We start from the raw sequence: 57,671 nt of genomic DNA on the forward strand, positions 1-57,671 counted from the left end.
AGCTTCGTTTCTTGAAATCGCCGCGGATCCTGATCTTCCCTTTGACCATATCGTGGATCGCATTCACGCGTTTTTGGGCGAGCGTATCGTTGTGGCCCGTGCTTCCGTCCTCATCGGTGTAACCGTTTATGGCAACGATCTTCACCTCAGGATTGTCGGAAATCCATTTCCCAAGACGGTCGTGTTCGACGGGTTTCAGATCGTGCCTATTCGTATCGAAATACACCGAAAATTGTTCCTGGGCGTTCACGAAAACAGGCGCGCAAAAAAACAAAAGCAGTACAACGGGAAACTTCATGATTCTTTTTTGGGATAACGAAAGGTACACAAATTTGTTGCGACCGCCATACGCATAAAAAAACCCGCCTCGAAAAGAAGCGGGTTTTTATTGTTTGAATTATCAACTATCGTGTAAACAACAATTCGCGGTATTTCGTCAACGTCCAAGTCTCGTCGTCAACCAAAAGTTCCAACTTGTCGCAGTGCTCGCGGATGATATCGAAATACGGTTTCACCTGATCGCAATACGCGGCCGCCATTTTCTCGGCGCTGTCAAGATTGTTCGCTTTTTTGCGTTCTTCAGTCATCGCGTCGACGTTAGAGCTGATCCCTTCGATGTGACCTGAGATTTGCTTGATCAAACTCACTTGCTCCTTCGCGATGCTTTCGTAGTCGCTTCCGAAGATTTCCTTAAGACCTTTCACGTTCTCGATAAGCGTGTTCTGGTATTTTATCGCAGTCGGAACGACGTGGTTACGAGCGATGTCGCCCAGAACGCGTCCTTCGATCTGGATTTTTTTCGTGTATTCCTCGAGTTCTATTTCGTAACGCGATTCCACTTCGACGTGGTTCATGACGCCCATTTCGGCGAACAAATCCATCGCCTTTTGAGATACTTTCGCCTTCAACGCTTCAGGAGTCGTCTTGTGGTTGCTCAATTTGCGTTTCGCGCCTTCAGCCTGCCATTCGTCGCTGTAACCGTCGCCTTCGAAAAGGATGGCTTTGGTTTGCTTGATGTATTCGCGAAGTACGTTGAAGATCGCCTCGTCTTTCTTCAGACCTTTTCCGTCGATCAAACTATCGACCTCAACTTTGAAGTCTTTCAATTGTTTGGCGACGATCGTGTTCAAGGTCGTCATCGAAACGGCGCAGTTCGCTGATGAACCTACGGCGCGGAATTCGAACTTGTTACCTGTAAATGCGAACGGTGACGTACGGTTACGGTCAGTATTATCAAGAAGAACATCGGGAATTTTACCGACGACGTTCAGTTTAAGATCTGTTTTTTCCTCGGGCGACAATTTCCCGTCGGTCACATTCTCAAGATTCTCAAGGACTTTCGTAAGCTGTTGTCCGATGAAAACCGAAATGATCGCAGGCGGCGCCTCGTTCGCTCCCAAACGGTGGTCGTTCGAAGCCGACGCGATAGACGCACGCATCAATTCTTCGTACGTGTAAACCGCTTTGATCGTGTTGATGAAGAACGTAAGGAACTGCAAATTGCTCATCGGCGTTTTTCCCGGAGCGAGCAAGTTGATTCCAGTGTCAGTCGCCATTGACCAGTTGTTGTGCTTTCCTGAACCGTTCACGCCTTTGAATGGCTTCTCGTGGAAAAGGACTTTGAACGCGTGGCGCTCGGCTACTTTTTGCATCACGTCCATCAACAAGGAGTTGTGATCTACGGCAAGGTTCGTTTCCTCGAAGATCGGAGCGAGCTCGAATTGGTTCGGTGCTACTTCGTTGTGACGTGTTTTTACGGGAATTCCGAGCAACATACATTCGTTTTCCAAATCGCGCATGTAATTCAGAACGCGTGTCGGGATCGATCCGAAATAATGATCCTCCAATTGCTGTCCTTTCGCCGAAGCGTGACCAAGAAGCGTTCTTCCGGTCAAGGTAATATCAGGACGTGAAGCCGCCAAAGCCGAGTCGATCAGGAAATATTCTTGTTCCCAACCTAACGTAGGCGTAACTTTTTTCACGTTTTTGTCGAAATATTTCGCCACATCGGTAGCCGCGTCGTCGATGGCGTTCAAGGCGCGCAAAAGCGGTGCCTTGTTATCAAGTGCTTCACCCGTGTACGAAACGAATACTGTTGGGATACAAAGTGTCGTCCCGAAGATGAATGCAGGTGAAGTCGGATCCCAAGCCGTGTAACCGCGAGCTTCGAATGTGTTGCGGATTCCACCGTTCGGGAACGATGAAGCGTCCGGTTCTTGTTGAACGAGTTGGCTGCCTCCGAATTTTTCTACCGGATCAGAACCGTCCATCGATGTCTCGAAGAACGCGTCGTGCTTTTCAGCTGTGGCGCCCGTCAAAGGCTGGAACCAGTGCGTATAGTGTGTCACGCCTTTTGAAAGCGCCCATTCCTTCATTCCCATCGCGATATAATCGGCGAGTTTGCGGTCGATTTTGGTTCCGTGCTGTACCGCGCTTTGGACGGCTTTGTAGCCTTCAGGCGTCAGGAATTGGCGCATCGCCTTGTCGTTGAACACATTGCTGCCAAAAATGATCGATTTTTTGTCGAGCTCTTTTACTTCTACAACCTTTCTATTGGCTGTTTCTTTAATAGATTGAAAACGGAATGTTGACATAAAGTACGTTTTAAAGAATTAAACCCTTTTAATTTGGTGCAAATATAGCGGTTTTTTGAATTTAAAAAATACAATACCCTATTTTGGACGGGGTAAAAATGAAAATTTATCAACATTTGATAATTCAACCCTGAAATTTTGAAGTTGGTCGATGAAAATGTTCTACAGAAAGTGTTTTTGTGGAAGCGACGTCATCAAATGTAACGAAGTTATCGTTCGGAGTTGGATTTTGAAGTTGCCTTTGGGTTAAGGATAAGATCTGGAAACGCCCGCGTGAGGGATTGCAGCGGCATCCTTTTGCAAATCCTGCAAGGTTTGCAAAAGATACAGCGGAAAGCCCGACTGCGGCTTTACAAATGCGACCAGCTTTTGTAAAGCCGCAGTCACGCCCAAATCCAAAATCTCAAATCTCAAGACTCAAGACTCAAGACTCAAGACTCAAGACTCATTACTAAATTCAAGTTAATTAGGTTAAAGGTTTGGTAACGCGTTTTGCGCTCCCGAACGAGTAACGTACTTTTAAAGAATAACACAACTAAATGACAAGTTATGAATAACAAGAAATTAGTAGCAGGTGTCGCGATAGGTGTCGCAGCCCTCGCAGTAGCCGGAGTCCTATTATATAAGAACCGTTCGAAAAAAGCGAAATTCCAGGGCGCGGCTGAAGATTACGCCGACAAGTTTCGAAGCAAGCTCTCGAATCTCGAGCGCAAAGCCAAAAAGGAATATAAGCAAATCGTCGAAGACGGAGAGGAATTTGCGAACCGCGCAAAAGACAGGGCTTCACAATGGGTGAACAAAACAGGCGCAAACTTGTAAAAAAATGAACGACTCCTAACGGGGTCGTTTTTATTTTAGAAAAAATCTTACAACAATTTGGTCGAATTATATAAGTAAATCAGATGGATTTCAGGGAACTTTGAGAACCTGAAAAACGGCTCGCAATCTTGAGACGTTCACGAATACAACGACATCCAACTATACGACACAATGGAAACGAGAAACATGCTTAACAAATCCGGGGACGCGAAATTCCCATTTTATCTGCCGCAGGACTTCTTCTTGGAAAATGCCAAAACCAAGAGAGACGACGTACTGCCTGAAATTTTATTCCTGACGACGTTTCCGCCTCGACAATGCGGGATTGCGACCTATTCGGAGGATTTGATCAAAGCCATGGAAAAACAGTTCGTGTACTCGTTCGACCTGAAAGTGTGCGCGCTTGAAACCGACAAGGAACAACACACCTACAAAAGCAAAAAAGTCAAATTTGTGTTGAACACGTCAAGCGATGATTCATACGACCAACTCGTGCAGAACATCAACACCGACGACAATATCAAAATCGTATTGCTGCAACATGAATTCGGATTGTTTACCGACAACGTGCAAGGCTTCAACAAGTTCCTCACGCAAATTAAGAAACCGGTCGTCGTGGTGTTCCACACGGTTTTGCCGCGTCCTGACGAAGTGTTCAAGGCCAACGTGCAGCACATTTTGGACTCGGTTGATGGAATCATCGTGATGACCGACGACGCTAGCGAAATCCTGACGCGCGATTATGTCGTAAACCAGGAAAAAATCTCGGTGATTGCGCACGGAACGCACTTGGTGAAACACATCGATAAAAATGTACTCAAGAAGAAATATAACATTGGCGACCGGACCGTGCTTTCGACATTCGGGCTTTTGAGTTCGGGAAAAAGCATTGAGACGACGCTCGAAGCATTACCTACGATCGTGAAGACCTCGCCCGACGTATTGTTTTTGATCATAGGGAAAACGCATCCGACGGTCGTGCTCAACGAGGGCGAACAATACCGCGAATCGCTCGAACAAAAGATCAAGGAACTCAATTTGTCGAAACATGTACGATTCGTGAATGAATACCTGCCGCTCGACCAGTTGCTCGAATATCTACAGCTTACCGACATTTACCTGTTCACGTCGAAAGACCCGAACCAGGCGGTTTCAGGAACGTTCTCGTACGCTTTGAGCTGCGGATGTCCAGTGGTTTCGACGCCGATTCCGCATGCCAAGGAATTCTTGTCTAACAATGCGGGATTGATTTTCGATTTCGGAAACTCGGCACAACTCGCCGATGCCGTGAACCGATTGATTTTCGACGTCGAATTGCGTCACGAGATGGTGTCGAACGGATTGCACAAGATTACGGGAACGGCTTGGGAAAATTCGGCCGTGAAACACGCCAAATTCCTTCAGAAAATTTCGAACGACCAGATCGAATTGCATTATCGCAACCCGAAAATCAATTTGGATCACATCAAGAAAATGACGACGAATTTTGGAATGTTGCAATTTTCGAAACTCAACCAACCCGATATCAATTCAGGTTATACGATCGACGACAACGCGCGAGCGATGATTGCACTTTGTCAACACTATAAATTCAAGAACGACGTTTCGGATTTGAAATACATCGGAATTTACTTGAATTACATAGCCTTTTGCGAACGACGCGACAACCTGTTCGTGAACTACGTCGATATGAATTTTAATTTCACCGACCAGAACAAAAACGAAAACCTCGAGGATTCGACAGGCCGCACGCTTTGGGCGTTGGGTTATGTGATCTCGCTTTCGAACATCTTGCCGGTGGAACTTACGCAAAAAGCGCGTGAGATTTTTGATCGCGGCATATCGAACGCGCAAAGGATACATTCGCCAAGATCGATGGCGTTTATGATAAAAGGATTGTATTATTACAACCGTGGCGCGAAGAATGAGGACAATGTCACAATAGCTTCGATGCTTGCCAATCGTCTCGTAAAGTTATACCGCCACGAAGCTTCGCCCGAGTGGAATTGGTTCGAAGGCTACCTTACATACGCGAACAGCGTCCTGCCTGAATCATTGCTATGCGCGTTCGCGATGACCGGAAACGAAGTGTACAAAGACATCGCCAAGAAAAGTTTTGATTTTTTGATTTCGAAGACGTTTTGCGACGACGGCATCAAAGTCATATCGAACCGAAGCTGGCTCATGAAAGGCGGCGTCTGCGAAGAATATGGCGAACAACCGATCGACATCGCGTACACCGTGATTACGTTGCGCAAATTCCACGACATTTTCAAGGATCGCAAATACCTTGTGAAAATGGAAATGGCCTTCAACTGGTTCCTCGGAAACAACCATTTGCAGCAGATCATTTACAATCCGTGCACAGGCGGCTGTTTCGACGGACTTGAGGAACACAACGTGAACCTAAACCAAGGCGCCGAATCAACGGTAAGTTATTTGATGGCGCGCATGATGATCGACAAATATTTCGGACATGAAAACGAAGTCTACCACCGACGCAAAACGCGTTCGTACCGAGATAAAATGACGGTAAACTAAATACTAAGACAAAAAAAAGACCTCAAATCAATGAGGTCTTTTTCTTTTTATAACTAAACGTTTTTATTTTTTTGAAGGCGTCAGTTGCTTCACGTTACTTTCGTCGACGTTGTATGCTTTCACGACTGCATTGTAATCGCTGTAGTCGAGTGTGTTTCCTTTGTTTGTGAAATACCCTGGAACAACCACAATCCTAAAAGTTTGCCCGTCGGCGTAGTCAGGTTCAAGATTCGGAACCGATCCGTAAAGATAGATTTGATAATCGATACGGCTGAAATCAAAATCATAATTTACATATCCATTATCAAACTCCATCGTCGTAGGAATTTGTTGCCAGATCGGCGTTTGTGAATCGATCAAATCCGAAAGTCTGTAAATAAGCACTACATCTGAATCGAGAACGTTCAGGTTTGAAGGGTAATCTCCGCTGATATAATAACCGCCGTCAAAATTAAAACTTACGTTATTAAGTTCAAAAACCGCGGCTTCGACATTCGTTCCCGGCGCGCCTTGCGGTCCTTCAGGTCCTTCGCATCCTGTTAAAGCGGTAAGCCCGATGGCGGCGAATAAAAAAAATATCTTTTTCATAATTTAAAGTGTTTTAGATTGTTCGAAAATACGCTTTTCTAAAACCGTACCAAAAAACCTTTTCCCATAGATTTCCCAAATTTTATTTTTATTTTTAGGAAATGGAAAACACTTTAAAACTACATATGGTCATGTTGGGCGCAACTCCACCGGGTCGCCTGACCGAACAACACGATATTTTTTTCGGCGTCGGAAATTCATTGAAAGAATTGGTTCCCGAGATGAAAGCGTTCTGGCCGGGCGTGCCGATCCACATCGACGCGTGGCGTGAAGTGACGAGCGTGGACGGATTTTCGATATCGGTTGTCGAAAAGTCAGACATTGACGATTCGAGCGATCATTTGTTCTTCATCAATTTAGGCGGTTACAAACAAGGCGAATTCGAGGAATACCATTATAAAGTTTTGGCAGTGGCCGAATCGATGGCACTCGCGTCCAAAATCGCAAAAGGCACGAGCTTCTACAAACACTTCGGTTTTAAAGGAGCCGAATCGCACATCGACGACAAATACGGCCTCGATGTGGACGACATCTACAAAGTCACCGACATCCTGAATCCTGAAATTAAATCGCGATATTCGCTTCGGTTCACAAAAAACGCGACGGTCGAAGACGAATTGCACATCGGTTACGTTAAGATAGATAAGTTGCTGAAATCCTGACCTATGAAAAAAATCGGACTCGCTTTATTGTTGCTGCTTTTCGCCGAAACCGCGTCGGCTTGCCTGAACACGTATCAGTTCAAGATTTTCCCGGTCGGTGTCGTCAATGGGAATATCGTCTCGGTCGACTTTAAGATTCGGAGAACATCGAAGGCCGAGGGAAACCAAATGTTGGATCTCGGCCTAAAAGACGCACGCGCGATGGATGTAATGTGGATACTCGACGCCTACATTTCAACCTACGACAAAAGCCAAAAGTTGCTCACGTCCGAACATTTCGAACAGGTTTATTCGCTCGAAGAAGATTACGGATCGAAACTCCAGTCAGTGTATTCGGTTTGCCTGTCCAAGATAAAATCGGCAAATCCTACGATCGATCTGTTCAAGCCCGACTACATTTCGTTCTGCGATTACCAACAGAAATGCAAATTGGTTGCGATCGAAAGCGATACGATCAAGCACTTGGATTACATGAGCTACAATAAGAAAAAACACCTGTTGCCCGTCATGCGCGACACATCGTATTACGGATTCGGAGGAAATGCGCCCGAGAAAGCAATCGACCTTTATGTGAGTTCGGTTCGCGTCTACAAATCGAAAAATATGACGTTGGTGATGTCGCATCTCGAAACCGGACACGAAATCTCGATGAACCTGATGGACGACAGCAAAGAAAAAAAACCGAACATCGCGTTCAGGAACATAGCTGAGGCGACTTATGTCGAGCCTTTGCTGCATCACGGTTACGGCGTGGATATTTTCATCACGTCATAAAAAAAGCACCACTATCGGTGCTTTTTTCTTACTCGTTTTTGCGGTCTTTGTAACGCTGTTTCATTTCCTCGCGATTCTCCTCGCGGAACGTCTCGAATAGTTTGTATTCACTTGGCGTCAAAACTTTTTTGAGTTCGGTGGCGCGCTTGTCGTCGTAGGACTTGAGCGACTTGAACTTTTGCGCCTTTCCAGCGTCCGAATCACGCAACTGCTGTGTCTTTACTATGAAATCAAGATTGATCGCATACACTTTCGCTTTCGTATCGTCGTTGAACTTGATCTGGGTTTGCATTTTTTCAGTCAACGCCAATGCTTGTTGGTCCGATGTCGCTTTCTGCGCGAATCCCGTCGAAACCGTCGCCAAAAAAACCATGATGAACAAAGTAGAATTTTTCATGTTACAAATTTATGGTATACGTATTTCCGTTGATGACCAAAGTCGCCGTTCCGTTTCCATTGAACGTGATCGTCCCGTTGTAATTATACGAGTTTCCGTTCGATGAAACGCCCGCAAACGCCACACTCGCCGATCCCGAAACGATCTGATGGTTCGTCTTGCTCACGTTTATCGCGGTTAAATCGTACGTCAGCGTGCTCTTAAACGTGTTTTGCTCGCGTACTTTCGAGACTTGCGAACCGTTTCTCACGTAGCTTCCGTCGAGCGTCGCATTTTGGGAAGTGGCGTCAAGTCCGGCCAATGTCCATTGTAACGCGGCAGCATCGTCTGAAGACATTCTCGGCGTATCGTAAACACCGTCGTGGCTTGCGTTGTAAGAAAGACTTGAAGGCGTATCCTCGGCAGTACACGAAAGTTCGGTGTTGCGCGAGATACTGTAATCGTACGAATAATTCGTGCCTTCCCAAGCTTCATCGTACGAAGCCGAATACGGAACGCCACATTCCAACGTCACGGCTCGTGCGTATAGGTTTTCATCGGCCGCATACATCGAGGCGCTCTCAACACTTTTTGCCAGACCGTTGCTGTCCGATTGGAGCGAATACGTGATCGCGTCCACGGCATCTTTCTCCTGGCTGCTCGCCGAAGTGCCGTTCTCATCGCTTGAACATGAGTAAAAAATTGCGCTGCCAAAAACCACAAGGGCGGCAAGCGAAATGTTACGGGTAATTTGATCTTTTGTTTCCATTGTCGATTCTATTTTGAGGTTAACAAGTCAAAAGTAGCGACTCAAAAAAAGCGATGCTGAAACTTCGAAACGAACGGGACAAATTCAAGGTTGGAATGGAAATATCACGCTTTCAATCGTTTCCGATCCATTTCAGGAACTGGGGCGACTTGGTTTTACTCACGACGATTTCCTCGGGAACGGCAATGATGAGCTTAAGCAGCAATCGGCGTGAGAAGTAATTTGAAATGGTTTCCACCGACGATCGGTTCACGATAAACTGTCGGTTCACCCTAAAAAACTCCGCGGGTGAAAGTTGGGATTCGAACTCGTCGAGCGTCTGCGGCATCACGTATTTTTTCCTGTCGAACGTAAAAAGATTCACATTTCCGAATTCGTAATGCATGAACGCCACGTCGGCAACCTTAAGCGGAATGATTTTTTCCTGGTAATGGACCAAAAGCGTCTTCTTGTATTGCGCGTGATAATTCAGCAGTAAGCCGCCCGTTACAGGCGAAATCCCATCTTCAGTGAAAACCGATTTGAGCTTTTGATATTTGTCGAGCGCCTGTTGCAGTTTGGCTTCGTCAACGGGTTTGAGCAGATAATCGATGCCGCTCGTCCTGAACGCATCGATCGCGTATTCATCGAAAGCCGTGCAGAATACGATCGGCGAAACCACGTTCACCTGCCTGAAAATCTCAAAACTCAAACCATCGGCTAATTGGATATCGCACAGGATCAAGTCGGGCGCGGCGTTTTCTTGCAACCATTTGACGCTCGATTTGACGCTTTGCAACATGTCGAGCACGATCGCGTCGGGCAAAATGCGCTCCACGTTGCGTTTGAGCTGGCGCGCGGTTTTGATTTCGTCTTCGATTATGAGCAGCGTCATCATTTTGCCGAATGGATTTGGTTGAGCGTTTCGTCGTACTTCGGGTGCGTCGTTCCCATCAAAATGTCCCAAAATCGAAAATACAGGCCGTAATTCCCGTTGAACAATTTGTGATGCATATTGTGGTTCGTCGATGTGTTGAGCCAACGCCCGACGCGTGAACGAACGAGCCAACGCGGAAACAATTCGTACCCGAGATGCCCGTAAATATTGAATGTGAGCATGAACAGCATGAACAGACCTATAGCGTACCGATGGATCGGAAACAAAAACACGATCACGACGATCACGCCGCCCTCGACGATCGCTTCAAGCGGATGGAACGAATACGCGGTCCACGGGCTCGGATTCGTCGACTTGTGATGTACGAGATGAAAAATACGGAACAATTTGGGATTGTGCATCAATCGGTGCGTCCAATAAAAATAAGTATCGTGCACGAAAATCGCGACGAGGACGCTCGCAAGAAAATACACGATCCCAAATTCCGAAATATCTTCATAAAGTTGCGTGAATCCCGACACCGGCGACCTGAAAATTACGACGGCATATGCCGTGAATATCAACATCGTGAGCATCGAAAATTTTAGTTCGCGGTAATAATCGCGGCTTTTCGGGAACAACCTTTGGATCTTGATGCGCCTGAACCTTTCGCGGAACAGCACATAAAATATCACGAAAGCGAGTCCTGCCATCACGAGGTAACGCAGGCTCATCAATAAAACGAAGAAGAAATAACTTTTGTCCTGCATGATTTTGGGGATTTGAATTAATCGAGCAAAGGAATTCGAACCGTGAAATAACCGGATTTATCGTCGATTTCGATTGACTTTCCCGACAGTAACCTATAACGCGTTTCTATGTTCTCGAGACCTTTTCCCGTACTCGGTTCGGCCGAAAGTCGCGGCAGGATCCGATTGCTGACCGTAAGGAAACCGTGGCCGCTATTGGTGATTTTGACATGAAGCGGTTCTTCCATTGAAACGACATTGTGCTTTATCGCGTTCTCGACGAGAAGTTGCAGCGCGAGCGGCGGCATTTTCTTACCAAGTAGATTGGCATCGATCGAAATGTCGACATCAAACGCGTCCTCGAACCTTTCCTTCAAGATGTACACGTACGAATTCATGAACTCGAGTTCCTCGCGCAACGTCGCCAAATGATTGTCGTTGAACGCAAGCAGATAGCGATACACGTTCGAGAGTTGCAAAATGTAGTTGCGCGATGCGGCGTCAGGAACGATGGTCTGCAACGTGCTCAACGAATTGAATAGGAAATGCGGGCTTATCTGCTGCCGAAGCGAATCGAGTTGGGCTTCGAGTTTCTCCTTTTTGAGTTGTTCGATTTCGAGCGTAGCCGTCTGACGTTCGAAAAGAATGCTGAAATAATATTCGATGAAATAAATCACGCCGCTGAACGCCACGCCCCGAACAAACAACAAACCGTTTTTGCGTTTCGCGGCCAGAATATCCATGATCGGGAAATCGATGTAAATCCTTGTAAATCTCTCGAAGAAAACCTCCATGAACCTGTGATAGGCGACCGACAGCAATCCGCCGACGAAAAGGAAAACCACGATTTTAACGACCAGCAATTTTTTTTGCCTCAAAAACAAAGGCGTAAGCATCCAAAATAAAAAAGCCAATACGAACAAATACAGCAAATGACTGCCCAGATAGGAGAAATTTTCGGCGTTCGGGCGCACGATCCTTGGCGCGGTCGCAATGGCGCTCACGACCAGGCTCAATACTAATCCGCGTTTTAGGGAATTCGCTTTCATAGAATATTTCTTGCGACAAATATAAAAGTACGCTTATTTGCGTCGGCGCATTACAGCGTGAACCGACCCAATTCGAGGCTGAACGGGAATCCGAATCGCCTGAATAAAAAAAGCCTCCCGAAACCGGAAGGCCATTTCCCCTTTTATAAAATTATTTCCTGACGACTTTTCGCGTAAAATTCGCGTCGCCCGATTTGATTTTCACGAAATAAACGCCCGTTGCCAAATTGCTGATGTCAAGACTTTGACCCACGCGTGTTCCGAGCATGTCGAAAACGTCGACCTTATCCACAGGAATGTCTTCGCTTAAATGCAATTCTCCCGATGTCGGGTTCGGATAGAGATTCACGTTTTCAAAGGTACGCGTCTGGACTTTCAAAGCCTGTCCGAAAAATGTCACGCGCAACGGGATAAATGTGTTTCCCGCCTCGGATCCCGTCGCTTCAAGTACGGGAACGCCATGAGCGGGATCGAGCCATTTGTAGGTCACGGTCGTGCTTTGGACGGGAATTTCATCTCCTTCATACACGATGTATTGCTCGGTCGCGAGCGTGGTTTTCATGCGAAGCACGTTCGCGTATGTTCCCGCGGGAGTCGTGACCGAACCCCAACCGTCGACGAAATTCGTGCGCTGCGTCGTGCCGTCGATCGAAACAGGGAATCCGAACGAATTGAAATCCATCGACATCGTGCTCGTGTGCGTGTAATTGTCGTTGTAGTTTATCGGGAACTCATAGACGATGTCGGGCGTCGTGTAATCGACTGTGAACGGCACGTCGGAACCATTCAGGTTGAACGTCGCGCCTATCATTTTGCTTTCAAGCTGTGTCGCCGACTTAAAATAATGGTTCATCAGGTTCGACACGCCGAGGTTTTCCAAAGCCGTCGCCTCGTTGAATTCGCCCGCCAGATTGAACGACGCGTTGAACTGCGAATTGCAATTGAGTATGTAGAAATTGAACAGGCACCAAGTTGTTTTATAGCCTGTGTTGTTCGGATTTATCCACGAAATCTGCTCGACCGATTCCCCTGTGAGCGAACCGAAATCCCAGGTCTGGTTCGGGCCTGCAAGCGCGAAGTCCTGCGTGGCGAAATTTCCGGCCGTGCTGATGTCGAACGTCTCGTCTACCATGGCAAAATCAGCCGAATTATACGTTGTTTGAGCCGATAAGGTTGCCGACAATAAAAAAATAAATAGCGTAATTTTCTTCATAAGCTTATGTTTTACAGGGTTTAACACTTTGAACTGCAAGCAATATCGCTCAAGGTATATAATTTTTAAGGGTCGTGAATCGCTCGCCTATCGTTTTTCGATGAAACGGACAAATTGCACGTTGAAAAAACATTTTCATAAGTGAATGAATATTCATTTATTTTATATCTTTGCCGAAAATAATCCCAATGCGCATACGCGACGAAAAAAAAGAACAACTCGTAATCGATAAGGCGATCGACCTTTTCGTAGCCGAAGGTTTCGATGGTTTCAGCATGAACAAACTCGCCAAAGCCTGTGGCATATCGGTTGCGACGCTTTATATCTACTACAAGGACAAGGAAGATCTGATCAGGAAAATTGCCGAAGATGTGGGCGACATGTTCTTCGGGCGATCACTTCAAGACTTCACCCCTGACATGCCGTTTGCCGAAGGCTTACGAAAACAGTGGGAAAATCGCGTTGCGTTCGCTTTCGAACATCCGCGCGAAGTTGCGTTTTTCGAAATACTGCGCAGCTCGCCTTACGCTGAAAATGTGATGCGCGGCAGGCTCGGGATTTTCAAAGAACAATTGAGCGAATTTTACCACAATTGCATCAAGAACAAGGAACTCGTGCCGCTTTCGCCCCCGATGTTCTGGTGCATGGCATACGGCCCGCTGTATTCGATGCTGCGTTTCCACCAGGAAGGAAAAAGCATGGGCGGGCAACCGTTCAGGATCAACAAACTGGAAATGGATGAAGCGTTGCGCCTCACCGTCAAAGCCCTAACTCCGTAATCATGGAAACATTCGACAACATCCATATCTTCAAGACCAATTTGGGGAAGTTGTGCCCGAATTGCGAAGCGTCAAAAACACTCGACACGCTCAGCGAGATCTCGTTGTGGACGATCGACCACGAAGACATCGACTGCGTTTTGCGCGTGGTTTCAGAAAAACTGAGACCTTCCACGATCATCAACATCATAAAATCACTCGGATACAATTGTACCGAACTCGAATAAAAACATGAAAACACCAATCACCGACATCCCGAAGTTCACGGGCTACCAAAAATTCGTGATCGTCATCCTCGCGATGCTGCAGTTCACGGTAATCCTCGACTTCATGGTGATTTCACCGTTGGGCGATATTTTGATGAAAACGCTCGACATGACGACCGCGAACTTCGGGCTCGTCGTTTCAGGTTATGCGTTCAGCGCCGGAGCGTCGGGGTTGCTCGCCGCTGGTTTCGCCGACAAGTTCGACCGAAAAAAACTGCTCGTTTTCTTCTACATCGGATTCATTTGCGGAACGGTATTCTGCGCGTTTTCGACGAATTACGTGATGTTGCTGTCGGCGCGGATCCTAACCGGATTTTTTGGAGGCGTGATCGGTTCGGTATCGCTGGCCATCGTAACCGATATTTTCGAGCTCAACCAACGCGGCCGTGTCATGGGTTTCATCCAGATGGCGTTCGCCGTGAGCCAGATTCTGGGAATTCCGATCGGGATTTACTTTGCGAACATCTGGGGTTGGCACTCGTCTTTCCTGATGGTCGTCGCGCTCGCCTCGGTTATTTTGATCGCTATTTTGGTCAGGATGCAACCCGTCGACAAACATCTCGCGCTTCAATCGAGCAAAAGCCCGCTGCTGCATTTGTGGCACACGCTCAGGAACCGTGAGTACAGGATCGGATTTTCGACGGTCGCCTTGCTTTCGATCGGAGGTTTTATGTTGCAACCGTTCGGAAGCGCGTACCTGATCAACAACATCGGAATCACGCAGGCACAATTGCCGGTCGTATTTTTCAGCACTGGAATCGCGGTACTTTTCATCATGCCGATCGTCGGGAAACTGTCGGACAAAATCAACAAGATGGCTTTGTTCACCGCGGGTTCGGTCATCTCGATCATCATGATTTTGATCTATACGAATTTGCCGCAGACGCCGCTTTGGGAAATCATCGTGATCAACATGTTCCTGTTTATGGGAATCATGAGCCGGATCGTGCCGTCGCAAGCCATAAACACTGCCATTCCCGATATGTCCGACCGAGGCGCGTATATGGCGATTACCTCATCGATGCAACAAATCGCGGGAGGAATCGCTGCGATCGGCGCGGGATATATCGTGCACCAGCAAACTAAAACCAGCCCGCTTGAAAACTATAGCATTTTGGGTTATGTGATTTCTTTTGTTACGATTTGTTCGATTTTCCTGATGATGCGCGTAAATAAAATCGCTGAGAGGAGAAAGCAGCCTGTCGTTGCCGAGCCGATCACCGAACTCGCTTAACCGTTTAACCATTCAGCTTTTTGAATTTCACCATTGAGAGCATTTAGAACATTAAGTTCATTAAGAACAACGCGGGCAACCAGTAAGCTAGAGAATTTAAACAATTAGGAAGTTGAGCGCACAAAATCTTAACAATCCTTAACTTCTTAATGGTCAAAAAAAAATTCGTTATACGACTCCGTAAATCCAACAGCTTACTACTGCTTTGACCGATTATCAAACTCACTTAACCATTTAAGGATTCAGCTTTTTGAATTTTACCGTTGAGTACATTTAGAACATTAAGTTCATTAAGAACGAAATTGACAACCGGTAAAAAAGTTAAACCATTAAGGAGTTAAGTTTAGTTAAGCGCACAAAGTCCTAACTAAACTTAACTCCCTTAACTGTTCAAAAATAAGCTCGGATACAAACTCCACAAAACAACCAAAATCCTTAATGTTCTTAATGGTCTAAACGGTAAAAAACACCGTTTATTCCTCAAAGTTCTTCCCCTCTGAAATACTCTTCAAATGTTCCAAAGCCCGCGGCCAAGTCTTCTCAAAAAACTCCGCGTATTCCCCCTCAATGTCCATCGAAACTTCAATGTTCGTCTTTCCATTTAATTCCGTCAACGTATAATCCTCGATCGAACCGGCCCATTCCCTGACCTTGTCACTTTCGGTATCTTCTTTTCCGTCCATGATTTCGCCGATGTGACGAAACGCCATATATTCCGGCTCTCGCTTTTCATCGATTATTGAAATCATCCCGTCCCCGTTCATATCCAGGAAAATCGCACGGCTCCCGACCTGCCAATCGGTTTCCACTTTCGATCCGGGTGCGAACGGCGACGTCCATTTCGGGTATGTTTCATCGCCCCATAATGTTTCCCATACTTTTTCACGCGGCGCGTCGATCTCGATGTTGAATGTTTTTCTTTCCATGATGTTTGGTTATTTAGAAGCGCTCACACGCCAGATTTGATTGGTTTTGTCATCGGTAACCAACAATGAACCGTCTTGTAAAAAAGTAACTCCGACCGGTCGGCCGCGCACTTGCTTTTCCTTTGGATCAATTATAAACCCTGTGAGGAAATCTTCCATCGGGCCCGAAGGTTTTCCGTTGGCGAATGGAACGAAAACGACTTTATATCCTGACAACGGATCGCGATTCCACGAACCGTGTTGTGCCACGAAAGCGCCGCTCGCATATTTCCCGGTGAGCATTTTTCCCTTCGTGAACGCCAATCCCAGCGAAGCGGTATGAGAGCCCAAATCGACTTCGGGAACCAATGCTTTCTTGATAAGTTCGGGTTTTGTGTCTTTCACGCGCGGATCGATATTTTTGCCCCAGTAGGAATAAGGCCAGCCGTAGAATCCGTTTTCTTTTACCGACGTCAGGTAATCAGGAACCAAGTCATTTCCGAGTTCATCGCGTTCGTTCACCGCCGTCCAAAGCGTTTTGGTTCCGGGCGCCCAATCCATTCCGACGGGATTTCGAAGCCCCGACGCGAACACGCGCAATCCCGAACCGTCCGGGTTCATTTCCAAGATGTCGGCACGTAGGATTTCGGCGTCGATTCCATCTTCGGCAATATTACTGCCCGATCCGACGGCGATGAAAATCTTGCTGTTGTCGGCATTCGCGATCAGATTTCTCGTCCAGTGGCGGTTGACTTTTCCTTCAGGCAAATCGACGAGTTTCTTGCCGACGCCTTCGAGTTTCGTCTGCCCCGATTTATATGGAAAACGCAACACCGCATTCGTGTTCGCCACATAAAACCAATCGCCGATGACGAGCATGCCGAGCGGCTGGTTGAGACCTTGTTCCTTCGTCGCAAAAACTTCGCGTACTTCGGGAATTCCATCTTTGTCCGCATCGCGCAACAATGTCAACCGGTCGACGCTTTTCGAAACATTATTCGATTTTCCGGCACCGATGATTTTCGCACCGACCTGTTTCGCGACGCTGTAATTGGAATTCGCCTCGGCAACCACGACATCGCCATTTGGCAATACGTACATCCAACGCGGATTTTCGAAACCGCCCGCGTACTTGGCGACCGTGAAACCGTTTGGTGCTTTTGGCGTTTCATTTTCTTTCCATCCGATGACGTCAGAGTAATTCGTTACCGATTCGGTCGCGAACGGCTTGGGCAACATTTTGTTTTCAGCGACTTTTTCCATGGGCTGCTCTTCTTTTGGAGCGGGTTTCTTTTGGGAACAGGCGAGGAATGGCAGCGCGAGAAGAAGTGATAGGAACTTTGTTTTCATTTTTATTTGTTTAATCGGTGAATCGTTTACTTGTTTATTAATGGATTTTAGGTCAAGCGCCGATTGTTTTTCAAAAGGCTGAAAATCTTCGTTAACCGATTCGACCGCGACCCAAAAACCAACCCAAAGTTCTAAATTCGACCTGCAATTCCCGTTACGGAATTCTTTTCCGATTGTACATAATTGTAAACAAAAAAGCTCCCGACATTCGGAAGCTTTTAATATTTATTTTTAACCATTAAGAAATTGCCTTAATGAACTTAATGGTCTTAATGGTAATCTTTTCGTCGAGATTTTAAACAAAAAAGCTCCCGACATTTAGAAGCTTTCAACATTTATTTTTAACCATTAAGGGCATTAAGCTCATTAAGAGTAGTAAGAAAAAAACTTAACGAACTTAATGATCTCAATGGTAAACTATCGTCGAGATTGTAACAAGAAGCTCTCCGACATTCGGAAGCTTTGAACATTTATTTTTTACCATTAAGAGCATTAAGTTCATTAAGAGTAGTACGAAAAAAACTTAACGAACTTAATGATCTCAATGGTAAACTATCGTCGCGATTGCAAACAAAAAAGCTCCCGACATTCGGAAGCTTTCAACATTTATTTTTAAACATTAAGAGCATTAAGTTCATTAAGAGCAATTAGAAAAAAAACTTAATGAACTTAATGTCTTCAATGGTCTTAATTGTAATGCTATTGTTTCACGATTTTACGCACGAACTTACCATTATCAGTCGTAACCTCAACAAAATAAACGCCCGACGCCTGGTTCGACAAATCGAGTTCCGTCCCCACAACCATTCCAAGCGTGTTGTAAACCGAAACTTTTTTCACATCGATAGTCGTGCTCAACTGCAACTTGCCGCTCGTAGGATTCGGATACAATTGAACCTGCGCAAAATCGTTGTGGTTCGCGCCGAGCAATTGCACGCTCGTACACGCCGAAAGCGATTCGCAACCGTTCGTGTTAATGATACACGCGAAATTTCCATCGGCTTCAGGTGTGAAAGTTTGAGATGTAGCACCTGAAATCGCGGCGTTTCCGTTGTCGCAATCAACCCATTGGTACGTCGTCCCTGACAAATCACGCACGGCGGTCAAGGTGTTCGATTCCAATGTGACTTCGGCTGTGAGCGCGTTGTCGTTATCGGTGATCAGGACGGGCAACGTGAATGTCGCCGATTGGGCCGGAGCGCAGATCGAATTTCCGACCGTCAATGTAACCGAGTGCGTTCCCGGGCAATCGTATTCGTGCATCGGATTCAGTTCGGTCGAGGTTTCCCCATTTCCGAAATCCCAAAGCACCGAGTCGTAGTTCTCGCTCAAATTGTTGAACGTAACGGCCGCAGATTGGGTTTCGGCATCGTAATTCGCCGTCGGCAGATACCCAAACATCGCGTTCGGAGCCAGGCACATCGGTTGGTCGAGATAGGTCACCGACGTCGGGACGAAGATGTTGAACAACTCGAAACCGTCGGCCTGCAAAACGGGAATTCCGTACTCTTTTGAGAACCATTGGTAGGAAATCGTCGTGGTCATAATCGGAATCGTGATGCCCATATAGGCGAACGATTCGGTTTTGACGAGTTTCGACTTGAGTTTCAACACGCTCGGGAACGTTCCCATCGGCGTCGTAAGCGAACCCCAACCTTGAACCGTATTCGTGCGTGTCGTCGACAAATCGTAGACGAAGTTCATCCCAAGATTGTTTAAATCCATACTCAGATGTCCGGTCGAAGTCGCGTTGTCGTTGTAGTTCATCGGGAACTGATAAATTTCATCGGGATCGTCGTAATCGATCGTCACCGGAAGCGAAATCCCCGAGACCGTCGCCGTCATTCCTCTCATCCGGTTCGCAAATCCTGAAGAATTCGCACGCGCGTGTTCCACGATGTTGCTTACGCCATAGTCTTCGAGTTCGAAACCTTCAGACAACAGGGACGCGTGCGTAAAATTGTTGTTGAACTGGTTGTTGCACGTAAAAAAGTAGAAGTGAGAAAGGCACCACGATAATTTATAGCCCGCATTGTTCGGGTTTTGCCATGCGAATTCCGATTGTGAGTTCGCATTGAGGTTCGCGTAGTTCCAATTGTGGTTCGCGCCCGTCGCGGCAAAGTTCATGACCAGGAAATTCGAGGCCTTGCTCACGGTGAACGCGTCACCGGCTTCATTAAAATCGGCTGCTTCATAAGTGATCTGGGCCGATGCTGCACAAGTCGCCAAAACGGCAACCAAAAAAGTAATTTTGTTCATAAGCGTGTTTTGATGTTGAGTTTCTTGCAATAAATTCATGTCCCAAAAAAGGGAAACCGTCGTTTCGTAGTTGGATTGGATCTTGTATTTTCTCCCGTAAAGATTTGGGGTGAAAGCGCGCGGTCAGTGGCATTCCGCTATATTGAAAATACGCATAATGAAATTCCCTGCCGAATTTATTCGATGAAAGACTTGATTTTCAGATGAATGAACATTTTTACGAAATCGATATCGATTCGCGTTGATTTATTCCGCAGCGCTCGATCAGTTTACGCGTTGATTCGATGCTTGCCTTGGCATTAGGCGAATCGTTTTTTGATCTCGTAGGTAAATCTTCGAAAATTTGAGGGCGATTCGTGTGATTTAGATCGCTCATGCAAATCGGAACTTTGCGAGATGGCGAAACGCATCTATAATCAGACGGCTTTGTTCGGCGAGCTTTACGCGTATCTCGTGGTGATTTCGCCTCCGGATTCCGTGTTGGCCGAAATCGCGAAGATCAAACGCGTGATGAACGCGATTGCCGACATCGGAGACCGAAACCTATATTCGGTCGGTCACATCACATTAACCGACAAACTAACTGACGACGACTCTTTTCCCGAAACAATCGCGAATTTGCTGAAAGGACAGACGAAATTCAGCGTCAAGCTTTCAGGCGTCGGGCAATCCAACCACAAAGACAAGAACATTATTTTGTTGCACGTCGCGGACCCTGAACCGATAATCAATTTGTCGAGGCTTTTGAAATCGCCCTCGAAATCGCCTCACGTCGCGCTCGCAAAACGGATTTCACCCGAAACTTTGGCCGCACTCCAACCCTATTTAATCAACTTGAGCTTCGAGGCCGAATGGATTTGCGAAGAAATCTTGGTACTCCGAAAACGGATGTCGCAAAAGGAAAAAGGCTTCCGTGAGCAATTTAAAATCCCGCTCATCTGAATTTGCACAATATTCAGGTGTCGGTTTCGCGTTGTGTTAAAAACCGACCGATGAACAAATTGCTACTCGTACTTTTCGCCTCGTGTGCGCTGTTTTCGAAAACCGAAAATCCAATTGCGACAAATCCCGACGACAACTCCAAAACCATCCACGTTTTCGTGGCCTTATGCGATAACAAATACCAGGGAATCGTGCCCGTTCCCGCGAAAATCGGCAATGGTCAGGACATCGACAACAATTTGTATTGGGGTTGCGGTTTCGGGATCCGGTCGTATTTCAAGAAGAGTAAACAGTGGAAATACATCGGAAAGCGCAAAAAACAGGGTGTGATACTCGAGCGCATTATCTTCAAGCATGCGACGAAAAATTATTATCTGGTCGCCGACGCTTATGATGGAAAGTACATTAAACAATGCACGATCGATTACTTGAATGCAAGTTGCGGAAAGAAACAGGACACTATTCACGTCGGGGCAAAGACCATCGGGATTTCAGGAAATTCGGACATGCTCGCCTACATCGGACATGATGGCTTGATGGATTTCGACCTTGAAAACGACTTCTCGAACACCGACAGAAAGAAACGCGACCTCATCATCCTAGCCTGCGCGAGCAAACAATATTTTACGCCCCAACTCAAAAAAGCGAACGTAAACCCGATGGTTTGGACCACGAATCTCATGTGTCCCGAAGCCTACACGTTGCACGATGCGCTCGACGGCTATGTGATCGGCGAGAAAAACGAACAAGTGCGATCCCGGGCCGCGGCTTCGTATTCGAAGTTCCAAAAATGCAGTCTGAAGGCCGCGCGCGGATTGCTTGTAACGGGCTTTTAAATCCCGAACGCCCTAAAACTAGCGGCTAACCACTCAACCGATTAACCATTCAAGCGATTCTGCACGAAATTCCTATCTTGGCACAAACCAAACACATGAATTCCTTTCCCGCCGAAATCAAGCACCCAAATTCAGCCTACATATTAGCACTTGCAAAACTTCTCGAACGCGGCGCCTATTACGGTGTTCGCGCGCTATTGACAACGCACATGGTCAAGTCGCTGTACATGAAAGAGGACGACGCGCTGCTGTTTTATTCCATAGCGCTTTCATGCGTTTACGGCACTCAGGTATTTGGCGCGCTGATCGGCGACTTGATATTGGGAAATAAATACGCCGCGATTTTTGGTGGCGCGATCATGGCCAATGGGATGATCGCACTCGCGATTCCCGGAAATTTACCCTTCTACATCGGGACGGCGCTAATCGTCTTGGGCACGGGATTTTTCACACCGAACCTGATGGCGGCGTATGTGAAATCGTACTCAGGCAGCAAAACGTTGCTCGATTCGGGTTTTACGATGTTTTACACCTGCCTGAACGTCGGCGCGTTTATCGGAACGGCCGCGCTCCTTTGGCTATCGGACATCGATCCGAGGATTTCGTTCGCCACGGCAGGAATCATGATGATTTTGGCGACTTGCATCGTTGCGATTCATCGATCGTCGTCGGTCGAAATAAAAACCGTCCCCAATTCAAAAAACGATACGAAAAACGCGTTGATCGTACTGTCGATGATCGCAATGGCAGGCATTTTTTGGTTCATCTACATGCTTTCGGGAGTCGGGAGAAACGCGATCGAGTCGAGCATTTTCCATTTAAATACCACGATGATCTACAACATATTGATGTACGTCGAGCCATTTCTCGCCATTTCGACGGGCGTGATCGCGTCGATCGTGTGGTCGTTTCTGTCGGTCGGGAAAGTCGTGAAATTTATCATCGGGTTTGCGCTGTTGGCGTTGTCCTGCATATTGTTTATAGGCTTGACGCTGGACAGCGATTATTCCGAATTTGTCTATTTCGTGGCAATCGTCGTGTTGAGCATTTCCGAAATATTGATCGCCCCTATCGTCATGTCTACCATTGCGCGTTACGGAGATCCAAAATACTTGGCGATTTTCTTCAGTCTTTCGTTCCTGCCGATGGGTGTCATCCTAGCCTTACCGATCGTAAAAAACTTTTGCGCCTCGTTCGATCCGGGCGTTTCGTTGATCGCGAGTATCATCTTATCAGGATTGACCGCCGTAGGCTTAGTGGTGTTTCTAATCGTGCGAAATCAAAAAAGAATCGTAATCGACTAAAGCCAATTGCAGTCGTTCGTCATTCATCATTCGTCATTCGTCATTCATCATTCGTCGTTCGTCGTTCGTCATTCGTCATTCGTCTTTCCTAACCCTAAATCCGATTTAAGAAAGCCGCCATTTCCTCAGGTTCCAAAACGTAATCGATTTTCACCGCGTCCAACGCGCTTTTTGGCATGAACGACATTCCCGCAGATTCGGGCGATTGTACGATCGTCACGCCGCCGGCTTCGGATATCGCCTTGAGTCCGTCGGTTCCATCGGCATTCGAACCTGAAAGCAGGACCGCGATCGCCATTTCCCCGTAAACGTCGGCCGCCGATTCGAAGATCACGTCGATGCTCGGGCGGCTGTAATTCACTTTCTCGGATGCGTCGAGCGACAGCAATCCGTTTTTTTCGAAAAGCAGGTGATAGTCTGACGGCGCGATGTACACGTTTCCGGGAACGAGTTCGACCTTGTCCTCGACCTCGCGCACTGGCAACGTCGATTTCATTGCGATCAGTTCCTCGAGTGTCGAATCGTCGGTGTTCTTCCGATGTAAAACCAGCACCACGATAAACGCCAGATCGCGCGACAATTCGGGCAGCACTTTCATGAGCACGTCCAAACTTCCGGCCGATCCGCCAACGAGCAGTATTTTGTGGCGTTTGCTCATTTTACTTTCTTCCAGATTTTGTCTTTGTTGAGTTGCTCGTATTTGCGTTGGATAGACGAGAATTTGATGTTTTCCTTCGTGCCCAATGCCAGATATCCCAAGCGCGCAAGGCTTTCATCGAACAACGATAACGCTCGGTCCTGCAAATCCTTGTCGAAATAAATGAGCACGTTTCGGCACAGGATCAGGTCGAATTCGTTGAACGAACTGTCGGACACAAGATTGTGTTGAGAGAAAACCATCTGCCCTGATAAACTTTCGCTGAATTTCGCGAGTCCGTAATTGGCCGTGTAGTAATTTGAGAAGTCCTGTTTTCCGCCCGATTCCAGATAATTTTCAGAATAATCCTTCATCATGCGCAACGGGAAAATCCCTTTTTTCGCGGCGTCCAAAACCTGCGGATTGATGTCGGTCGCATACAAAAGCGTCTTGTGCAACAGGTTCGCTTCCTTGAGCATGATCGCCATCGAATAGACTTCCTCGCCCGTCGAGCAGCCGGCGTGCCAAATCCGTAAGAACGGTTTCGGCGCCAAAGCGGGCAAGATTTCATTCCTCAATACTTTGTAGAAGAACGGATCGCGGAACATCTCGGTGACGTTGACCGTGATTTCCTCGACCATGCGCTTAAAATAACTTTCGTCGGTTCGTACTCGCGACAGGAATTCGTGGAACGACGCGAAACCGTCGAGCGGAATCAGTCGATCGATGCGCCTTTTGAACGACGCGCGCGAATACCCGCTGAAATCATAGCCGTGGTATTCGAAAATTTCGTTGATCAGCAACTCTATTTCGCGATCTTCGGTCACCATCAGACGTTGTTTAGCAATTCGAGCAGTTTATCGATGTCGACGGGTTTCGATATGTAACCGTCGGCTCCCGCGGCCAGACATTTTTCACGATCGCCGACCATCGCCTGCGCAGTCACCGCGATCACGGGAACGTCCTCGCGGTTTTCGAGTCGTTTGATCAGCGGAAGTGCTTCGTAACCGTCCATGTCGGGCATCATCATGTCGAGCAAAACGATGTCGACGGCTTTGTCGCTTTCGAGCAATGTCAAGGCTTCGCGAGCGCTTTGGCACGACAGGCATTCGAACGAACGCGAGCGTAAAACGGCTGTCAACGCGAAGATATTTCGGGAATCGTCGTCTACGATAAGGATGTTTTTCTTTTGCATGTCCATTACAATTTATCGTAAAGCCAAACGCGCAACAACGACAGCAATTGGTCGACGTCCACGGGTTTCGTTATATAATCCGACGCTCCGGCGCTGATGCATTTCTCGCGGTCGCCCGTCATCGCTTTCGCCGTCACGGCAATTACGGGAAGATTTTTTAGCTTCGAATCCTGACGGATGCGCGTCGCCGTTTCGTAACCGTCCATGTTCGGCATCATCATGTCGAGCAGCACGACATCGGTTTCAGGATTTTCCTTGAGCATGTTGAGCGCTTCTTTGCCGTCGATTGCCGTAATTACGTTCATCTTCAACGATTCGAGCGCTTTCGTAAGCGAGTAGATGTTTCGCACATCGTCGTCGACGACCAAAACGGTTTTGCCTGTCAACACGTTGTTGAGCCTGTTTATTTTGCCGTTTGCTTTCTTGCCCGACTTTTTGTCTTCTTCGACCAGATGCAGGAACAACGAAACCTCATCGAGCATTCGTTGGTACGATTGGGCGGTCTTGACCACGATCGAATCGGCGTAATGCTTGATTTTCACTTCTTCCTTTAGCGACAAACTCTTGCCCGTGAAGACGATCACGGGAAGGTTTTCGAGCCCCGGATTCGCGCGCACGCTTTCGAGCATATCATACGAATGTTTGTCGGGAATTCCCATATCGAGGATCACGCATTGCACGTCGTCCTTGAGCAAAGCGTCGACGCCATCAGAAACTTCGCTGCTTACCTGCGAATTGATTTGATGCATTTCAAGGAAATATGCCAACGCACGCGCGTGTTTCGGATTATCTTCGACGATAAGAACCTTTTGGGATTCGCGGTTCACGATGCGTTCGATGCGTTCGAAAACTTCGGGAATCTTCTCATACGCCGCAGGTTTGTCGAGGAAATTCACGGCACCTTTGAGCAGACTTTCCTGCTTCAATTTGTGGGACGACATGATGTGCACCGGAATGTGGCGCGTCAACGAATTCGTCTTCAATTCCTCCATGACTTCCCAACCGCTCTTGATCGGCAATTGGATGTCCAGGAGCACGCCGACAGGTTTGTACGCCAAAGCCAAGTTCAACGCGTGATCGCCCCGAACCGAAACGACGCCTTTGTAACCGCGCTGACGCGTGAATTCGAGCAATGACTTCGCGAAGTTCGTATCGTCTTCCACGATCAAAATCGTCTTATCGGTTTCCGAAATCGAGTCACGGTCATCGGGAATGTCATCAGGCATCGAAGCGCTTATGTATTCGGAGTTCGGCGTTGCGATGGGTTGGGCGATTTCCTTCTTGTCCTCGGTCACATAACTCGGAAGCGAAACGATCGCGGGCGCACTCGCTGAAACGGGAAGCAACAACGTGAATTCGCTTCCGTCGTTTATCTTGCTGTTCAAGCTCAAGGTTCCGCGCAGTAATTTTGAGAGTTCGCGGCTGATCGAAAGTCCGAGTCCGGTTCCTCCGTATTTGCGTTTCGTCGATCCGTCGGCCTGTTGGAATGCTTCGAATATGAGCAGTTGCTTCTCAGGCGCGATGCCGATTCCCGTGTCTTTCACGATGAATTCGACCTGTTTGTCGCTGTCCGGATGTTTTCGAACTTCGAGCGTGACCGAACCTTTGGCCGTGAATTTTATAGCGTTCGAGATCAGGTTTTTGAGGATTTGTTCGAGACGCATCTTGTCGGTCTTGATGATCAACGGCGCATCGGTCGTGACGATCTCGAATGCGATTTTCTTTTCCTTGGCGACCTCGGCGAAGAGTCCGCGCAGGTTTTCAGTGATTTCCTTGATCGAAACCTCGGTGAATTCGAGTTCCATTTTCCCGGCCTCGATTTTCGACAAGTCGAGGATTTCGTCGATCAGGCCGAGCAATCCGTTTCCGGAACTGTTGATCACGCGCGCGAATTCCATTTGTTCGCCTGAAAGATTCTTGTCGTTGTTCTCGCTCAGCAATCGGCTCAACAACAAAATCGAATTCAACGGCGTGCGCAATTCGTGCGACATATTCGCCAAAAATTCGGATTTGTAGCGCGTCGTACGCTCGAGATCCTCGGATTTTTTCTGGATTTCAGTATTGCGTTCCTCGAGAAGCACGCTGCGTTCGGCAAGTTCCTCGTTGGTTTGCTGGAGTTCTTCCTGTTGTACTTTTAGTTCTTCTTCCGACGCCTGCAACTTTTCAGTCTGGGCTTCGAGTTCGGCGTTCATGCCTTCGAGTTCGGTGTGTTGCGCGCGAAGTTCCTCAGATTGCGTTTGGGTTTCCTCAAGCAATTCCTGGACACGCGTGCGGTTCTGGGCGGCCTTGATCGCGATTCCGATGTTGTTCGACACCGACGATACGAATTCGAGTTCGCGTTCCGAATATTGGCGAACCGACGCGAGTTCTATCGCACCTTCAACGGCATTGTCGATCAGCGGCAACGCGACGATATGCAAAGGTTTCATTTCACCCAACGCAAACGAAATCTTGACGCTTTCAGACGTTTCGGCCTTGATCTCAAGCATTTTGCCCGACGAAACCGATTGGCCAACTAAACCTTGCCCGACCTGAAGCCTTTCACGTTTTTGATCGCTAATGTAATTGTATCCCGCTGTTGCGAACAATTCGTCGCCTTGGATCAAATAAATCACGCCGGCGTTACTCGACGTATATTCCGACATGAATTCGATGACGTCTTTCGCCAATTGCTGAGGCGTTTTTTCACCGAGCATCACGTTATTCAAATTTGCGACTCCGGTTTGCAGCCATTCCTTGTCAGACAAGGCCGTAAACGATTCGTCAAGCCCGAGCGCCATGGCATTGAGCGACACCGAAACGCTCCCGAGTGCGTCGGCAGTCGTATCGTCGACGCGGATCTTGTAATTCCCTTTGGCGATTTGGGTCGCGATGTTGCTGATCACGCGGATGCGTTCGGCGATCTCGGCTTCTTTTTCCTGTAGTTGTTTGTGAAGGCGCGTTCGTTCGTTATAATCGTTGAGGATCCGGACGAAGAAAAGCCCGCTCAAAGCCAACGAGATCAAAGCGGCCGCGATGATCAGGAACAAACTGTATCCCGAATATTTGGAGGTGCGCTCGAGCCTGATCTTTAGCAGTCGTTGCTCTTCGTCTTCCATTTTCTTGAGCAACGGGCGCATGTCGTCCATAAGTTGTTTGCCTGTGCCCAATTGCTGCAGATACGGTTCGCCCCGCATTTTTTCCTGGACGCGCGATTGCAGGTAAAGGAAAAACTTGAGTTTTATCGGGGTCAATTCGCGCAACGCATCCTGTTGTTTTGGATTGTCGGCCGTTAAGCTCTTGATTTTTACGAAATACGACTCGGCCTTTGCGTCGGCGTTGTTGTAATCGGTCAGGTACGATTCATTGCCCGTCAGCAAATAGCCGCGCATACTGGTTTGCGCGTTCAGGATTACCGATCGGCCTTCATTGATGTTGTAGATGACATCCTGGGTATGGTTGACCTGTTTGTTGCTTTCGAGCAGGTTTTGGATGCTGTAGTACGAAGCGATCGAACTGACTAACAGCAACAGCATCGATCCGCCGAAACTCAACAATAAATTTCTCTTAAACGTATTCTTCATTTGCACTGTAAACGTTGTTTTGTTTGGTTATACTGGTAAAATGATTATGAAACTCGCACCTTCGTTGGGCGTACTTCGAGCCGTGATCAAGCCATTGTGGCGTTCGACGATTTTCTTCGCGATCGCAAGCCCGATGCCCGTTCCGTCGTAACTCTGGCGGTCGTGCAAACTTTGGAAAATCACGAAAATCTTGTCGAGGTAGATTTCTTCGAACCCGATGCCGTTGTCGGTCACCGTAATCCTGTAAAAATTCCCGTCCTTGCTTGGTTGACCGTTGAATTCCTTGGTTGCGATGCGTTCGCAGTTCACATGGATTACGGGCGAAACGTCGGATTTCGAAAATTTGAGCGCGTTGCCGAGCAGATTCTGGAACAATTGACGCAACTGGCCCTGGATGCCATTCATCTTGGGCATTTCGCCTACATGGATAACAGCTTCTTTTTGTTCGACGAGGTATTCAAGATCGGCCAAGACTTCTGAAATCACGTCCTCAAGATCCAGATCTTCGGTCATCGCGGTCGCCGACAATCGCGAATAATCGAGCAGGTCGTTGATCAGGTTGGTCATCCTTCCCGCCGAACCGATCGTGCGCTGCATATAATCGAGCGCCTTGGGATCATCGTGCATATAACGGTCACGGATAATCTTGATGAACGTTTCAATTTTGCGCAGCGGTTCCTTCAAGTCGTGCGAAACGACCCAGGCATATTGCTGCAATTCGTGGTTGCGCATCTCGAGTTCGTCATTTTTGGCGACGAGTTCCGATGTTCTTTCGGCTACTTTTTCCTCCAGGCTTTCATTGGCGATCGTGAGTTCCATTTGGGCCGACTTCCGGATTTCGACTTCGCGCGCGAGCAAATCGCTCAAATTCCTGAGTTCTTGCTTTTGTTCGTAAAGTTTGAGGAAGGTTTTGACCTTTAGGATCAACAGATCGGGATCGACGGGTTTCGTGATGTAGTCGACCGCGCCGCTTTCATAACCTTTTGTGATGTATTTCTTTTCCTTGCTGATAGCCGACAGGAAGATCACGGGAATTTCCTTCGTTCGCTTGCTTCCTGAAAGCGTTTCCACGACCTCGAATCCATCCATGCCGGGCATTTGCACGTCCATGATGATGAGTGAATAATCGGTTTTAAGGATTTTGAGAAGTGCTTCTTCGCCCGATTCGGCCGAATCGACCCGCAAATCATGCATCTCAAGTATTTTACGCAGCGGAAGGATGTTTTCCTTCTTGTCATCGACAATCAAAATCATGTGGACAAAGTATTTTTGTTGACGACGGATTTTGAAAATTCAGGATCTGAGTGATTTGTTTTATCGGAATGGCTCATATAGTACTGCTACAATCGGTAAATTTCCTTAACAAGTTCCGATAAAATGTTACACGATTCACACATCTTAAAAAAAATTTCAACAACAGTTTGCAAAATCGATTTCTACGTGTACATTTGCATCCGCTCAGGTCGATTAGCTCAGCTGGTTCAGAGCACCACGTCGACAACGTGGGGGTCACTGGTTCGAACCCAGTATCGACCACAAAAAAGCGCAGCCATAACGGTTGCGCTTTTGTTTTTATATCCTTCATTGTCAGTGTTAAGGAAACTATCTCAAACACAGAGATTTTAAACATTAAGAACATTAAGCTCAATAAGAGCATTAAGTTTTCTCGCATTGAATCTCCATTCCGCAACTACAAATAGCAAAAAATACGTCTCTCAATAAACTTAATGCCCTTAATGCTCTTAATGGTAAAAAAAAATCCGCCAAGGAAAAACCTCAACGAAACCTCAAGTTTTCTGCATTTATTTATTCCAAAATACTACAAATAGCTAAAATGTTTATTCTGCGCTTTGCATCAAATTATCAAAACACGGAGATTTTAAACATTTAGTTCATTAAGAGCATTACGTTTTTTCGCGTTGACTTTTCTATCCGAAGCTAACATCAGCAAAAAATCCCATACGTCTCTCAATAAACTTAATGCCCTTAATGCTCTTAATGGTAAAAAAAAAATCGCCTAGAAAAACCTCAACAAAGCCTCAAGTTTCCTCTCATTTCTTTATTCCAAAACTGCTACAAATAGCTAAAATGTTGCTTCTACGCTTTGCATCGGATTATCAAAACATAGAATTTTAAACATTAAGAGCATTAAGAGCATTACGTTTTCGCGCGATTAGTGTTAACTCCGAAGCAAACAACAGCAAAAAATCCATTTACATTTCTCATTAAACTCAATGCTCTTAACGGCAAAAAAAAATCCGCCAAGGAAAAACCTCAACGGACTTTAAATTATAAAAACAACCGTTTACATGTTCCTACGATACTGTCCGCCAACCTCAAACAACGCGCTCGTAATCTGCCCCAAAGAACAAACCTTCGCCGTTTCCATCAATTGCTCAAAAATGTTTTTGTTTTGGATCGCGGCTTCCTGCACGGTTGCGATCAATTCGTCTTCCTTGCCCGCATTCGCTTTGTGCAGATTGTCGAGCATGTTGATCTGATATTGTTTTTCTTCTTCGGTCGCGCGGATGACTTCCATCGGAACAACCGTAGGCGAACCTTTCGAGCTTAAAAACGTGTTCACGCCGATGATCGGGAATTCGCCATTGTGCTTGAGCGTTTCGTAATACAACGATTCTTCCTGGATTTTCGAACGTTGGTACATGGTTTCCATCGCGCCCAGCACGCCGCCGCGTTCCGTGATTCGGTCAAATTCCTGCAACACGGCATCCTCTACCAGATCAGTCAATTCCTCGATGATGAACGAACCTTGGATCGGGTTTTCGTTCTTGGCGAGACCGAGTTCTTTGTTGATGATCAGTTGGATCGCCATCGCGCGACGCACCGATTCTTCGGTCGGAGTCGTGATCGCTTCGTCGTAAGCATTCGTGTGCAACGAGTTACAATTGTCGTAAATCGCGTACAAAGCCTGCAATGTGGTTCGGATGTCGTTGAAGTCGATTTCCTGGGCATGCAACGATCTTCCCGACGTTTGGATATGGTATTTCAACATCTGCGCGCGTTCGTTCGCCCCATATTTGTTTTTCATCGCTTTCGCCCAGATCCTTCTTGCGACGCGTCCGATCACGGCATATTCGGGATCAATGCCGTTCGAGAAGAAGAACGACAAATTCGGGCCGAAATCATTGATGTTCATGCCGCGGCTCAAATAATATTCGACGTATGTGAAACCGTTCGAGAGCGTGAACGCCAATTGTGTGATCGGGTTCGCTCCTGCTTCGGCGATATGGTAACCTGAAATCGAAACCGAATAGAAATTTCGGACGTTGTTCGTGATGAAATATTCCTGGACGTCGCCCATCATTCGGAGCGCAAATTCCGTCGAGAAAATACACGTATTTTGTGCTTGGTCTTCTTTTAAGATGTCGGCTTGAACCGTTCCGCGAACCTGCGTTAACGTAAGTTCCTTTATTTGTTGGTAGACATCGTTCGGCAAAACCTCATCGCCCGTGACGCCGAGCAACATCAAACCGAGTCCGTCGTTTCCTTCGGGCAGATCGCCTTGATATTTGGGGCGTTCGGTTCCGCGGAGTTTATAGATTTCGTTGATCTTGTTTTCAACCGAATCCTGAAGGTTTTGTTCGCGAATGTATTTCTCGCAATTCTGGTCGATGGCCGCATTCATGAAAAACGCGAGCAACATCGGCGCCGGACCGTTTATCGTCATCGAGACCGACGTGAGCGGATGGCTCAGATCGAATCCCGAATACAGTTTTTTCGCATCGTCGAGACAACAGATCGAAACACCGGCATTCCCGATCTTTCCGTAAATGTCAGGTCGCACGTGCGGATCGTTTCCATATAAAGTCACCGAATCGAAAGCCGTCGACAATCGCTTTGCAGGCATTCCTTTCGAAACGTAATGGAAACGCTTGTTGGTTCTTTCCGGTCCGCCTTCCCCGGCAAACATGCGCGACGGATCCTCGCCTTCGCGTTTGAACGGATACAATCCTGACGTGAACGGAAATTCTCCCGGAACGTTTTCCTGTAAACACCAACGCAAAATATCGCCCCAAGCCTCGTATTTCGGCAAGGCGACTTTTGGGATTTGCGTATGCGAAAGCGATTCGGTATGCGTCTGGATGCGGATTTCCTTGTCGCGCACCTTGAATGAATACACGGGATTTTTATATTTCGTGACCTTTTGTTGCCAGTTCAAAACGATTTCCCAGTTGTAGGGATCGAGGTCCATTTTGACGCGGTCGAATTCGGCTAAAAGTAGTTTTAGGAATTCGTTATTTTTATTGTCGTTGTTATTGTTATTGTTTATTGGGTCTGAGTCGAGACCGAATTTTGTCAGCGCAAGTTCGACTCCGCTTACCGACGAAATCGTCTTGTAGATTCCGAAAAGCGTTTGCGCGACTTTTTGCTGCGAGTTCGCGGTCGCGTCGTACTTGCGGTTGTTCTCTGAAATTTCCGACAGGTAACGCGTCCTGCTCGGCGGAATGACGTAGATTTTCTCGCTCATTTCTTTCGAAATCGCAAAAGTCGACTGTAACCCTGACAGGGTCTTTTCTAAAACCTTGTCCATCACCGCTTTATACAACGTATTCATACCCGGATCGTTGAATTGGCTCGCAATCGTCCCGAAAACCGGCAACGTATCCAGATCGGCGTCCCACAATTGGTGGTTGCGCTGGAACTGTTTTTTGACGTCGCGCAACGCATCGAGAGCGCCTCGTTTGTCGAATTTGTTGATCGCGACGAGATCGGCGAAATCAAGCATGTCGATTTTCTCGAGTTGGGTCGCGGCTCCGAATTCAGGCGTCATAACGTAAAGTGAAACATCGGAATGATCCATGATTTCCGTATCCGACTGTCCGATTCCCGACGTTTCAAGAATGATCAAATCGTATTTCGCGGCCTTTAGGACATCAATCGCGTCGGCCACGTATTTCGACAACGCCAAATTTGACTGACGTGTCGCGAGTGAACGCATGTAAACGCGCGGATTATTGATCGCGTTCATTCGGATGCGATCGCCCAAAAGCGCGCCTCCGGTTTTGCGTTTCGACGGGTCGACTGAAATCAATCCAATCGTTTTTTCAGGGAAATCAATCAAAAATCGTCTCACCAATTCATCGACCAAAGACGATTTTCCTGCGCCTCCGGTTCCCGTGATTCCCAAAACAGGTGTCGTTGAACTTTCGTTTTTCTTGCGGATTTCGTTCATTGTCGGCATCGCGACATCGGGAAAATTCTCGGCCGATGAAATCACTCTCGCGATCGCCGGAGCGAATTTTTCCTCCAAATGTTTCGCTTCACCGTTCAATGAATCGCCCACGGGATAATCGGAACGCTTGACCAGATCGTTGATCATGCCTTGCAATCCCATGGCGCGGCCGTCGTCGGGCGAATAAATCCTTTCGATGCCGTATTCGTGCAATTCAGAAATTTCCGATGGCAAGATCACGCCGCCTCCGCCTCCGAAAATCTTGATATGGCCCGCGCCTTTTTCATGGAGCAGGTCGTGCATATATTTAAAGTATTCGTTGTGTCCGCCTTGGTAGGACGTCATCGCGATCGCATTCGCATCCTCTTGGATCGCGGTGTTCACGACTTCTTCGACGCTTCGGTCATGACCTAAATGAATCACTTCGACGCCTGTAGACTGGATGATTCGCCTCATGATGTTGATCGCGGCATCGTGCCCGTCAAACAACGACGCAGCGGTTACTATTCTTACTTTATTGACAGGAATGTACGGTTTTGCTTGTTCCATTTTTAAGGAGATGGGAATATTTGGGGTGCAATTTACGAAAACGATAACTTTAAATGAACAATTGACAATTGATAATTGATAATTGACAGTGGTTTAGAGATAGTGACATTTTGGGTTCGTTAACCTGCCAAGTTTCGTCAATCTTGTGGATTTAGATCGAAACAGCGTCGACTCCGCAGACTCACAAAGTCTTCGAAACTTTCAGTTCAGACAAGTAGTTCGGCGAGTTTTGCGGCTAAAAATGTTTGTTCAAGTCCGAGAAGTTCCTGCCGAAGTTCGAGTTTCATAAGCGTCGTACCGTATGCGGCAACCGAATTTTTTCCCGACAATTTGCTAAACGGCAACGGATTTCGTTCGCCCTTAAAATCGTGTTGCTCGACGAACCCCGACAGTTGCTCGCGGCGCATCGCTTTCGCTTTCTTTTGTTCGGTATCGGCGATCTTTCGGCTCACGGTCATGCGCTGGTAGTCGTTCTCGAGCACAAGTCTTTCGATATGTTTGACCAATAGCGCGCGCTCGTCTTTGCCAGATTCCGCTTTTACATCGGTTTTAGCCGATTGCGCGTGCGCCAGCAACTCCGACATTTTTTGATGCGCCGATACCGGAAGGCTGCGCTTGCCAGTCTCATACAAGGCCAGGACCGGCCGGCTGATGTTGAGCAGCGCCGCCAATTCAAATTGGGTTAGGCCAAGCGATTCGCGTTCGAGAGATTTTTTGCCCATGACGACTATATTGAAACAATTTTTCGACCGATTTACATTTTGTACAACAGTTGAAACAATTTTTATGGAAGGTAATAAAATGTTTCAAATAAATATAAAATACCGGAAATCCGCATCAGACATTGGGTTCAAACCGCGACAATTGCTTCTTGAAATGTTCGGCTGCGGTGGCGAATCCCAATGTCTTTTGAGGCATTGCATTCAACGTCTTCTCTGAATACAGTTTCACCTTTGCCGGGTCGTTCGTGTCGTAATACACTTTTTCGAGTCGGCGTATGAAATGATTGATGATCGTCATCTCGCGACCTTTAAAAGGCATCGGATACGCCAATGTATGATCCTGTAAATCCTCGAACAGCTTTATTTGGGCCACGGTGAATTTGTCGGCGAGCATTTGGCGCGTCGCCTTCACGAGGAACGAATCGAGACACAATTTAAAATCGGGTTCGATCATGAAAACCGTGACGCTGTAAAGCGATTGTTCTTCCATGATGATCAGATGCTTTTGGCCCGCAAGTTCAAAAACATGTGCGAACCAATGCCAGTAAGCCGTTTCGGGCGAGATTTGACCAATGGTTTCAAAGTCAAAATACTTGCAGGTTGCTTTTGAAAGATAGATATTGGTCATTTTACGCTGTTTTCGACGATGGCGATTTCTTCGTCGGTTAAGTTGTAAAGTTGGTAGACGAGTTGGTCGATTTGGGATTCGAGATCTGCGGTTTTCGAATCTGTATTTTCCGTTTTAATTGAAATAATTTGTTTTACGAGTTGTGCTATTTTTTCTTTATCAATAAATGATTTAACTGGAAGTGATTTCGCATTTTCTATTAGGATCTTTTGAAAAAGTTCTTTTTCAATATCGAGATATACGAACTTGTGGTAAAAGTTGACAAGCTTACTGTTTAATAAGGCAAGAACTTCCCATATTGTAATGCCATGTTTTGGGATGACCGCAAATCCAATCTGAGTAAAATATAGAGGTTCATCGGAATATCCCGCGTAAATTTTTGGAGGCTTACCCGATACAATTTGACGAACAATGACTCTAGGTTCTACGAAAAATTTTTCTTCTCTTTTCGCGCCTAACCATTCACCGTATTTTATGTATTCGCCAACTTGATTTTGCACTATGTACGGAATTATATTTTCTCCTTTTATAAGCGGCTTATATATGTCGGAGGTTTTTATTTTTGAATGAAATTCTTTATTCTCTATTATCTCCTTTGTGTGCCCTTTATACTTGTCGTAAGGGGTTATCCCTAGTGAGAAATCAGCTAGCGAACCTAATTCTACGCCGGCATTTAAAACCTTCTCTAAAATCATAGAATACGAGGCTGAAATAAAAATATTAAATTTTGGCTGCGAATAAATTTTCCACACCTCTTTATTTATCTTTTTTTTCAGTTTCAAATCGATATCGTCAATTTTTTCGTCCTTTTGGAAATGTATCGCCTCGCAAAAAGCCGAATTCACGGCCTTTTGAAAATTGATGATAATGGTTTCAACAGTTGCGTCCTCGAACACTTTCTCAGGTAATTTTATAATTTCATAGACTTCTCCAGCAATCATATTTCTTAATTCCTGGTACGATGAATTCATCAAAATAGAGTTCGGAATAATATAGGAAAATTGCCCCAATGGCTTCAAAATAATACGAGCTCTTTCGACAAATGTCGAATACAGGTTTACTCGATTAGTAGACGTTTCGTAATTAGAAAATATGAAATCGACCAAATCTTTTTTTAATTCTTTAATATCGACATAAGGCGGATTCCCAATCACTACATCAAATCCCACAAAATTCCCATCGTTGTCCAAAACCTCGGGGAATTCGAAACGCCATTCGAATGCATTTTCGTAGATCTTGTTGGCCTTGATCTCTTCGATCTCGGCGTCGAGTTTTTTGGTTTCGGTTGCGAGCTTCTCTACTTGTTTGTTCCACGCGGCTTTTTCCTTTTTGCCCAAATCAAAAAGCTGCTGCTGGTTGGTCAGGTTGTAGAGTTCGCCCGAGAGTTTTCGATACTTGAGCAGTTTCGGATCGTTGCCTGAAATCTCGCTTCGGAAATCGCTTTTTATATCGTGGATCAATTTTTCCATCTCGCGTTTCTGCTCCTTGCTTTTGGCGTTGCGGTACGTGTCGACGGCCAATCGGTAACTGTCGATCGACCACTTGCTTTTCTTGAGCGCCTGGCCAAGGTCGGCGTCGATAGCGAATCGGCTCACCAATGAATTCCCGCATTTGATGTTGATGTCGATGTTGGGCAGCGTTTCGAGTTCAGTCGCGTTTTTATAATAGGCATTCTTGAGCAGTTCGATCCAGAGCCGCAGTCGACAGATTTTCACTGAATTCGGGTTGATGTCGACCCCGAAAAGACAGTTCTCGATTATCGTATGTTTTTCATGGAACAGCGTTTCCTGTACGCGCTGGCTTTCTTTGTTTGTCGGGTTGTACTCGAAGAGTTTGCCATCCTCATCGGTCACGATCAACTCATCGTTTACGACTTCCACGTGATATTCCTTGAGGCGTTTGCCGTCGCGGTCCTGCAAAATCTTGAGGTCGTTTTTAATCGAGATCATTTCGTTTAATGCCGACACCAAAAAGTGTCCCGAACCGACCGCCGGATCGCAGATTTTGATCGTGTTTACAATGGAATTGGCTTCGCTTCGATCTTGAATTTTATCGTACAGGTCGTCGATCGTCTCGCAATTCCAGCCTTTAGCCTCATTGAATTTCTGGACTACGGCCTTGCGGATCGTTTCGCGGCACATATACATCGTTATGAAACCAGGCGTAAAGAACGAACCGTCCTTGTAACCGTTAATCTTCTCGAAGATCAAGCCCAGCACCGATGCGTTGACTAGGGTTTTGTTGTCTTCCTGGATTTCTTCCTGCCCTTCGCTCGCGAAATCGTAGGCGTCCAAAAATTTGAACAGATATTCGAGCGTTCCCAATTCGCCCGTGATCTTTTTGCCTTGGTTGTCTTTAAGCACGCTCGTCGAAAGCACGGGAATAGGCTTGTTGTCGCGCAGGTTGCTTATGAGAAGCGTTTGGTGTTCCAGCTCGGTCGGCTCAAAAAGCGAACTGTTCAGGTACGGAACTTTACTATACATCGTTTTTACGTCGTCGTTGCGTTCCTCGTGTTTTTTGGCGAGCACTTGAAAGAACAAAACGTTCAAATCGTCAAATTCCTTGATCTTTTCGAGGTTCAGGAACGCGTAATTCCTGTCGCCTTTGTGATACGTAATGAGTTGGGCCTCGAGTAATTTGAGGAATAATATGCGGTTTACCCAAGTGATAGAGAGTTCGAGCGCAACGTTAAACAAGCGTTCGTCCTGCGTCGCCCCGAATTGTGACGGCTTGTCCAAACGCCCGATCTTATCGAGCGTATCGAGCTGAACGATCGTGTCTTCGAGCAATGTTCCCGAATAACGCTGCCCGGGTTTGTGCCGCTCGATGAGTTTCTTCGCGCCTTCTTTCGTCTCAGTCAACCCGATGATGTGCAGCAATTCGCTGTAAAATCGCTTGTCAAGACTGTTGCTGTCGTTGGCGAACGGAAGTTTGAGCAAGTGTTCGGGCGAAAGCAGTTTAAATAGCGAGATGAGTTTGTTGTCGTCTTTTTTATCGTTGTTGCGCAACGCCTTTTCGTAATCGTGCAGGTCGAAATACGTGAATTGGATGTCGTTGATTACTTGAGCGATGAACGGTTCGGCTATTTGTTTGTAGAAAAAGTCGGTTTTGTTTTCAGACAATCGGCTTTCTTCAAAATCGGTGAATTGCTTTACAAGCGTTTTATTTTGGGCGAAAAGCCTGTCGAAAATCGTCGCGTCGAAAATAAACCATTCGTAAACATTCGTTACGACGAGTTGCTTGACCTCGAGATTTTTGTGGGTGATCCGTTCGCGCAGGTAATACAACACCAATTCCTGCAACGCTTTCGAATTGAGCCTTTTGGTCGAGACCATTTCAGTTTTGTTCGAAAATTTCTTGGCTTCGATAATCACGCCAACGGGAGTTTTCGCCGAATTCCCGATGTGAATCACCTGATCGTTCCTGCCTTTGGTGTTGATGAAATGGCTCGGATCGTAATAGGTTTTCTTGAGGAAATCCATTACGAGGTTTTTGTGGAATTCCTCAGATTCGGAATCGTTTACGTGATCGAGCAGCTGAACGAGATTGGCTTTGAACTTTTCAATATCCGAACGGTTCGGCTTTGCTTTAAGAAACGCTTTATTTAACGCGGCATGCGGTTTTAACTGCTGGATTTCCATTCGGGATTATCTGTGAATTGTGTAGAAACAAATAAACGAAAAATTATATCGAGTAAGGTTCAAGACGTCCAAAATACAACAATGAAAATGGCGCGCCGAAAATGATTATTTGGCCGTTCACGACTTTAAACTCGAAGCACTCCGAATTCTTTTCTCGAGCTTCCACGCAACGACTGCAACGGCTGCCGAAACTACAACCATAACGAAACACATTGCCAAAAAACCCGCCGGATCGTCGTCTTCGCTGTGGAAAATCCTTATGTAAAGTCCCGCCGAGACGATTAGAATACCCAATAATATCGCGCAGATCTTTATGGTCCGCAACATTTTTATTGACGTCATCGTATATAATTTGTTTCGCCCGATTCGGCCCAATAACGAAATCGCGTTGTACAAAGCGACGAAAAAAGCAATGGAAGACACATAGGCGAACAGGATAAACGGATCGGAATAAATGCTCACCAAGTCAAGGTCTTTGGCCCTTCCTTCGATCGTCGGAAGCCAAATCATCATGGCAAGGATGACAAAGCCGACGAACACGAGGACAGCTTGAAGGAATGGAAATGCGAACCTTTTCATAATGTTTTTTCGATGTCTAATTTCGTGAAAAAATTTCAGTCGGCCTATATCGAATTTAGTTCGTAACTTAAACGTACCGCTATGGCTATATTCTGGAAATACCTCAAACCCTATCGCAACTGGATTTTCCTTGCGCTTCTACTCGCGGGAATCGCCCAGGTACTCGCGCTGTATGACCCGATCATATTCGGGCGCATCGTCGACGGCTACGCGCTCGCTCCCGTAAAGGGCGATCTTCCCAACGGCATAATCAAACTATTACTTCTCGCGGTCTCGCTTGCATTGGCCGCGAGGTTGTTCCTGTCGCTCAAGGATTATGTGCTGCGCATGATCGTGCAAAGGTTCGGCATGGATATCTTCAACGAAGGACTGCGGCACACGCTGCGGCTGCCGTTCCAGGAGTTCGAAGACCAGACGAGCGGCGAAATCCTGGCCGTATTGCTCAAGGTTCGCAGCGATACCGAGAAATTCATCACCGCCTTCATAAATGTGCTGTTCTCATCGTTCGTAGGCGTCGGTTTCCTAATGTGGTACGCCATCACCAAACACTGGGCGCTGATTCCCGTGTTTTTCATCGGGTTCGTGGTGCTCGGCGGCATCACGAGCCTGCTGAGCCGATCCATAAAAACCCTGCAACGTTCACTCATGCGACAAAACCGGCAAATGAGCGGCACGATCACCGAAAGCCTTCGCAATATCGAACTCGTGAAAAGTCTAGGCCTTACGTATTCTGAAATCCGACGGCTCAAGGCGCATACGCAGGAAATCTACACATCTGAAATGGCGAAAGTCAGGAAGATGCGCACGTTGAGTTTCCTGCAGGGAACCATCCTGATTTTCCTGAAACAGTCCATCCTTTTCATATTATTATGGCTCATTTTCAAGGACGTGCTTTCAGCCGGCGAACTCATTTCGATGCAGTTCATCTCAACGGCGATCATCGGGCCATTGCAGGATTTGGGCAACATAATCGTCTCGTGGCGCGAAGCTGAGACGGCACTCAACATGCTCAATGACATTCTCGAAAAACCCGTGGAATACAGTCCAAAAGATTGGGTCGACACCGGCGTGCTGACGCGACTCAAATTCGACAACGTTGTTTTCAGGCACAGGAACGCGTCGTTCAACGCCATCCAGAATATATCGTTCGAGGCGAAACTGGGCGACACTTTGGCGTTCGTCGGCCCGTCGGGATCTGGAAAATCGACGCTCGTGAAGCTGCTGGTCGGGTTGTATCGCCCCGTCGAAGGCGACATTTTTTACGACGGCGTTTCCATACAGGATTTGCGCTACAACCGGATCCGCAGGCAAATGGGATTCGTAACCCAGGATACCCAATTGTTTTTTGGCACGATCCGCGAAAACCTGTTGTTCGTAAAACCCGATGCGACCGAGGCCGAGATGCTCGCCGCGATGGAAAAAGCCTCGGCCACGACGGTATTGGCGAATGCGCCTGACGGACTCGATACGATTCTTGGCGAAGGCGGACGCAAACTTTCAGGTGGTGAAAAACAAAGGCTGTCGATCGCGCGGGCGTTGCTGCGAAATCCGCGGTTGTTGATATTCGACGAAGCGACGTCGGCACTCGATTCGATCACCGAGGAACAGATCACCAAAACGATACGCGAAATCTCGGCCGACCGCCAGCAAATGACGATCCTGATCGCGCACCGCCTTTCGACGATCATGCACGCCGACACGATTTACGTGCTCGAAAAAGGCCGCATCATCGAACACGGCAACCACGAGCAATTACTTGAATTAAAAGGACTGTATTTTGCTTTGTGGCGACAGCAGATCGGTGAGCGCAAAAAGTGATTCGGTTCCCTATGATATTATGTAAATCTGGTTCCTAAAACTGCAACGTCGACATTTCAGGTGCAGCGTAACTTGCGCAAAAAACACCCAATGCCACTTCACTCCTATCAAGCCAGCGACCTCGAAAAGATCTTCGCGTCAATCGAGAAAAACGGAAAAGGTTACCGATTGCTGTACCAACTTCCCACGGGCGGCGGCAAAACCGTGATCTTTGCTGAAATCGCGAAACGTTTCATCGAACGCTACCAAAGCAATGTAACCATTCTGACGCATCGCAACGAACTGTGCAACCAAACCGCCAGGACGTTGAAAGCCGCGGGCGTGAAGAGTTGCGTCGTCAAGAGCGGCAGCCGCGTGCTTAAGACGCGCGAATGTGCGTGCGTGGTCGCGATGGTGGAAACGCTCAAAAATCGGATCAAGAACAAAAAAGTCCACATCGATAACGTGGGGCTTGTCATCATAGACGAGGCGCATCACAATTCTTTTCGGAAACTGCTCGACAAATTCACCGACGCCATCATCATCGGCGTCACGGCCACGCCTTTAAGTTCCGACAAAAGCCTGCCGCTCAATGAAGCGTACGATAGTTTGATCGTCGGGGAAAGCATCAAAAATTTGATTTCGAACGGCTTCCTGTCAAAACCCAAATCGATCGCGTACGACATGGATCTGCAGTCGCTTTCGACCGGTCCCGGAGGCGATTTCACGGTGAGTTCATCTGACGCGCTGTACACCACGCCCGCGCTGTTGCAGTTGCTCGTCAAGGCTTATGAAACCAATGCAAAAGGAAAAAAGACGCTTATTTTCAACAACGGCATCGCGACGTCGAAACAAGTTTTTTATGCGTTCCGCGAGCTTGGTTATCCGATCCGACATCTCGACAATCGCGATTCGCCCCACGAACGGGCCGAAATACTCAAGTGGTTCAAGCAAACTAAGGACGCGATCCTCACATCGGTGTCGATCCTCACGACCGGTTTTGACGAACCGACGGTACAAACCGTGATACTCAACCGCGCGACCACTTCGCTCACGTTGTTCCATCAAATGGTCGGTCGTGGATCGCGAAAACTCCCTTCAAAAAAAACCTTCATGATCATAGATTTAGGTAACAATACAGAGCGTTTCGGCGAATGGAACGACGAGTTGGACTGGCAGCGTATTTTCGAAAGGCCACAAGATTTTTACGCCCAATTAAAGTTAGCGGCCTCGCCTGACGGTGCCAGAGAAAGCGCGATGAATGCCGCACTGCGCGCCAAGTTTCCAAATTCGCTTGAAGTCGGTTTCGACATGGCCGAAGCGTTCCAGGCCGCAACCCGTGAAGATCGCCCGCACAAGACGGCAATCGAAGCCGCGATCCGCCAACATGCCGCGATGTGTCTCGAAAACGGCGATTCCATTAGCGAGGCATTGTCCTTGGCCGAAGATCTCGCACCTGAAATCCTGTTGCGGACGCGCGAATATGCCAAATATCTCGACAAACCAACGAAGAGTTACCGCGATTGGCTCGCCGACGATTATGCGCGTCGTTTGGAAGGCATGGTCAAACGCATGTTCGCGAAGGTGAAATCGGTGGCGTAGTTCTCAGTTTTTTACCGAGTCGATCATTCGTCGGGTTCGGTTCCCGTCGTATTGGGTTTGACGTTGCCAGGCGGATTGCTGCTTTTGGTGTCGATGGTGTCGGCCTGCGAAATACTTGCCGACCCGACTTTCTTGGTTTGAGCAGGTTCTTGCGTGGGAACTGATGGATTGCTTTCTTCGGTATCGGAATTATCAATGTGCGAATACCTGCAGGAAGTCAACGTCAGCAATGCCAACGCCGCGGTCGCTATAAGTCTTCTGGAATTTTTCATGACGTGTTGTTTTATTGTTCCGTCGCAAGTTAGAAATCGATGGCGAGCGACTCATTATAACATTGACAGCGTTACTGGTACGATTTGTCGTGTATTTTATTTCATCGGAAAAAACGCCGGAAATACGCGTCATCGGTATGATGCGAGCCGCCACGTGAAATCATATACGCCTGATTTCAAATCCTGTAACGTGTCCCGAATCCGTAATCCGAACTTTGTAAATGGAAATAATTCCTTGAACGCCACATAAATTCGATATTATGAAAAAGTTAATCATTGGCTGCTGCATGCTGTTTTGTATAGGAGTTGCATCGGCTCAAACCGACAGCACGCGTACGACAACCAAGAAACCAAAAACCGAAACCAAGGCGAAAACGAAACAGACATGGTCTGAAAAGACCAGGACGACCGAATCGGACCTGCCCAACGACGCGAACAAGAAACCGGCAACGGGCTACACGACATCGTCAGGTTCGACGCCCGGAAACACGAACAGCGGAACGCCTACGACGTCGCCATCGACGGCAACCAACCCGACCAGAAAAATCGATTGATAAAAAAAACGAGGATCATACGTCCTCGTTTTTCGTTTGTATTTTAATGTCGCATCAGGCTTTCATGAGTTTCAAAAGCCCCGCGGTAACCAATGCGCCGAATACGTAATAGCCGACAGTCAAACCTTGTTTTTGTGTCGTGTCGGCGACCGGTGCGTCATCCAATCCCATCGGTTCGGGAAGTGTGACCGCTCCTACTCCGGCGGCAATTCCCATTGCGATCGCCCGCGGCCAAAGGTTCTTCGCGCCGCCTGCTCCGATCGTGGCAAAATACATGGTGTTGCTCACGATATCCGCCCCGAGCGTTGCCGCGTATAAATTGTCTTCTCCTTGAATTTCGTCGGCTCCTGCGGCATCGAGGCTTTTTTGGAGCGCTTCTTCACCGACGAGATCGATCCCTGCTTTCGCGGCGCGAACCGTGAATTCCTTGTGCATGCTGTTCGGAAGCACGACGTACACGATGTCGATGTCCTTGTTATTGGCGATTTCGTCGAAATTTTTGTAGTCGTAGATATTGGCTTCGGGAATGTTGTATTTCTTTTTCCAGGCTTTCGCTTTCGACGGCGTCCCGGTTACGATTCCGACGAGTTTCACGTTCTTGGTCTGCTCGAGTGCGGGTGCCAATTGTTGGGACGAGTAACCCCCGAGGCCGATGAGCGCCAGTCCAAGCGGTTTTGCCGTCGACGCTGACGTCTGCTGGGCGAATGTTGCGAGGCTCGGCGTAACGATCGTAGCGGCAATCGCCAATCCCGAATGTTTTAGGAAGTCGCGTCTTGTGTTTTGCTGTATCGGATTTTCCATTTGATAAAGTGTTGCGAGGTGATTTCATTATAAAAAAGACGCCTGGGGATGGCGCCTTTTCATAGCAATTCTTCCCATTTTCAGGAAAGGGTAAACACAGGAATCACTCCCTGTTTTTGGTCGGGCCGCCGGGATGGTCTTTCGATTCGTCTTCGTCAGGCCAGTCGTCGGCCTGTGGTTTCGCGAATCCCGCGTTTTGCTCGCTTGGACTCGATTCTTCGGCGTTTTGGAAAGAGCCTGGATTTTTTGCGTCGGCATTTACCGATGTCTGTTCGCTGTCGTATCCCATTATATTTTTAAAACTCGACTCCTGGTCTTGTGATTTCCCGTTCGGGTTATTTTGATTTTCCATGATTTCTCTTCTTTGTTTTTATAAAGTTACGATCGGCGCGAGCGAGACATTTTACATTATTCTCGTAAAAATGTGACGGTTTATTGCCGATGAGTCTTGAGTTAAATGATGCAACAAAATCCCCGAAAGCCAAAACCCCAAAACCCTCATTCGAAACTATCTTCACCGAATGCAAACACGACACATCGGAATCATTGGCGGCGGACCTGCCGCTCTTTTTATGTTCAAACGGATTATAGCCGCGAAACGCAAAGACGTCACGATTTCCATCTTCGAAAAAAACGACAAGCTCGGCGCAGGATTACCCTACAGCGATTTGGGTGCGAACCCTGAACACGTGACCAACGTCTCCGGAAACGAAATTCCCGAGATACATTCCAGCGTCCGCGAGTGGCTTTCGACCTGCCCCGCGTCCCTGCTCAAAATGTACGGCATCGACCTTGAAAAATACAGCGACTATAAAGTGTTGCCACGATTGTTGTTCGGGCGATACCTGAGCGACCAATTCAAAATGTACCTCGACGAATCGGCTAAATTCGGATTGAAAACAAACGTACATCTCAATACGAACGTCGAAAATGTGATACCGACGGCCGACAAAAAATATTCGGTCATCACCAATCACGGCGACTATCCCGTCGATGAACTCGTCATCTGCACCGGGCATTACTGGCCTAAGAAGAAAGCGTTGCCCGACAATTTTTTCGATTCGCCTTATCCGCCGTCGAAACTGCTGATACGCACGAATCATCCCGTGGCGCTCAAAGGCGCATCGCTTACCGCAATCGATGCGATCCGGACACTCGCCCGACACAATGGAAAATTCACCGACGACAATGGAAAACTCTCGTACAAAGTCGACAAGGAAAGCAATCATTTTAAGATCGTCATGCATTCCCGAAACGGATTGTTGCCTGCGGTGCGTTTCCATCTGGACGATCCGCACTTGTTCCGACAACCTGTGCTCACTGAAGAAGAACTCGCGGCGCATCGGTTGGCGAACGACAATTTCATTTCGTTGGATTTTATTTTCGAGAAGAACTACAAAGACCTTTTCATCGAAAAAGATCCTGAACTATATAACAAAATCAAGGATTTGTCGCTCGAAGGATTCGTGGACATGATCATGAAATCGCGGGAGAACATCGATCCGTTCGACTTGTTGAAAGCCGAATACGACGAGGCCGAAAAATCGATGAAACGCCACGAATCGGTAATCTGGAAAGAGCTTTTGGCCGTGCTGAGTTTTACGATGAATCCGCCCGCGAAGTATTTTTCGGCCGAGGACATGATCAGGCTGCAATCGGTGCTCATGCCGTTGATATCGATCGTTATCGCGTTCATTCCCCAAAGTTCGTGCAAGGAATTGCTCGCGCTCCACGACGCCGGCATACTCGAGTTCGTGACCGTGGGATTTGACAATTCGATGGAACCTCATCCAAAAGGCGGCGCAATCATTACGTACAAAGACGAACACGGAAACGAAAAAGAAACCCATTTTAAGACATTTGTCGATTGCACGGGACAACCGCATTTACCGTACGAAGATTTTCCGTTCAACGGCCTGCTCGAGTCGAAATCGTTGCGTCGGGCGTTGCTTCGGTTCGCATCCCACGAAAAAGCGCAGGAGTACGCCTTGCAGCATCCGGACAACATTGTAAGAACCGAAGGCGAGATCTTTTTGAAAGTTCCCGGCGTGGCGATCAACGACCATTTCCAGGCAGCCGACGAATATGGCGCCTACATTGAAAATCTGTACGTCATGGCCGTTTCGCATCTCGGCGGTTACAATCCTGATTACAGCGGACTGGATTTCTGTGAGGCGGCGTCTGAAAAGATTGCCGAGGTGTTGTTGCAATAGCCGGAGCGCACGAAACTGTGTAATAGTATAAAAATAACACCGATTCGAATTCATCTCCATACACGACTTGCACGATTTTCATGTTAACCTTTATTTTTAGGATACGCACGCCAAAATGACCGAACTTAGGGATAACTCAACCAAGATTTACCATGCCCGACATAAAAAAACACGACATAACGCTAACCGTAAACACGACAGCATATCCGCTTAGCATATTCCCTTGGGTTTCGCTGCTCGACACGTTGCGCGACAAAATCCATCTTACGGGAACCAAAAAGGGCTGCGATCATGGACAGTGCGGCGCATGTACCGTTTTGTGCGACGACGAACGTATCCTGAGTTGCATGACGCTGGCAGTGATGAAGAACGGAAGCGAAATCACGACGATCGAAGGTTTGGCCGACGGAGAAAAACTACATCCGCTGCAAACGGCCTTCATCGAACACGACGCGTTCCAATGCGGCTATTGCACGCCCGGACAAATCTGCAGCGCGGTTGGAATGTTGAACGAAGGAAAAGCAAAAACGCGTGAGGAAGTCAAGGAACTCATGAGTGGAAACCTGTGCCGATGCGGCGCGAACGCAGGCATAATCGACGCTATCATGGACGTTAAAAAACAGACGCGATGAACAACTTTAATTACGTACAAGCAAACTCTATTGCCGATGCTTCAAAAACGGTCAGCCCGAATTACGACGCGATGTTCGTGGCAGGCGGAACGAACCTCATCGACCTTTGGAAATACGACATTTTACATCCCGAGATTCTCGTCGATATCAACCACATAAATTCCGATAACAAGATCGTTGAAATCGAAAATGGCGTCCGAATAAGTGCGTTTGCGACGAACGCCCAAACCGCCTACCACGAACTCATCGAACAAAAATATCCGCTGTTGTCGAAAGCGATTTTGGCGGGTGCGTCGGCCCAGATCCGAAACATGGCGACGAACGGCGGCAACCTGCTGCAAAAGACGCGTTGTTATTATTTTTACGATCCGACGGTTCCGTGTAACAAGCGCGAACCGGGTTCGGGCTGTTCGGCCATGAACGGACAAAACAGGATGAATGCGATTCTGGGCACGAGCGAACATTGCATCGCGGTTTTTCCGTCAGACATGTGCGTGGCGTTGGCGGCGCTCGAAGCCGTGGTGAACGTCTCGGGTGTGAATGGCGACCGAAGAATCCCGTTTCGCGATTTCCATAGATTGCCCGGAGATACGCCCAACGTCGACAACAACCTTGTCCATGGCGAAGTCATCACGTCCATCGATTTGCCTTCTGAAGGTTTCGCTTCGAATTATTCGTACCTGAAACTTCGCGACCGACATTCGTATGCATTCGCGCTCGTTTCAGTCGCGACGGGATTGCAACTCAATGATAACGTGATCGAAAAAGCACGCATCGCACTCGGTGGCGTCGCGCACAAACCGTGGCGAGTCGTCGAGGCCGAGGATTTTCTCGTCGGAAAGGCCGCCACACGCGAGAATTTCGCACAGACTGCCGAGATGATTTTGGCCGGAGCGAAAGGTTTCGGGCACAACGACTTCAAGATCGAACTCGCGAAGAAAGCGATCGTCCGGAACGCGATGATGGCGCTGAAACCTGAAACACAATTGCCGGGCGCGAAACCGTCGGCCTAAAAATTAACTCCGAAATCATGTCAGCACAACCCTACGTCGGACAACCCGTAAATCGCCTCGAAGGAAAACTCAAAGTAACGGGCGCAGCCAAATATGCCGCCGATTACGACGTTCCCGATTTACTCATCGGATATGTCGTGAACAGCACGATCACGAAAGGAAAAATCCTCAAGATCGACACGTCGGCGGCGAAAGCGCTCGATGGCGTCGAGGAAATTTTCACGCACGAAAACCGTCCTTCGCTCGCATGGCTCGACTTGCAATATGCCGACATGGACGCGCCTCCTGGAACCGTTTTCAAACCGCTCGACAACAATAAGATCGTCCACAACAACCAACCGATCGCGCTTGTCGTGGCAACCGATTTCGAAACCGCGAGATATGCCGCGACCTTGATAAAGATCGAATACGAGGAAGAAGCGTTCGAAACGTTTCTCGGCAGCAATCTCGACAAAGCCCGAAAACAGAAAAAAGGACTCGCCACATTCCTAAAACCGCCACCGCCCAAACCTACGGGCGATTTTAAAAAAGCGTACGAATCGGCGGCGGTCAAAGTTTCGGCAACATACAAACATGGCACGGAACATCACAACCCGATCGAATTGTTCGCGACCACGACCGTGTATGAAGGCAACGGCAAGCTCACGATCTATGACAAGACGCAAGGCACAGTAAACGATCAATTGTACGTCGCCAATGTTTTCGGACTGCATTACAAGGACGTCCGAATTTTGGCACCTTTCGTCGGCGGCGGTTTCGGATCGGGATTGCGGCCGCAGCATCAGCTGTTCATGAGCGTGATGGCGGCTCTGGAACTCAAGCGGAACGTGCGCGTTGTGCTCGACAGGAAACAGATGTTTTCGTTCGGGCACAGGCCGCAGACGCATCAGCAGTTGAAGTTCGGTGCTCTCGAAGATGGAACGATTACGGCGATGAATCATTCGGCGATCGGGGAAACTTCGACCTACGAGGATTACGCCGAAATCGTCGTGCCGTGGAGCCACAAATTATATCCTGCCCAAAACACCTTGTTCGAATACAAACTGGTGCCGCTCGATTTGGCGACGCCACTCGATATGCGCGCTCCGGGAGGTTCGACGGGAATGCACGCGATCGAATGCATGATGGATGAACTCGCATATGAATTGAAAATGGATCCATTGGAATTGCGCGTGAAGAATTATTCCGACGTCGATCCGTCGACCAAAAAACCGTTCACGAGCAAGGCGTTGAAGCAATGCTATCTCGACGCGGCGAAGAAATTCGGATGGGAAAATAGAAATCACAAACCCGGCAGCATGACGCGCGGCAATAAGCTCATCGGATACGGAATGGCGACGGGAATCTGGGACGCATATCAATTTCCGGCGAGAGTCGAAGCGATGATTTCGGCCGATGGAAAATTGAAGATCGGCAACGCAACGACCGACATCGGGACGGGAACGCTGACCGTCATGACACAGATCGCCGCCGATGAACTCGGGCTCGAACTATCGGACGTGACGTTTGAATATGGCGACAGCAAGCAACCGTTTTCGATGTTCCAGGGCGGATCGGCCATTACTTCGTCGACAGGTTCGGCAATCGTGGTCGCGGTAAAAAAACTCAAGGAAAAACTGCTTAAAAAAGCGAAGAAAGCTGACGGTTCTTTTGATGACGCGAAGATCGATGACGTCGTATTTAAACAAGGCGCGTTATTTTTGAAGTCCGATCCATCGGTTGGGATTTCGTTCGTGGACATCATCGCATCGAACAAAGGCAAAGAAATCAAAGTCAAAAAAATGACCGGCCCCGACGTATTGAAACTCAAGGATTACAGCATGGCGACGCACAGCGCTGCATTTGTCGAAGTCGAAGTCGACAAGGAACTCAAGACGATCACGGTCGTTCGCGCCGTTTCGGGAATCGCGGCCGGAACCATCATCAATCCAAAAACCGCGACCAGCCAAATAAAGGGTTCGATGATTTGGGGCATCGGGAAAGCGCTTCACGAGGAAACCGTGCTCGACGAAAATCTGGGAAAATATATGAATATGAATTTAGGCGAGTACCACATTCCCGTTCACGCCGATATACCTGAACTCGATGTGATTTTCGCCGATGAAAAAGACGAACTAATAAACGAATTGGGAATCAAAGGTGTCGGTGAGATCGGACTCGTCGCGATTCCTGCGGCGATTTCCAACGCGATTTTCCATGCTACGGGAAAACGCGTGAATGATTTGCCGATTCATTTCGACAGGCTTTTGGATGAATGATCACAACACGTCCAAAATCGAAAAAGCAAGCCGTGCCTTGCGGAACAATTACTCCGGAAGTGTCGCGATGATTTGGTCGGGTATCCTATCGAAACCCGCGAAACTGAACGGTTTTATGATAAACGCACAGATTTCCAATTCGATACATATTGCCTGATACGTCGGATTTGTCGATGTCGAATATACGAACCTGGGAATTTTACGCAGTTCGGAATCCTTAAAAATTTCCTGTAAAGCCGTGATTCCGTCCATAATCGGCATATTGATATCGGTAAGTATGATATCTGGAAAAGCGTTTAAGCCATCGCGTAGGAAATCGAGTAATTCCTGGCCATTACTGACCAAATCGACTTTTTTGAAACCATTGTGTTTTTCGAAACATGTTTGCATGACCTCGCGGTCATCTTCGTCATCCTCGGCAATAAGAATGTGCAAGTCAGCCTTTTTTTGCATCTATGATAAATTCTTCGGGGAAATATAACAAAAAAGTACTGCCCGATCCCAGAACACTTTCAACTTCTATTTTTCCTTGGTGGTTGTCCATTATCTTTTTACAGATCGCAAGACCGATTCCATTACCTGAATACTCGTTCTTGTTGTGCAACCTTTTAAAAATAGTAAATATTTGCGAAAGATAACTTTTGTGCATTCCGATGCCGTTGTCGGATACGCCGATTCCTTTGAACTTCGCGCCATTCTCGGACACGACCTTCAATGGCCTGATTTCTATCGTCGGATTTTCAACCTTGCGATATTTTATGGCATTTACGATCAGATTGGAAAACAGTTGACGCATCTGAACCTCAGAACCTGAAATCACCGGAAGTTTTTCGTAATGAATGACCGCGTTATTTTCTTTGATGGAAATTTCGAGATCCTCGAGCACATCGCGCAAAACTGCGTTAAGATCAACTTTATTCGCCTCGTCACTGAAATTCGTGAAGGCGTACTTGACGATATCGTCGAGCAGGGAATTCAACCGGAACGCCGAAGCGTTGACTATTCCCAATGATTTTATGTCCCTTTCAGTAAGTGTTTCGCCGAGTTTTTTGTCGACTTCAGAAACGTATGTGATTATTTTTCGCAGCGGCTCTTTCAAATCGTGGGAAATCACGTGGATAACCTGTTCGAGATTCGTATTGGTATGATGGAGTTCCTCGATGTTCGCCTGCAACTTTTGCTGGTAATCCAACAGCGCTTTTTCCTGTTTTTTCTTGTCGGACAAATCAGTGACCACGATGCCGATGGCGGGAACGAACGGGTTGAGGTCGGTCAATGAAAGATATACGGGAAGCTGGTGGTCGTTTATGTAAAGAAAGAGTTCGGTTTTGATCGGTCCGTCCTGCAATCGCGAAAGGAAATCCGAAAAAATTTCAGGTGTTTCCAAAAAATCCGAAAAGTTCTTGCCCGCAATCTCTGTCGACGGCACCCCTACCAATTTCGCAAAATATTCGTTGGCGTACAAGATCAAACCCGTGTCGCTGATGCTCAACGCGCCTTCGCTGAACTTTTCGATCAATACCCTGTACGTATAGTCGGCGGTTTGAATAGCAAATATTTGCGGATTTCCGGTGTCGTCGCTCACAACGAGCGCATCGACTGCGCCTTCACGTATCGAATCGATGATTTGGGTCGCATCTTGAAGTTGCTGCTCCAAATCGACTTTTTCTCGCTCGAGTGCTTTTATGTAATCTTCCCTGTTCGTCATGTCAAGCTCCATCATGTTATTCCCAGGTAGTTGAGCACTTTTTCTTTGTTCGACAAATCGCCCACCAACGTTCTGATGGGATGTGGCTCGATTCGTATGAGTGTCGGAATGGCAACGATCCCGAATTGGACGGCCATCGCCTTTTCATTGCCGATGTCGATGATCTGAAAATTCGCGTGATCCTTAAGGTATTCATTATAGATCGCATTGAAATTCTCAATTGCCGCCAACGACTTGATCGACATTCCAGAAACAAATAGAATGAATTCGTGTTTGCCTCCCGATGGTTGGCCAGGATCGATATCTTCGGCCCCGGTTACGATAACGGTTTGATATTAAGGCCTACCAATACGCGCTCCTCATTGGATAAGTCACCGATGATCTTGCGGATCGGCTCCGGAAATTTTCGCACCAACGTTGGCACGGCAATGATTTGGTCGCCCTCGGCCAATTTTGGATTTTTGAGCAAGTCGATAATCTCGATGCTGTAAATACCTTTCAAGTGTTCCTCGGCATACATCTTAATGTTGCTGAGTGCCTTAATGGATTTTGGGGTTTGGCCCGCTATGTAAAGCAGCAACTGCCACTCTTTTACTTGTTTTTTCATTTGTAGGTTGCGGTAAGATTTGGTTACCGCGTTAAATGTCGCTGTTCAGGCTTTCCTCGATCGAATCGAACTCGCTCCTCAATGCAAGGATAGCTGCCTCAAGGACTTGCCTTTTCCGTTCGATTTCCCTGACGTTTCGCTCCTGTGAAACTTGTTTTTTGCGTTTGCTCTCTTCTTTGCTTTTTTGATGCGACTGTCGGGCAGCTCCGGTAAGAATACCTTTCGGGCCGATCTGCACATCGAGCAGTTCTATGCCGCTTTTGCGAATCACGAACTCGCGCACTTGATTCGAATGGCCCAAGCCTCTCGCTTTGATGATAAATATGCCGCGGTTCCTTTCGCCAAGACCTTCCATGTCACGAACTGTGATCCAGGTATCCACTAATGACGACACCGATTCTTCAGCAAGGTCCGGTCTCGAATTATCGGTCTGTTTGCTCAGCGACGTAAATAAAGCGGTTATGTTGCTGAATTTTAGCATATCGATGAGGCGCACCAACATCGATCTGACTTCCTGCTCGCTTCCTACTGAAATCAAATTGCTTATCGGATCGATGATCACCGTCGTAGGCTGAAACTCCTTTATGACTTTTCGAAGGGTCAGCAAATGCAATTCCAAGCCGTTTAGCGACGGACGCGAGGAATGGATTTCCAAAAGTCCTTTCTTGACATGGATATTCAGGTCGATGCCGATCGAATTCATGTTTCGGATCAACTGCTGCGGCGACTCTTCAAATGCGAACATCGCGACCTTTTCACCTTTATTGCATTGTTCGTTGGCGAAATAACAGGCCACCGTTGTTTTAGCCGTACCTGCCGTACCTGAAATCAGGATATTGCTGCCACGATAAAAGCCGCCGCTGTCGAACATCGCATCGAGACCGGGAACGCCCGTGGAAATAATTTCCGATGAAACCTGATTGTCTAATTTCAGCGATGTGATCGGCAGTACCGATATGCCGTTCTCGTCTATAAGAAAAGGATATTCGTTCGTGCCGTGCGTAGATCCGCGATATTTTACGATTCTCAAACGTCTCGTCGACACTTGTTCGATGACGCGATGATCCAGGATTATCACGCAATCTGAAACGTATTCTTCAAGTCCTTGACGCGTCAATGTCGCTTCGCCCCGCTCACCGGTAATCACGGCGGTCACACCTTTTTCCTTGAGCCAATGAAACAGGCGGCGCAATTCGGCACGCAGCACGCCTTGGTTGTCAAGACCTGCGAAAAGCGATTCTATGGTATCGAGTACGACGCGCGTCGCCTTTACCGTATCGATCGCATAACCCAGGCGAATAAAAAGGCCGTCGAGGTCGTACTCACCTGTCTCCTCAATCTCGGAACGCTCGACGCGAACATGATCAACTACTAATTTCTTGTCTTTTTTTATTTTCTCGAGATCGAATCCTAACGATTTGACGTTCTGTGAAAGGTCGGCCGACGGTTCTTCAAACGACATGAACACGCCGTTTTCTCCATAATCGGTTATTCCCTTAATGAGAAATTGCATTCCCAACAGTGTCTTTCCACAACCTGCTCCTCCACAAATAAGTGTAGGCCTTCCCTTGGGAAATCCGCCTTCAGTTATTTCATCAAGTCCTTCCACACCTGTCGGCGTTTTTGGGAATTGGAATTTTTTTTGAGTTTTATTTTTTATCTCCTTCGGCACGTTTCATCGTTTAATAAGAGTAAATATAGTTTTTTGAAATAAAAATCAATTGCAATTGCATTCTAATTTAGGTATTGTTTAAGAGTATAATTATTCTTGTAAAACAGAATCTTCATGCAATATTGGATACTGCAATTAAAAACGAATGGATTGATGGCTTGATCCTGAAAAAATCAAACTCGGACTCCAAAACTCGACGGTACCGGAACCTTCGAAACGCCAAAAAGTCGATCTTCAAAATAATCTGAGATCGTTGATTATTCCTGGAAAAATAATCTGCGTATATTCGGATCTCAACAGCGTGGGATGAAGGGATTTTATTCGTTTTTTTTGATGTTCGTTTTCGCTTCGTGCCTTTCGCAAGACGTCGAGCACAAAGGTTTCGCATTCTCTCCGGGCGTAATTCTGCAACGCGAGGTTTTCGCCGAAGCCAACATCACCTACGGCACGATCGTATCGAACAAGATGATGATCGGGATTTCAGGCGTTCGCGTGGGCGTCGAATCGAATCTCAAAAGCGGTGACGACTTTACGATCGCGCCGAAAATCGGATGTGAAGTCGCAATGACATTCCTCGCTATGCGCGCGACGGCCGTGCACTATTTCCAAAACGGAAACAACGAATTCCGGTTAGTGCCTGAAGTCGGGATTTCGATGGGCGGCGCGATAAATCTGACGTACGGTTATGGTTTCCGATTCCAAAAGGCCGAGATCGCGAACCTTTCCCAACATCGGCTTTCGCTGACCTTGAACATCAACCAAACCCTGTTCGAAACCTTGGGATTGAGCGTCATGAAATTTTAATCCCGCAATTGTCAATTGTTAACTATTAATTATTAATTCCCTGGAACGATAATTGGTAAATTGCGCGAAAATCAAACATCATGAGAAAATTAGTTGCGCTCGCCCTGTTCCTCCCGTTTATTTCAAATGCCCAAATCGACGGACTGATCAACAAAGCCAAAGACGCCGTTTCAGGTAAGTCGGCTTCGACTTCGACCTCGACATCGGGCTTCGGAAACCTCGACATCGCATCGGCACTCAAGGAAGCGCTCGACAAAGGCATCGACAAACAAGTCACGAAACTCACGGCCACCGACGGTTTCTATAAAAACGCATCGGTTAAAATCCTGTTTCCCGAAGAACTTCAAAAAGTCGACAAAGCCTTGCGTAAGGTCGGTTTGGGAAGTCTCGCCGACGAAGGCATCAAATCGTTGAACCGCGCCGCCGAAGACGCCGTGAAAGAATCCACTCCGATTTTCGTGAACGCCGTCAAGCAAATGAGTTTCACCGACGCCAAGACGATTTTGATGGGAAGCAACAACGCCGCGACGACCTATCTGCAAAAAACGACGAACAAGCCGTTGTATGATAAATTCAGCCCCGTCGTGGCATCGTCGATCGGAAAAGTCGGTGCCGACAAAGTCTGGGCAACCATCATCAAGAAATACAATTCCCTGCCGCTCGTCCAAAAAGTCAATCCCGACATCAACGATTACGTGACCACGAAGGCGCTTGAAGGCGTTTATAAGATGATCGCGGTCGAAGAAAAAGACATTCGTACGAATCTTGGTTCAAGAACTTCAAATTTGTTGCAGCAGGTTTTTGCGTTGCAGGATAAGAAATAGTGCTTGAGCGAGGAATCGGTTCGAAAGACGAACTATCTTCGAAACGCTATTTTTAAACATTGAGAACATTAAGAGCATTAAGTTCATTGAAAACATTTTTCATGAACTTAATGCTTTTACTTTTTAAACCGTAATGATTTTTATGCAATCCATCAACGCGAACCTTAACTTTCTTAACTGCCTAAATTGTATAGAATTAGCAAAATAAAACTATTCGTAATCCAACCGAAAACTCAAGCCAAAAAATCCTTAAAAACGCTAAGTTCGCCGCAACGCAATCTTAATGAACTCAATATTCTAAATGCTCTTAATGTTCAACTCTTTTGCCATTCGCGAAATTCACCATACAAATGTCTCCATTCGCAAATTTCATTCGTTGTCAGGGACCAAGAATATTAATCCCAACCCCTTAACTTTCCTTAACTATCTTAATTGTAAAAAAATAAGGTCATTGCGAAAATCTCCTGATTCGAATTTCATTCATTGTCGTAAAACCAAATGAACATCAAACCCGAAAACCCTTAACTTTTCTTAACTATCTTAATTGTAAAAAATCTCAATTGTAAAAAGCAAATCTGTAAAAAATAAAACTTAAGTGTAAAACAAAAACGACAAGCCTCTTTACCTTTATACAAAACTCAAATCATGAAGAAAATCCTAACCGTCCTATCCATTCTCCTACTCTCAAGCTGCGCCGAACTCCAACAAGTCGCCTCACAATATCCCCAAACGTCTGGCGTACTCTCAAACGCCGACATAGCCGCCGGGCTCAAGGAAGCGCTCAACAACGGCATCGACAAAGAAGTTTCCAAACTCACCGCCACCGACGGTTTCTTCAGGAACCAAGCCGTGAAAATCCTGCTCCCGCCCGAATTGCAAAAAGTCGAGAAAGCGATGCGTAACATCGGCCTGGGCAGTTTGGTCGACGACGGCATCAAGTCACTCAATCGCGCGGCCGAAAACGCCGTAAAAGAATCAACTCCGATTTTCGTCGACGCCGTTAGACAAATGACATTCACCGACGCGAAAAACATTTTACTCGGTTCCGACGATTCAGCGACATCATACCTACAAACCAAAACGACTTCGCCCTTGTACGCGAAATTCAACCCTGTCGTCAAATCATCGCTCGGGAAAGTCGGTGCCGATCAAATCTGGTCGAACATCATCACGAAATACAACTCGATCCCGCTTGTCCAAAAAGTGAATCCCGACCTCAACGATTACGTAACCGACAGAGCACTCGACGGCGTGTTTAAAATGATCGCGGTCGAGGAAAAGGACATAAGAAATAATCTTGCGGCGAGGACGAGTGGTTTGTTGCAGAAGGTTTTTGCTTTG

50 protein-coding genes and 1 tRNA gene (2 of these 51 cut by a window edge) are annotated in these 57,671 nt (G+C 47.2%); 21 read left to right on the plus strand and 30 right to left on the minus strand.

The window, feature by feature from the left end:
* Both EOO50_RS05575 and EOO50_RS05580 read right to left on the minus strand, forming a co-directional pair.
* Nucleotides 1-298 carry the 5' end (the start) of an OmpA family protein gene (locus tag EOO50_RS05575; protein WP_290838530.1) on the minus strand. It extends 578 nt beyond the left edge of the window, so only the first 298 of its 876 coding nucleotides appear in the window; the start codon lies at nt 296-298; its stop codon lies beyond the left edge, outside the window.
* A 106-nt stretch (nt 299-404) separates the two neighbouring features.
* Complete coding sequence (locus tag EOO50_RS05580) at nt 405-2,594, minus strand: glutamine synthetase III (protein WP_290838531.1); 2,190 nt, start codon at nt 2,592-2,594, stop codon at nt 405-407.
* Nucleotides 2,595-3,143: 549 nt separating this feature from the next.
* Here EOO50_RS05580 and EOO50_RS05585 point away from each other — a divergent pair.
* Both EOO50_RS05585 and EOO50_RS05590 read left to right on the plus strand, forming a co-directional pair.
* Entirely contained in the window at nt 3,144-3,413 is a 270-nt protein-coding gene (locus EOO50_RS05585) for a hypothetical protein (RefSeq protein ID WP_290838532.1), read from the plus strand.
* A gap of 171 nt (nt 3,414-3,584) precedes the next feature.
* Nucleotides 3,585-5,954, plus strand: coding sequence for a glycosyltransferase (locus EOO50_RS05590; RefSeq protein ID WP_290838533.1), 2,370 nt, complete (start codon nt 3,585-3,587; stop codon nt 5,952-5,954).
* 63 nt (nt 5,955-6,017) lie between these two features.
* Here EOO50_RS05590 and EOO50_RS05595 read toward each other — a convergent pair whose 3' ends face one another.
* Entirely contained in the window at nt 6,018-6,542 is a 525-nt protein-coding gene (locus tag EOO50_RS05595) for a hypothetical protein (protein WP_290838534.1), read from the minus strand.
* A gap of 101 nt (nt 6,543-6,643) precedes the next feature.
* On the opposite strand from EOO50_RS05595, the gene EOO50_RS05600 reads away from it, so the two are divergent.
* On the plus strand, nt 6,644-7,204 hold the full coding sequence (locus EOO50_RS05600) for a DUF1543 domain-containing protein (RefSeq protein ID WP_290838535.1): 561 nt from the start codon (nt 6,644-6,646) through the stop codon (nt 7,202-7,204).
* A 3-nt stretch (nt 7,205-7,207) separates the two neighbouring features.
* Nucleotides 7,208-7,978 (plus strand): hypothetical protein, encoded by a 771-nt coding sequence (locus tag EOO50_RS05605; RefSeq protein ID WP_290838536.1) that lies wholly within the window; start codon nt 7,208-7,210, stop codon nt 7,976-7,978.
* A 28-nt stretch (nt 7,979-8,006) separates the two neighbouring features.
* Here the strand turns inward: EOO50_RS05605 and EOO50_RS05610 are convergent, their stop codons facing one another.
* From EOO50_RS05610 to EOO50_RS05635, 6 genes are all read right to left on the minus strand, one after another.
* Nucleotides 8,007-8,375 (minus strand): hypothetical protein, encoded by a 369-nt coding sequence (locus tag EOO50_RS05610; RefSeq protein WP_290838537.1) that lies wholly within the window; start codon nt 8,373-8,375, stop codon nt 8,007-8,009.
* Between the two features lies 1 nt (nt 8,376).
* On the minus strand, nt 8,377-9,123 hold the full coding sequence (locus EOO50_RS05615) for a hypothetical protein (RefSeq protein WP_290838538.1): 747 nt from the start codon (nt 9,121-9,123) through the stop codon (nt 8,377-8,379).
* A 112-nt stretch (nt 9,124-9,235) separates the two neighbouring features.
* Nucleotides 9,236-10,000 (minus strand): LytTR family DNA-binding domain-containing protein, encoded by a 765-nt coding sequence (locus tag EOO50_RS05620; protein ID WP_290838539.1) that lies wholly within the window; start codon nt 9,998-10,000, stop codon nt 9,236-9,238.
* Complete coding sequence (locus tag EOO50_RS05625; RefSeq protein ID WP_290838540.1) at nt 9,997-10,749, minus strand: sterol desaturase family protein; 753 nt, start codon at nt 10,747-10,749, stop codon at nt 9,997-9,999. The genes EOO50_RS05620 and EOO50_RS05625 overlap by 4 nt, the downstream gene beginning before the upstream one ends.
* Nucleotides 10,750-10,766: 17 nt before the next feature.
* Entirely contained in the window at nt 10,767-11,777 is a 1,011-nt protein-coding gene (locus tag EOO50_RS05630; RefSeq protein ID WP_290838541.1) for a histidine kinase, read from the minus strand.
* 151 nt (nt 11,778-11,928) lie between these two features.
* Nucleotides 11,929-12,990, minus strand: a complete 1,062-nt coding sequence (locus EOO50_RS05635; protein WP_290838542.1) for a T9SS type A sorting domain-containing protein — start codon at nt 12,988-12,990, stop codon at nt 11,929-11,931.
* 188 nt (nt 12,991-13,178) lie between these two features.
* Between EOO50_RS05635 and EOO50_RS05640 the strand changes: the two genes are divergently transcribed.
* The 3 genes from EOO50_RS05640 to EOO50_RS05650 are packed head-to-tail and all read left to right on the plus strand — an operon-like array spanning nt 13,179 to nt 15,269.
* Complete coding sequence (locus EOO50_RS05640; protein WP_290838543.1) at nt 13,179-13,769, plus strand: TetR/AcrR family transcriptional regulator; 591 nt, start codon at nt 13,179-13,181, stop codon at nt 13,767-13,769.
* 2 nt (nt 13,770-13,771) lie between these two features.
* On the plus strand, nt 13,772-13,996 hold the full coding sequence (locus EOO50_RS05645) for a hypothetical protein (RefSeq protein ID WP_290838544.1): 225 nt from the start codon (nt 13,772-13,774) through the stop codon (nt 13,994-13,996).
* 4 nt (nt 13,997-14,000) lie between these two features.
* A complete protein-coding gene (locus EOO50_RS05650) occupies nt 14,001-15,269 on the plus strand; it encodes an MFS transporter (RefSeq protein ID WP_290838545.1) in 1,269 nt (422 codons plus the stop codon).
* 473 nt (nt 15,270-15,742) lie between these two features.
* Here the strand turns inward: EOO50_RS05650 and EOO50_RS05655 are convergent, their stop codons facing one another.
* The 3 genes from EOO50_RS05655 to EOO50_RS05665 form a co-directional block, all read right to left on the minus strand.
* Complete coding sequence (locus tag EOO50_RS05655; protein ID WP_290838547.1) at nt 15,743-16,195, minus strand: SRPBCC domain-containing protein; 453 nt, start codon at nt 16,193-16,195, stop codon at nt 15,743-15,745.
* 9 nt (nt 16,196-16,204) lie between these two features.
* Nucleotides 16,205-17,524, minus strand: coding sequence for a sorbosone dehydrogenase family protein (locus tag EOO50_RS05660; RefSeq protein WP_290838548.1), 1,320 nt, complete (start codon nt 17,522-17,524; stop codon nt 16,205-16,207).
* A gap of 699 nt (nt 17,525-18,223) precedes the next feature.
* A complete protein-coding gene (locus tag EOO50_RS05665; RefSeq protein ID WP_290838549.1) occupies nt 18,224-19,783 on the minus strand; it encodes a T9SS type A sorting domain-containing protein in 1,560 nt (519 codons plus the stop codon).
* A gap of 396 nt (nt 19,784-20,179) precedes the next feature.
* Between EOO50_RS05665 and EOO50_RS05670 the strand changes: the two genes are divergently transcribed.
* The 3 genes from EOO50_RS05670 to EOO50_RS05680 all read left to right on the plus strand — a co-directional run bounded on the left by EOO50_RS05670 (nt 20,180) and on the right by EOO50_RS05680 (nt 22,865).
* Nucleotides 20,180-20,725, plus strand: coding sequence for a 2'-5' RNA ligase family protein (locus tag EOO50_RS05670; protein WP_290838551.1), 546 nt, complete (start codon nt 20,180-20,182; stop codon nt 20,723-20,725).
* A gap of 50 nt (nt 20,726-20,775) precedes the next feature.
* A complete protein-coding gene (locus EOO50_RS05675) occupies nt 20,776-21,561 on the plus strand; it encodes a hypothetical protein (protein WP_290838552.1) in 786 nt (261 codons plus the stop codon).
* 95 nt (nt 21,562-21,656) lie between these two features.
* Nucleotides 21,657-22,865 (plus strand): MFS transporter, encoded by a 1,209-nt coding sequence (locus EOO50_RS05680; protein WP_290838553.1) that lies wholly within the window; start codon nt 21,657-21,659, stop codon nt 22,863-22,865.
* Nucleotides 22,866-22,959: 94 nt separating this feature from the next.
* Here the strand turns inward: EOO50_RS05680 and EOO50_RS05685 are convergent, their stop codons facing one another.
* Genes EOO50_RS05685 through EOO50_RS05705 form a run of 5 tightly spaced genes read right to left on the minus strand, consistent with a single transcriptional unit; the run spans nt 22,960 to nt 29,514 of the window.
* Nucleotides 22,960-23,523, minus strand: coding sequence for a chemotaxis protein CheB (locus EOO50_RS05685; protein WP_290838554.1), 564 nt, complete (start codon nt 23,521-23,523; stop codon nt 22,960-22,962).
* Entirely contained in the window at nt 23,520-24,332 is an 813-nt protein-coding gene (locus EOO50_RS05690; protein ID WP_363331719.1) for a protein-glutamate O-methyltransferase CheR, read from the minus strand. The genes EOO50_RS05685 and EOO50_RS05690 overlap by 4 nt, the downstream gene beginning before the upstream one ends.
* A complete protein-coding gene (locus EOO50_RS05695) occupies nt 24,332-24,697 on the minus strand; it encodes a response regulator (protein ID WP_290838556.1) in 366 nt (121 codons plus the stop codon). Before EOO50_RS05695 ends, EOO50_RS05690 begins: the two co-directional genes overlap by 1 nt.
* Before the next feature lie 5 nt (nt 24,698-24,702).
* Entirely contained in the window at nt 24,703-28,260 is a 3,558-nt protein-coding gene (locus EOO50_RS05700) for a response regulator (protein WP_290838557.1), read from the minus strand.
* A 27-nt stretch (nt 28,261-28,287) separates the two neighbouring features.
* A complete protein-coding gene (locus tag EOO50_RS05705; RefSeq protein ID WP_290838558.1) occupies nt 28,288-29,514 on the minus strand; it encodes a response regulator in 1,227 nt (408 codons plus the stop codon).
* A 207-nt stretch (nt 29,515-29,721) separates the two neighbouring features.
* Here EOO50_RS05705 and EOO50_RS05710 point away from each other — a divergent pair.
* Nucleotides 29,722-29,796: transfer RNA gene (locus EOO50_RS05710), tRNA-Val, on the plus strand.
* A 769-nt stretch (nt 29,797-30,565) separates the two neighbouring features.
* Here the strand turns inward: EOO50_RS05710 and EOO50_RS05715 are convergent.
* From EOO50_RS05715 to EOO50_RS05735, 5 genes are all read right to left on the minus strand, one after another.
* Nucleotides 30,566-34,003 carry a methylmalonyl-CoA mutase family protein gene (locus tag EOO50_RS05715; RefSeq protein WP_290838560.1) on the minus strand — a complete coding sequence of 1,146 codons (3,438 nt, stop codon included), beginning with the start codon at nt 34,001-34,003 and terminating at the stop codon, nt 30,566-30,568.
* A 206-nt stretch (nt 34,004-34,209) separates the two neighbouring features.
* Complete coding sequence (locus EOO50_RS05720; protein ID WP_290838561.1) at nt 34,210-34,725, minus strand: helix-turn-helix transcriptional regulator; 516 nt, start codon at nt 34,723-34,725, stop codon at nt 34,210-34,212.
* 115 nt (nt 34,726-34,840) lie between these two features.
* The gene (locus tag EOO50_RS05725; protein WP_290838562.1) at nt 34,841-35,353 is read right to left on the minus strand and encodes a hypothetical protein; all 513 of its coding nucleotides are present in this window, start codon (nt 35,351-35,353) and stop codon (nt 34,841-34,843) included.
* The gene (locus EOO50_RS05730) at nt 35,350-38,994 is read right to left on the minus strand and encodes a TaqI-like C-terminal specificity domain-containing protein (RefSeq protein ID WP_290838563.1); all 3,645 of its coding nucleotides are present in this window, start codon (nt 38,992-38,994) and stop codon (nt 35,350-35,352) included. The genes EOO50_RS05725 and EOO50_RS05730 overlap by 4 nt, the downstream gene beginning before the upstream one ends.
* A gap of 117 nt (nt 38,995-39,111) precedes the next feature.
* Nucleotides 39,112-39,573, minus strand: coding sequence for a DUF2975 domain-containing protein (locus EOO50_RS05735; RefSeq protein WP_290838564.1), 462 nt, complete (start codon nt 39,571-39,573; stop codon nt 39,112-39,114).
* Nucleotides 39,574-39,654: 81 nt separating this feature from the next.
* Between EOO50_RS05735 and EOO50_RS05740 the strand changes: the two genes are divergently transcribed.
* Both EOO50_RS05740 and EOO50_RS05745 read left to right on the plus strand, forming a co-directional pair.
* Entirely contained in the window at nt 39,655-41,391 is a 1,737-nt protein-coding gene (locus EOO50_RS05740) for an ABC transporter ATP-binding protein (protein WP_290838565.1), read from the plus strand.
* Nucleotides 41,392-41,481: 90 nt separating this feature from the next.
* A complete protein-coding gene (locus EOO50_RS05745; RefSeq protein WP_290838567.1) occupies nt 41,482-42,972 on the plus strand; it encodes a DEAD/DEAH box helicase in 1,491 nt (496 codons plus the stop codon).
* Between the two features lie 23 nt (nt 42,973-42,995).
* On the opposite strand, the gene EOO50_RS05750 is transcribed toward EOO50_RS05745, so the two are convergent.
* Nucleotides 42,996-43,244: a hypothetical protein gene (locus tag EOO50_RS05750; protein ID WP_290838568.1), complete on the minus strand. Its 249-nt coding sequence runs from the start codon at nt 43,242-43,244 to the stop codon at nt 42,996-42,998.
* Nucleotides 43,245-43,504: 260 nt separating this feature from the next.
* Here EOO50_RS05750 and EOO50_RS05755 point away from each other — a divergent pair, with 260 nt between their 5' ends.
* Nucleotides 43,505-43,798 (plus strand): hypothetical protein, encoded by a 294-nt coding sequence (locus tag EOO50_RS05755; protein WP_290838569.1) that lies wholly within the window; start codon nt 43,505-43,507, stop codon nt 43,796-43,798.
* Nucleotides 43,799-43,852: 54 nt separating this feature from the next.
* Here the strand turns inward: EOO50_RS05755 and EOO50_RS05760 are convergent, their stop codons facing one another.
* Nucleotides 43,853-44,599 (minus strand): Gfo/Idh/MocA family oxidoreductase, encoded by a 747-nt coding sequence (locus EOO50_RS05760; RefSeq protein WP_290838570.1) that lies wholly within the window; start codon nt 44,597-44,599, stop codon nt 43,853-43,855.
* Between the two features lie 103 nt (nt 44,600-44,702).
* Nucleotides 44,703-44,951 carry a hypothetical protein gene (locus EOO50_RS05765; RefSeq protein WP_290838571.1) on the minus strand — a complete coding sequence of 83 codons (249 nt, stop codon included), beginning with the start codon at nt 44,949-44,951 and terminating at the stop codon, nt 44,703-44,705.
* Nucleotides 44,952-45,120: 169 nt separating this feature from the next.
* Here EOO50_RS05765 and EOO50_RS05770 point away from each other — a divergent pair, with 169 nt between their 5' ends.
* The 4 genes from EOO50_RS05770 (at nt 45,121) to EOO50_RS05785 (ending at nt 50,715) form a co-directional block, all read left to right on the plus strand.
* Nucleotides 45,121-46,812, plus strand: a complete 1,692-nt coding sequence (locus tag EOO50_RS05770; protein ID WP_290838572.1) for an FAD/NAD(P)-binding protein — start codon at nt 45,121-45,123, stop codon at nt 46,810-46,812.
* A 152-nt stretch (nt 46,813-46,964) separates the two neighbouring features.
* Nucleotides 46,965-47,444: a (2Fe-2S)-binding protein gene (locus EOO50_RS05775; protein ID WP_290838573.1), complete on the plus strand. Its 480-nt coding sequence runs from the start codon at nt 46,965-46,967 to the stop codon at nt 47,442-47,444.
* The gene (locus tag EOO50_RS05780) at nt 47,441-48,457 is read left to right on the plus strand and encodes a xanthine dehydrogenase family protein subunit M (RefSeq protein WP_290838574.1); all 1,017 of its coding nucleotides are present in this window, start codon (nt 47,441-47,443) and stop codon (nt 48,455-48,457) included. The genes EOO50_RS05775 and EOO50_RS05780 overlap by 4 nt, the downstream gene beginning before the upstream one ends.
* A gap of 17 nt (nt 48,458-48,474) precedes the next feature.
* On the plus strand, nt 48,475-50,715 hold the full coding sequence (locus EOO50_RS05785; protein WP_290838575.1) for a xanthine dehydrogenase family protein molybdopterin-binding subunit: 2,241 nt from the start codon (nt 48,475-48,477) through the stop codon (nt 50,713-50,715).
* Between the two features lie 48 nt (nt 50,716-50,763).
* On the opposite strand, the gene EOO50_RS05790 is transcribed toward EOO50_RS05785, so the two are convergent.
* From EOO50_RS05790 to kaiC, 5 genes are read right to left on the minus strand one after another with little or no spacing between them, the layout of a single operon-like run.
* A complete protein-coding gene (locus EOO50_RS05790) occupies nt 50,764-51,150 on the minus strand; it encodes a response regulator (protein WP_290838576.1) in 387 nt (128 codons plus the stop codon).
* Between the two features lies 1 nt (nt 51,151).
* Nucleotides 51,152-52,438 carry an ATP-binding protein gene (locus EOO50_RS05795; RefSeq protein WP_290838577.1) on the minus strand — a complete coding sequence of 429 codons (1,287 nt, stop codon included), beginning with the start codon at nt 52,436-52,438 and terminating at the stop codon, nt 51,152-51,154.
* Nucleotides 52,435-52,746: a circadian clock KaiB family protein gene (locus EOO50_RS05800; RefSeq protein ID WP_363331723.1), complete on the minus strand. Its 312-nt coding sequence runs from the start codon at nt 52,744-52,746 to the stop codon at nt 52,435-52,437. The genes EOO50_RS05795 and EOO50_RS05800 overlap by 4 nt, the downstream gene beginning before the upstream one ends.
* Entirely contained in the window at nt 52,740-53,030 is a 291-nt protein-coding gene (locus EOO50_RS05805; protein WP_290838578.1) for a circadian clock KaiB family protein, read from the minus strand. Before EOO50_RS05805 ends, EOO50_RS05800 begins: the two co-directional genes overlap by 7 nt.
* A 31-nt stretch (nt 53,031-53,061) precedes the next feature.
* Nucleotides 53,062-54,702 carry a circadian clock protein KaiC gene (gene kaiC / locus EOO50_RS05810; protein WP_290838579.1) on the minus strand — a complete coding sequence of 547 codons (1,641 nt, stop codon included), beginning with the start codon at nt 54,700-54,702 and terminating at the stop codon, nt 53,062-53,064.
* A 306-nt stretch (nt 54,703-55,008) separates the two neighbouring features.
* On the opposite strand from kaiC, the gene EOO50_RS05815 reads away from it, so the two are divergent.
* The 3 genes from EOO50_RS05815 to EOO50_RS05825 form a co-directional block, all read left to right on the plus strand.
* A complete protein-coding gene (locus tag EOO50_RS05815) occupies nt 55,009-55,506 on the plus strand; it encodes a hypothetical protein (RefSeq protein ID WP_290838580.1) in 498 nt (165 codons plus the stop codon).
* Nucleotides 55,507-55,586: 80 nt separating this feature from the next.
* The gene (locus tag EOO50_RS05820; protein ID WP_290838581.1) at nt 55,587-56,330 is read left to right on the plus strand and encodes a DUF4197 domain-containing protein; all 744 of its coding nucleotides are present in this window, start codon (nt 55,587-55,589) and stop codon (nt 56,328-56,330) included.
* A gap of 645 nt (nt 56,331-56,975) precedes the next feature.
* Nucleotides 56,976-57,671 carry the 5' portion of a DUF4197 domain-containing protein gene (locus tag EOO50_RS05825; RefSeq protein ID WP_290838582.1) on the plus strand. Its footprint extends 15 nt past the window's final position, so 696 of the gene's 711 nt are visible here — the first part of the coding sequence; it begins with the start codon at nt 56,976-56,978; its stop codon lies beyond the right edge, outside the window.

Origin of the sequence: Flavobacterium sp. (genome assembly GCF_004211145.1) — a bacterium.
Taxonomy (GTDB): Bacteria; Bacteroidota; Bacteroidia; order Flavobacteriales; family Flavobacteriaceae; genus Flavobacterium.

Excerpts from the sequence above, each read along its gene's own strand:
- EOO50_RS05580 (WP_290838531.1), bottom strand. The coding sequence starts at position 2,594 with ATGTCAACATTCCGTTTTCAATCTATTAAAGAAACAGCCAATAGAAAG.
- EOO50_RS05585 (WP_290838532.1), top strand. The coding sequence starts at position 3,144 with ATGAATAACAAGAAATTAGTAGCAGGTGTCGCGATAGGTGTCGCAGCC.
- EOO50_RS05590 (WP_290838533.1), top strand. The coding sequence starts at position 3,585 with ATGGAAACGAGAAACATGCTTAACAAATCCGGGGACGCGAAATTCCCA.
- EOO50_RS05595 (WP_290838534.1), bottom strand. The coding sequence starts at position 6,542 with ATGAAAAAGATATTTTTTTTATTCGCCGCCATCGGGCTTACCGCTTTA.
- EOO50_RS05600 (WP_290838535.1), top strand. The coding sequence starts at position 6,644 with ATGGAAAACACTTTAAAACTACATATGGTCATGTTGGGCGCAACTCCA.
- EOO50_RS05605 (WP_290838536.1), top strand. The coding sequence starts at position 7,208 with ATGAAAAAAATCGGACTCGCTTTATTGTTGCTGCTTTTCGCCGAAACC.
- EOO50_RS05610 (WP_290838537.1), bottom strand. The coding sequence starts at position 8,375 with ATGAAAAATTCTACTTTGTTCATCATGGTTTTTTTGGCGACGGTTTCG.
- EOO50_RS05615 (WP_290838538.1), bottom strand. The coding sequence starts at position 9,123 with ATGGAAACAAAAGATCAAATTACCCGTAACATTTCGCTTGCCGCCCTT.
- EOO50_RS05620 (WP_290838539.1), bottom strand. The coding sequence starts at position 10,000 with ATGATGACGCTGCTCATAATCGAAGACGAAATCAAAACCGCGCGCCAG.
- EOO50_RS05625 (WP_290838540.1), bottom strand. The coding sequence starts at position 10,749 with ATGCAGGACAAAAGTTATTTCTTCTTCGTTTTATTGATGAGCCTGCGT.
- EOO50_RS05630 (WP_290838541.1), bottom strand. The coding sequence starts at position 11,777 with ATGAAAGCGAATTCCCTAAAACGCGGATTAGTATTGAGCCTGGTCGTG.
- EOO50_RS05635 (WP_290838542.1), bottom strand. The coding sequence starts at position 12,990 with ATGAAGAAAATTACGCTATTTATTTTTTTATTGTCGGCAACCTTATCG.
- EOO50_RS05640 (WP_290838543.1), top strand. The coding sequence starts at position 13,179 with ATGCGCATACGCGACGAAAAAAAAGAACAACTCGTAATCGATAAGGCG.
- EOO50_RS05645 (WP_290838544.1), top strand. The coding sequence starts at position 13,772 with ATGGAAACATTCGACAACATCCATATCTTCAAGACCAATTTGGGGAAG.
- EOO50_RS05650 (WP_290838545.1), top strand. The coding sequence starts at position 14,001 with ATGAAAACACCAATCACCGACATCCCGAAGTTCACGGGCTACCAAAAA.
- EOO50_RS05655 (WP_290838547.1), bottom strand. The coding sequence starts at position 16,195 with ATGGAAAGAAAAACATTCAACATCGAGATCGACGCGCCGCGTGAAAAA.
- EOO50_RS05660 (WP_290838548.1), bottom strand. The coding sequence starts at position 17,524 with ATGAAAACAAAGTTCCTATCACTTCTTCTCGCGCTGCCATTCCTCGCC.
- EOO50_RS05665 (WP_290838549.1), bottom strand. The coding sequence starts at position 19,783 with ATGAACAAAATTACTTTTTTGGTTGCCGTTTTGGCGACTTGTGCAGCA.
- EOO50_RS05670 (WP_290838551.1), top strand. The coding sequence starts at position 20,180 with ATGGCGAAACGCATCTATAATCAGACGGCTTTGTTCGGCGAGCTTTAC.
- EOO50_RS05675 (WP_290838552.1), top strand. The coding sequence starts at position 20,776 with ATGAACAAATTGCTACTCGTACTTTTCGCCTCGTGTGCGCTGTTTTCG.
- EOO50_RS05680 (WP_290838553.1), top strand. The coding sequence starts at position 21,657 with ATGAATTCCTTTCCCGCCGAAATCAAGCACCCAAATTCAGCCTACATA.
- EOO50_RS05685 (WP_290838554.1), bottom strand. The coding sequence starts at position 23,523 with ATGAGCAAACGCCACAAAATACTGCTCGTTGGCGGATCGGCCGGAAGT.
- EOO50_RS05690 (WP_363331719.1), bottom strand. The coding sequence starts at position 24,332 with ATGGTGACCGAAGATCGCGAAATAGAGTTGCTGATCAACGAAATTTTC.
- EOO50_RS05695 (WP_290838556.1), bottom strand. The coding sequence starts at position 24,697 with ATGCAAAAGAAAAACATCCTTATCGTAGACGACGATTCCCGAAATATC.
- EOO50_RS05700 (WP_290838557.1), bottom strand. The coding sequence starts at position 28,260 with ATGAAGAATACGTTTAAGAGAAATTTATTGTTGAGTTTCGGCGGATCG.
- EOO50_RS05705 (WP_290838558.1), bottom strand. The coding sequence starts at position 29,514 with ATGATTTTGATTGTCGATGACAAGAAGGAAAACATCCTTCCGCTGCGT.
- EOO50_RS05715 (WP_290838560.1), bottom strand. The coding sequence starts at position 34,003 with ATGGAACAAGCAAAACCGTACATTCCTGTCAATAAAGTAAGAATAGTA.
- EOO50_RS05720 (WP_290838561.1), bottom strand. The coding sequence starts at position 34,725 with ATGGGCAAAAAATCTCTCGAACGCGAATCGCTTGGCCTAACCCAATTT.
- EOO50_RS05725 (WP_290838562.1), bottom strand. The coding sequence starts at position 35,353 with ATGACCAATATCTATCTTTCAAAAGCAACCTGCAAGTATTTTGACTTT.
- EOO50_RS05730 (WP_290838563.1), bottom strand. The coding sequence starts at position 38,994 with ATGGAAATCCAGCAGTTAAAACCGCATGCCGCGTTAAATAAAGCGTTT.
- EOO50_RS05735 (WP_290838564.1), bottom strand. The coding sequence starts at position 39,573 with ATGAAAAGGTTCGCATTTCCATTCCTTCAAGCTGTCCTCGTGTTCGTC.
- EOO50_RS05740 (WP_290838565.1), top strand. The coding sequence starts at position 39,655 with ATGGCTATATTCTGGAAATACCTCAAACCCTATCGCAACTGGATTTTC.
- EOO50_RS05745 (WP_290838567.1), top strand. The coding sequence starts at position 41,482 with ATGCCACTTCACTCCTATCAAGCCAGCGACCTCGAAAAGATCTTCGCG.
- EOO50_RS05750 (WP_290838568.1), bottom strand. The coding sequence starts at position 43,244 with ATGAAAAATTCCAGAAGACTTATAGCGACCGCGGCGTTGGCATTGCTG.
- EOO50_RS05755 (WP_290838569.1), top strand. The coding sequence starts at position 43,505 with ATGAAAAAGTTAATCATTGGCTGCTGCATGCTGTTTTGTATAGGAGTT.
- EOO50_RS05760 (WP_290838570.1), bottom strand. The coding sequence starts at position 44,599 with ATGGAAAATCCGATACAGCAAAACACAAGACGCGACTTCCTAAAACAT.
- EOO50_RS05765 (WP_290838571.1), bottom strand. The coding sequence starts at position 44,951 with ATGGAAAATCAAAATAACCCGAACGGGAAATCACAAGACCAGGAGTCG.
- EOO50_RS05770 (WP_290838572.1), top strand. The coding sequence starts at position 45,121 with ATGCAAACACGACACATCGGAATCATTGGCGGCGGACCTGCCGCTCTT.
- EOO50_RS05775 (WP_290838573.1), top strand. The coding sequence starts at position 46,965 with ATGCCCGACATAAAAAAACACGACATAACGCTAACCGTAAACACGACA.
- EOO50_RS05780 (WP_290838574.1), top strand. The coding sequence starts at position 47,441 with ATGAACAACTTTAATTACGTACAAGCAAACTCTATTGCCGATGCTTCA.
- EOO50_RS05785 (WP_290838575.1), top strand. The coding sequence starts at position 48,475 with ATGTCAGCACAACCCTACGTCGGACAACCCGTAAATCGCCTCGAAGGA.
- EOO50_RS05795 (WP_290838577.1), bottom strand. The coding sequence starts at position 52,438 with ATGATGGAGCTTGACATGACGAACAGGGAAGATTACATAAAAGCACTC.
- EOO50_RS05805 (WP_290838578.1), bottom strand. The coding sequence starts at position 53,030 with ATGAAAAAACAAGTAAAAGAGTGGCAGTTGCTGCTTTACATAGCGGGC.
- EOO50_RS05815 (WP_290838580.1), top strand. The coding sequence starts at position 55,009 with ATGAAGGGATTTTATTCGTTTTTTTTGATGTTCGTTTTCGCTTCGTGC.
- EOO50_RS05820 (WP_290838581.1), top strand. The coding sequence starts at position 55,587 with ATGAGAAAATTAGTTGCGCTCGCCCTGTTCCTCCCGTTTATTTCAAAT.